The sequence below is a fragment of the Actinomadura livida genome (assembly GCF_014648675.1).
GTDB classification, from domain to species: Bacteria; Actinomycetota; Actinomycetes; order Streptosporangiales; family Streptosporangiaceae; genus Spirillospora; species Spirillospora livida.
Genome location: NZ_BMRO01000001.1, coordinates 377,871 through 434,356 on the forward strand (window position 1 = coordinate 377,871; position 56,486 = coordinate 434,356).

Annotated in this window: 56 protein-coding genes (1 of these 56 only partly in view); 36 read left to right on the top strand and 20 right to left on the bottom strand. The window is 71.6% G+C overall.

From position 1 onward, the window contains the following. On the top strand, positions 1–597 hold a 597-nt coding region (locus IEZ03_RS37440; protein WP_229807918.1), incomplete at its 5' end, for an HRDC domain-containing protein. 86 nt (positions 598–683) lie between these two features. Here IEZ03_RS37440 and IEZ03_RS01565 read toward each other — a convergent pair. The 3 genes from IEZ03_RS01565 to IEZ03_RS01575 all read right to left on the bottom strand — a co-directional run bounded on the left by IEZ03_RS01565 (position 684) and on the right by IEZ03_RS01575 (position 4,344). After that, positions 684–2,339 carry a long-chain-fatty-acid--CoA ligase gene (locus IEZ03_RS01565; protein ID WP_184882797.1) on the bottom strand — a complete coding sequence of 552 codons (1,656 nt, stop codon included), beginning with the start codon at positions 2,337–2,339 and terminating at the stop codon, positions 684–686. A gap of 87 nt (positions 2,340–2,426) precedes the next feature. Beyond that, positions 2,427–3,617, bottom strand: coding sequence for an acyl-CoA dehydrogenase family protein (locus IEZ03_RS01570; protein ID WP_184882795.1), 1,191 nt, complete (start codon positions 3,615–3,617; stop codon positions 2,427–2,429). Between the two features lie 79 nt (positions 3,618–3,696). After that, positions 3,697–4,344 (bottom strand): carboxymuconolactone decarboxylase family protein, encoded by a 648-nt coding sequence (locus tag IEZ03_RS01575; protein ID WP_132053256.1) that lies wholly within the window; start codon positions 4,342–4,344, stop codon positions 3,697–3,699. Positions 4,345–4,463: 119 nt separating this feature from the next. Here IEZ03_RS01575 and IEZ03_RS01580 point away from each other — a divergent pair, with 119 nt between their 5' ends. The 17 genes from IEZ03_RS01580 (at position 4,464) to IEZ03_RS01660 (ending at position 19,439) form a co-directional block, all read left to right on the top strand. Next, a complete protein-coding gene (locus IEZ03_RS01580) occupies positions 4,464–5,846 on the top strand; it encodes an aromatic ring-hydroxylating dioxygenase subunit alpha (protein ID WP_229807919.1) in 1,383 nt (460 codons plus the stop codon). Continuing rightward, positions 5,843–6,430 (top strand): 3-phenylpropionate/cinnamic acid dioxygenase subunit beta, encoded by a 588-nt coding sequence (locus IEZ03_RS01585; RefSeq protein WP_184882793.1) that lies wholly within the window; start codon positions 5,843–5,845, stop codon positions 6,428–6,430. The genes IEZ03_RS01580 and IEZ03_RS01585 overlap by 4 nt, the downstream gene beginning before the upstream one ends. Then, on the top strand, positions 6,427–6,768 hold the full coding sequence (locus IEZ03_RS01590; RefSeq protein WP_184882791.1) for a hypothetical protein: 342 nt from the start codon (positions 6,427–6,429) through the stop codon (positions 6,766–6,768). The genes IEZ03_RS01585 and IEZ03_RS01590 overlap by 4 nt, the downstream gene beginning before the upstream one ends. Beyond that, positions 6,765–7,550 carry an SDR family oxidoreductase gene (locus tag IEZ03_RS01595; protein WP_184882789.1) on the top strand — a complete coding sequence of 262 codons (786 nt, stop codon included), beginning with the start codon at positions 6,765–6,767 and terminating at the stop codon, positions 7,548–7,550. The genes IEZ03_RS01590 and IEZ03_RS01595 overlap by 4 nt, the downstream gene beginning before the upstream one ends. Before the next feature lie 42 nt (positions 7,551–7,592). Continuing rightward, entirely contained in the window at positions 7,593–7,790 is a 198-nt protein-coding gene (locus IEZ03_RS01600; protein ID WP_184882786.1) for a ferredoxin, read from the top strand. Next, positions 7,787–9,034 carry an NAD(P)/FAD-dependent oxidoreductase gene (locus IEZ03_RS01605; protein WP_184882784.1) on the top strand — a complete coding sequence of 416 codons (1,248 nt, stop codon included), beginning with the start codon at positions 7,787–7,789 and terminating at the stop codon, positions 9,032–9,034. Before IEZ03_RS01600 ends, IEZ03_RS01605 begins: the two co-directional genes overlap by 4 nt. Next, a complete protein-coding gene (phtC, locus tag IEZ03_RS01610) occupies positions 9,031–9,777 on the top strand; it encodes a 3,4-dihydroxyphthalate decarboxylase (protein ID WP_184882782.1) in 747 nt (248 codons plus the stop codon). Before IEZ03_RS01605 ends, phtC begins: the two co-directional genes overlap by 4 nt. A gap of 69 nt (positions 9,778–9,846) precedes the next feature. Then, on the top strand, positions 9,847–10,224 hold the full coding sequence (locus IEZ03_RS01615) for a nuclear transport factor 2 family protein (protein WP_184882780.1): 378 nt from the start codon (positions 9,847–9,849) through the stop codon (positions 10,222–10,224). A 233-nt stretch (positions 10,225–10,457) separates the two neighbouring features. After that, a complete protein-coding gene (locus tag IEZ03_RS01620) occupies positions 10,458–11,714 on the top strand; it encodes an ABC transporter substrate-binding protein (RefSeq protein ID WP_184882778.1) in 1,257 nt (418 codons plus the stop codon). 79 nt (positions 11,715–11,793) lie between these two features. Beyond that, positions 11,794–12,675, top strand: a complete 882-nt coding sequence (locus IEZ03_RS01625) for a branched-chain amino acid ABC transporter permease (RefSeq protein ID WP_184882776.1) — start codon at positions 11,794–11,796, stop codon at positions 12,673–12,675. Between the two features lie 3 nt (positions 12,676–12,678). After that, complete coding sequence (locus IEZ03_RS01630) at positions 12,679–13,809, top strand: branched-chain amino acid ABC transporter permease (RefSeq protein WP_184882774.1); 1,131 nt, start codon at positions 12,679–12,681, stop codon at positions 13,807–13,809. Further along, positions 13,806–14,606, top strand: coding sequence for an ABC transporter ATP-binding protein (locus IEZ03_RS01635; protein ID WP_184882772.1), 801 nt, complete (start codon positions 13,806–13,808; stop codon positions 14,604–14,606). The genes IEZ03_RS01630 and IEZ03_RS01635 overlap by 4 nt, the downstream gene beginning before the upstream one ends. After that, positions 14,603–15,373, top strand: coding sequence for an ABC transporter ATP-binding protein (locus tag IEZ03_RS01640; RefSeq protein WP_184882770.1), 771 nt, complete (start codon positions 14,603–14,605; stop codon positions 15,371–15,373). Before IEZ03_RS01635 ends, IEZ03_RS01640 begins: the two co-directional genes overlap by 4 nt. Beyond that, positions 15,370–15,948, top strand: coding sequence for an NADPH-dependent FMN reductase (locus IEZ03_RS01645; RefSeq protein ID WP_184882768.1), 579 nt, complete (start codon positions 15,370–15,372; stop codon positions 15,946–15,948). Before IEZ03_RS01640 ends, IEZ03_RS01645 begins: the two co-directional genes overlap by 4 nt. After that, the gene (locus IEZ03_RS01650) at positions 15,945–17,072 is read left to right on the top strand and encodes an alpha/beta hydrolase family protein (RefSeq protein WP_184882766.1); all 1,128 of its coding nucleotides are present in this window, start codon (positions 15,945–15,947) and stop codon (positions 17,070–17,072) included. The genes IEZ03_RS01645 and IEZ03_RS01650 overlap by 4 nt, the downstream gene beginning before the upstream one ends. Beyond that, positions 17,069–18,649, top strand: a complete 1,581-nt coding sequence (locus IEZ03_RS01655) for an AMP-binding protein (RefSeq protein ID WP_184882764.1) — start codon at positions 17,069–17,071, stop codon at positions 18,647–18,649. The genes IEZ03_RS01650 and IEZ03_RS01655 overlap by 4 nt, the downstream gene beginning before the upstream one ends. Before the next feature lie 10 nt (positions 18,650–18,659). Then, a complete protein-coding gene (locus tag IEZ03_RS01660) occupies positions 18,660–19,439 on the top strand; it encodes an IclR family transcriptional regulator (RefSeq protein WP_184882762.1) in 780 nt (259 codons plus the stop codon). A gap of 141 nt (positions 19,440–19,580) precedes the next feature. On the opposite strand, the gene IEZ03_RS01665 is transcribed toward IEZ03_RS01660, so the two are convergent. The 3 genes from IEZ03_RS01665 to IEZ03_RS01675 form a co-directional block, all read right to left on the bottom strand. Continuing rightward, a complete protein-coding gene (locus tag IEZ03_RS01665) occupies positions 19,581–19,958 on the bottom strand; it encodes a nuclear transport factor 2 family protein (RefSeq protein WP_184882760.1) in 378 nt (125 codons plus the stop codon). Beyond that, positions 19,955–20,521, bottom strand: a complete 567-nt coding sequence (locus tag IEZ03_RS01670) for a VOC family protein (protein ID WP_132051407.1) — start codon at positions 20,519–20,521, stop codon at positions 19,955–19,957. Before IEZ03_RS01670 ends, IEZ03_RS01665 begins: the two co-directional genes overlap by 4 nt. A gap of 140 nt (positions 20,522–20,661) precedes the next feature. After that, the gene (locus IEZ03_RS01675) at positions 20,662–21,387 is read right to left on the bottom strand and encodes a GntR family transcriptional regulator (RefSeq protein WP_184882758.1); all 726 of its coding nucleotides are present in this window, start codon (positions 21,385–21,387) and stop codon (positions 20,662–20,664) included. Between the two features lie 169 nt (positions 21,388–21,556). Between IEZ03_RS01675 and IEZ03_RS01680 the strand changes: the two genes are divergently transcribed. Both IEZ03_RS01680 and IEZ03_RS01685 read left to right on the top strand, forming a co-directional pair. Next, the gene (locus IEZ03_RS01680; protein ID WP_184882756.1) at positions 21,557–22,735 is read left to right on the top strand and encodes an enolase C-terminal domain-like protein; all 1,179 of its coding nucleotides are present in this window, start codon (positions 21,557–21,559) and stop codon (positions 22,733–22,735) included. Beyond that, on the top strand, positions 22,732–23,652 hold the full coding sequence (locus IEZ03_RS01685) for a ketopantoate reductase family protein (protein ID WP_184882754.1): 921 nt from the start codon (positions 22,732–22,734) through the stop codon (positions 23,650–23,652). The genes IEZ03_RS01680 and IEZ03_RS01685 overlap by 4 nt, the downstream gene beginning before the upstream one ends. Positions 23,653–23,682: 30 nt before the next feature. Here IEZ03_RS01685 and IEZ03_RS01690 read toward each other — a convergent pair whose 3' ends face one another. The 6 genes from IEZ03_RS01690 to IEZ03_RS01715 form a co-directional block, all read right to left on the bottom strand. Continuing rightward, a complete protein-coding gene (locus tag IEZ03_RS01690; protein ID WP_132051399.1) occupies positions 23,683–24,045 on the bottom strand; it encodes a hypothetical protein in 363 nt (120 codons plus the stop codon). Positions 24,046–24,145: 100 nt separating this feature from the next. After that, a complete protein-coding gene (locus IEZ03_RS01695) occupies positions 24,146–25,393 on the bottom strand; it encodes an ABC transporter permease (protein ID WP_184882752.1) in 1,248 nt (415 codons plus the stop codon). Then, the gene (locus IEZ03_RS01700) at positions 25,390–26,073 is read right to left on the bottom strand and encodes an ABC transporter ATP-binding protein (protein ID WP_184882750.1); all 684 of its coding nucleotides are present in this window, start codon (positions 26,071–26,073) and stop codon (positions 25,390–25,392) included. Before IEZ03_RS01700 ends, IEZ03_RS01695 begins: the two co-directional genes overlap by 4 nt. Beyond that, positions 26,070–26,966: a peptidoglycan-binding protein gene (locus IEZ03_RS01705; RefSeq protein ID WP_229807920.1), complete on the bottom strand. Its 897-nt coding sequence runs from the start codon at positions 26,964–26,966 to the stop codon at positions 26,070–26,072. Before IEZ03_RS01705 ends, IEZ03_RS01700 begins: the two co-directional genes overlap by 4 nt. A 143-nt stretch (positions 26,967–27,109) precedes the next feature. Next, entirely contained in the window at positions 27,110–27,475 is a 366-nt protein-coding gene (locus IEZ03_RS01710; protein WP_184882748.1) for a hypothetical protein, read from the bottom strand. Between the two features lie 212 nt (positions 27,476–27,687). Then, entirely contained in the window at positions 27,688–29,841 is a 2,154-nt protein-coding gene (locus IEZ03_RS01715) for an MMPL family transporter (RefSeq protein ID WP_221480635.1), read from the bottom strand. A 338-nt stretch (positions 29,842–30,179) separates the two neighbouring features. On the opposite strand from IEZ03_RS01715, the gene IEZ03_RS01720 reads away from it, so the two are divergent. The 4 genes from IEZ03_RS01720 (at position 30,180) to IEZ03_RS01735 (ending at position 33,762) form a co-directional block, all read left to right on the top strand. After that, complete coding sequence (locus tag IEZ03_RS01720) at positions 30,180–31,067, top strand: SMP-30/gluconolactonase/LRE family protein (protein ID WP_221480634.1); 888 nt, start codon at positions 30,180–30,182, stop codon at positions 31,065–31,067. Between the two features lie 85 nt (positions 31,068–31,152). Next, positions 31,153–31,833, top strand: a complete 681-nt coding sequence (locus tag IEZ03_RS01725; protein WP_184882742.1) for a hypothetical protein — start codon at positions 31,153–31,155, stop codon at positions 31,831–31,833. Positions 31,834–31,873: 40 nt separating this feature from the next. Then, entirely contained in the window at positions 31,874–32,533 is a 660-nt protein-coding gene (locus tag IEZ03_RS01730; protein WP_184882740.1) for a response regulator transcription factor, read from the top strand. Beyond that, a complete protein-coding gene (locus IEZ03_RS01735) occupies positions 32,533–33,762 on the top strand; it encodes a sensor histidine kinase (RefSeq protein WP_229807921.1) in 1,230 nt (409 codons plus the stop codon). The genes IEZ03_RS01730 and IEZ03_RS01735 overlap by 1 nt, the downstream gene beginning before the upstream one ends. Here the strand turns inward: IEZ03_RS01735 and IEZ03_RS01740 are convergent. Continuing rightward, the gene (locus IEZ03_RS01740; protein ID WP_229807922.1) at positions 33,759–35,585 is read right to left on the bottom strand and encodes an AMP-binding protein; all 1,827 of its coding nucleotides are present in this window, start codon (positions 35,583–35,585) and stop codon (positions 33,759–33,761) included. The two genes, IEZ03_RS01735 and IEZ03_RS01740, sit on opposite strands and share 4 nt — an antisense overlap. Before the next feature lie 290 nt (positions 35,586–35,875). Here IEZ03_RS01740 and IEZ03_RS01745 point away from each other — a divergent pair, with 290 nt between their 5' ends. From IEZ03_RS01745 to IEZ03_RS01765, 5 genes are all read left to right on the top strand, one after another. Continuing rightward, positions 35,876–37,078, top strand: a complete 1,203-nt coding sequence (locus tag IEZ03_RS01745; RefSeq protein ID WP_184882736.1) for a thiolase family protein — start codon at positions 35,876–35,878, stop codon at positions 37,076–37,078. A gap of 50 nt (positions 37,079–37,128) precedes the next feature. Further along, positions 37,129–39,216 (top strand): 3-hydroxyacyl-CoA dehydrogenase NAD-binding domain-containing protein, encoded by a 2,088-nt coding sequence (locus IEZ03_RS01750; RefSeq protein ID WP_229807923.1) that lies wholly within the window; start codon positions 37,129–37,131, stop codon positions 39,214–39,216. Between the two features lie 187 nt (positions 39,217–39,403). Beyond that, positions 39,404–40,888: an amino acid permease gene (locus IEZ03_RS01755; RefSeq protein ID WP_184882732.1), complete on the top strand. Its 1,485-nt coding sequence runs from the start codon at positions 39,404–39,406 to the stop codon at positions 40,886–40,888. Between the two features lie 66 nt (positions 40,889–40,954). Then, a complete protein-coding gene (locus IEZ03_RS01760) occupies positions 40,955–42,304 on the top strand; it encodes an FAD-dependent oxidoreductase (protein WP_184882730.1) in 1,350 nt (449 codons plus the stop codon). A 70-nt stretch (positions 42,305–42,374) separates the two neighbouring features. Further along, positions 42,375–42,740 carry a hypothetical protein gene (locus IEZ03_RS01765; protein ID WP_184882728.1) on the top strand — a complete coding sequence of 122 codons (366 nt, stop codon included), beginning with the start codon at positions 42,375–42,377 and terminating at the stop codon, positions 42,738–42,740. Between the two features lie 30 nt (positions 42,741–42,770). On the opposite strand, the gene dxs is transcribed toward IEZ03_RS01765, so the two are convergent. Then, the gene (dxs, locus tag IEZ03_RS01770) at positions 42,771–44,705 is read right to left on the bottom strand and encodes a 1-deoxy-D-xylulose-5-phosphate synthase (RefSeq protein WP_184882726.1); all 1,935 of its coding nucleotides are present in this window, start codon (positions 44,703–44,705) and stop codon (positions 42,771–42,773) included. 170 nt (positions 44,706–44,875) lie between these two features. On the opposite strand from dxs, the gene idi reads away from it, so the two are divergent. The 6 genes from idi (at position 44,876) to IEZ03_RS01800 (ending at position 50,108) form a co-directional block, all read left to right on the top strand. Next, a complete protein-coding gene (gene idi, locus IEZ03_RS01775) occupies positions 44,876–45,469 on the top strand; it encodes an isopentenyl-diphosphate Delta-isomerase (protein ID WP_184882724.1) in 594 nt (197 codons plus the stop codon). A 181-nt stretch (positions 45,470–45,650) separates the two neighbouring features. Then, a complete protein-coding gene (locus tag IEZ03_RS01780) occupies positions 45,651–46,958 on the top strand; it encodes an ABC transporter substrate-binding protein (RefSeq protein WP_229807924.1) in 1,308 nt (435 codons plus the stop codon). A gap of 23 nt (positions 46,959–46,981) precedes the next feature. Then, complete coding sequence (locus IEZ03_RS01785; RefSeq protein WP_229807925.1) at positions 46,982–47,875, top strand: carbohydrate ABC transporter permease; 894 nt, start codon at positions 46,982–46,984, stop codon at positions 47,873–47,875. After that, on the top strand, positions 47,872–48,720 hold the full coding sequence (locus tag IEZ03_RS01790) for a carbohydrate ABC transporter permease (RefSeq protein WP_184882722.1): 849 nt from the start codon (positions 47,872–47,874) through the stop codon (positions 48,718–48,720). Before IEZ03_RS01785 ends, IEZ03_RS01790 begins: the two co-directional genes overlap by 4 nt. 255 nt (positions 48,721–48,975) lie before the next feature. Next, on the top strand, positions 48,976–49,407 hold the full coding sequence (locus IEZ03_RS01795) for an ASCH domain-containing protein (protein ID WP_221480632.1): 432 nt from the start codon (positions 48,976–48,978) through the stop codon (positions 49,405–49,407). 92 nt (positions 49,408–49,499) lie between these two features. Next, complete coding sequence (locus IEZ03_RS01800) at positions 49,500–50,108, top strand: Uma2 family endonuclease (RefSeq protein ID WP_229807926.1); 609 nt, start codon at positions 49,500–49,502, stop codon at positions 50,106–50,108. On the opposite strand, the gene mug is transcribed toward IEZ03_RS01800, so the two are convergent. The 3 genes from mug to IEZ03_RS01815 are packed head-to-tail and all read right to left on the bottom strand — an operon-like array spanning position 50,095 to position 52,348. Beyond that, the gene (mug, locus tag IEZ03_RS01805; RefSeq protein ID WP_184882716.1) at positions 50,095–50,655 is read right to left on the bottom strand and encodes a G/U mismatch-specific DNA glycosylase; all 561 of its coding nucleotides are present in this window, start codon (positions 50,653–50,655) and stop codon (positions 50,095–50,097) included. The two genes, IEZ03_RS01800 and mug, sit on opposite strands and share 14 nt — an antisense overlap. After that, positions 50,655–51,374: a sulfite exporter TauE/SafE family protein gene (locus IEZ03_RS01810; RefSeq protein ID WP_184882714.1), complete on the bottom strand. Its 720-nt coding sequence runs from the start codon at positions 51,372–51,374 to the stop codon at positions 50,655–50,657. Before IEZ03_RS01810 ends, mug begins: the two co-directional genes overlap by 1 nt. Positions 51,375–51,418: 44 nt before the next feature. Beyond that, entirely contained in the window at positions 51,419–52,348 is a 930-nt protein-coding gene (locus tag IEZ03_RS01815; RefSeq protein WP_184882712.1) for an aldo/keto reductase, read from the bottom strand. Between the two features lie 239 nt (positions 52,349–52,587). On the opposite strand from IEZ03_RS01815, the gene IEZ03_RS01820 reads away from it, so the two are divergent. After that, positions 52,588–52,917 carry a DUF397 domain-containing protein gene (locus IEZ03_RS01820; RefSeq protein WP_229807927.1) on the top strand — a complete coding sequence of 110 codons (330 nt, stop codon included), beginning with the start codon at positions 52,588–52,590 and terminating at the stop codon, positions 52,915–52,917. Positions 52,918–53,004: 87 nt separating this feature from the next. Here IEZ03_RS01820 and IEZ03_RS01825 read toward each other — a convergent pair whose 3' ends face one another. The 3 genes from IEZ03_RS01825 to acnA form a co-directional block, all read right to left on the bottom strand. Next, entirely contained in the window at positions 53,005–53,433 is a 429-nt protein-coding gene (locus IEZ03_RS01825; protein ID WP_184882708.1) for a type II toxin-antitoxin system VapC family toxin, read from the bottom strand. Continuing rightward, a complete protein-coding gene (locus tag IEZ03_RS01830; protein ID WP_184882707.1) occupies positions 53,430–53,873 on the bottom strand; it encodes a hypothetical protein in 444 nt (147 codons plus the stop codon). Before IEZ03_RS01830 ends, IEZ03_RS01825 begins: the two co-directional genes overlap by 4 nt. A 141-nt stretch (positions 53,874–54,014) precedes the next feature. Beyond that, positions 54,015–56,486: the 3' portion of an aconitate hydratase AcnA gene (gene acnA, locus IEZ03_RS01835; protein ID WP_308427943.1), read on the bottom strand. It continues 294 nt past the right edge of the window; 2,472 of the gene's 2,766 nt are visible here — the last part of the coding sequence; the start codon falls outside the window, past its right edge; it ends in the stop codon at positions 54,015–54,017.

Here is a 56,486-nt window from a genome sequence, read left to right on the forward strand (position 1 = left end):
CCGTGGCGCCGCACGTCCGGCATCCACCGCATCCGCAACCGGCGGGCGCTCGCCACCGTCCGCGAGGTGTGGGAGGCCCGCGACCGGATAGCCCGCGAACGGGACCTGTCCCCCGGCCGGGTGCTGCAGGACGCCGCGATCATAGAGCTGGCGCAGAAGGCACCGAAGACGCCCGGCGAGCTGCAGGCGCTGCCGACGATGCGGGGCCGCGGCGCCCGCCGCCACCAGTCGGCGTGGCTGCGCGCCGTCGCCCGCGCCCGCGACCTGTCCGAGCGCCGGCTGCCGGAGGCCAACGTCCCCGGCGACGGCCCGCCGCCCGCGCACCGCTGGGCCGACCGCGACCCCGAGGCCGCCAAGCGCCTCACCGCCGCCCGCGCCGTCGTCGCCGCGCTCGCCGACGAGCATTCGATGCCGTCGGAGAACCTCGTCCAGCCCGACACCGTCCGCCGGCTGGCCTGGACGCCGCCGGCGGAGCCGTCGGTCTCGGCGGTGGCCGCCGCGCTGCACGACCTCGGCGCCCGGCGCTGGCAGATCGAGCTCACCGCCCAGCCGATCGCCAAGGCCTTCCTCCGCCTGGAGTGCAAAGGAGATCTCTGAGCGCCTGGACGACGTATTCCGAGGACTGGGTATTCCGAGGACTACGCCGTCCAGGGCCGGGACCGTACGGCGGGCGGCGGCCGCGTTCAGCGCCCGCTGTAGAAGTCGGCGTACTCCTCGCGCAGCACCTTCTTGTCGAGCTTGCCGACACTGGTCGTGGGCAGTTCGCCGACGACGAGGACCTCGTCGGGCAGCTGCCACTTGGCGAACGTGGCGGACAGGTGCGTCCTGAGCTGGTCGACGTCGACCTCGTGGCCGGGTTCGGGCACGACCAGGGCCACCGGGCGCTCCTGCCACCGGGGGTGCGGCGCACCCACCACCGCGGCCTGCCGGACCGTCGGGTGGCCCATCAGGGCGTTCTCCAGGTCGATCGAGGAGATCCACTCCCCGCCGGACTTGATCACGTCCTTGAGCCGGTCGGTGATCTTCAGGTAGCCGTCGGAGGTGATCACCCCGATGTCGCCGCTGCGCCAGTAGCCCCGGTGGAACTTGCCCTCGTCGTCGGACTTCCAGTAGCTCTCGGTGATCCACGGGCCCCGGATGCAGATCTCCCCCGCCGACTTCCCGTCGTGGGGCAGGAACTCGCCGCCCGACCCCAGCAGCCGGACGTCCACCCCCGCCACGGGCAGCCCCTGGGAGCGCTTGAGATCCCAGCGCTGCTCCTCGCTCAGCCGCTCCTCCAGGGAGGGCTTGGGCCGGTTGGACGTGACCAGCGGCGTGGTCTCGGTGGCGCCGTACCCGTGGATGATCGAGGCCCCGGTCAGGTCGTGGAAGCCCCTGATCAGGCTGAGCGGCGGCTCGGTGGACCCCGAGATCATCCGCGCCCGGGACAGGTCCGGCGGCTCGGGCAGCGAGCGCAGGTACTCCAGCATCGGCGCGAAGATCGCCGGTGCCCCGTTGGTGACCGTGACCGCGTAGTCCACCATCGCCTGGGCCAGCACCCCGATCTCCTCGACGGAGTAGCGCCCCGGCAGGACCACCCGGGCCCGCGCGTAGACGGCCACCTGCGGCAGGCCCCAGCACTGGGCGTGGAACATCGGCGTCGTCAGCAGCACGTTGTCGTGGTCGCCGACCGCCTGGTCGGCGGCCCACATCATCGTGTGCAGCACGATCCCCCGGTGGGAGTAGAACACCCCCTTGGGGCGGCCCGTGGTGCCGGTGGTGTAGCACGCGCTGTAGGCCGAGGTCTCGTCGATCACCGGCCAGCCGAACTCCTCGTCCTGCCGGGCCAGCAGCGCCTCGTGGTCCAGGGGGTCCGGCAGCGAGGTCTCGATCTCCGCCGGCGGCCGGTCGCTCATCACGATCCAGTGCCGCACCTGCGGGCACCGTGCCGCCAGATCCTCGGCCACGCCCAGCAGCGACTCGTCGACGCACACCACCGTGGCGCCCGCGTGCTCCACGACGTACGCGAGATCGTCGGCGGCCAGCCGCAGGTTCATCTGCAGCATCACGGCGCCGATCCCGGGGATCGCCCAGTACAGCTCGAAGTGCCGCAGGTGGTTCCAGTCCAGCACCCCCACCACGTCACCCGCGCGTACGCCGATGCCGTCCAGCATGTTCGCCGTCCGCGCCACCCGGCGCCACGTCGCCTCGTACGACGTGCTGCGCCACGCGCCGGCCGCGTCCCGGAAGACGATCTCCTGCTCCGGATGGGTCACCACCGCCTGGCGGAACAGGTTCGTGGTGTTCAGCTGGTAGCCGTCCCCGTGCGTCGACGGATGACCGGTCACGAATTCAGACAAGGTGTCACCTTCCTTCTGCCCGACTCGCGTCGGGGACTCGAGCGGGACTCCACTTCCCTCGGGCGCCCCACGGCGGCCCCGGGGTGCTCAGCGCAGTCCGAACTCCCAGTTGCCTCCGTCGCGGTACTGCGAGAGCACCCGCCGGCCCACGCTCTGCACGTGCACCTCGTCCGGTCCGTCGTACAGCCGGGCGAAGCGGGCCGCCCGGTACATGAAGCTCAGCGGCAGATCATCGGTGAGGCCCGCCGCGCCGTGCACCTGCAGCGCCCGGTCGACGACGTTGTGCAGCATCCGCGCGCCCACCACCTTGATCGCGCCGATCTCCACCCGGGCCTCGTCGCCGCGGTCGATCTGCTCCGCGGCGGCCAGCGTCATCATCCTGGCCGCGGAGATCTCGGTGTAGGAGTCGAAGACGAACTGCTGCATCAGCTGCTTGTCCGCCAGCGGGCCGCCGAACGCCTCCCGCTCCCGCAGCCGGCGGCACATCAGGTCGAACGCCCGCTGCGCCTGGCCCAGCCAGCGCATCGCGTGGAAGATGCGGCCCGGCCCGAGGCGCTCCTGGGCGATCCGGAAGCCGTTGCCGCGCTCCCCCAGCAGGTTGGCCTCGGGGACGCGGACGTTGTCGTAGACGACCTCGTAGTGGCCGTGCTCGATGCCCAGCACCGGGGTGTCGCGCTCGATCACATAGCCGGGGGTGTCGGTGGGCACCAGGATCATGCTGAACGCGGAGTGCGCGGGCGCGTCGGTCTCGGTGCGGCACATCACGGTCGTGTACGCCGCCTGCTTCGCCCCGGTGGTGAACCACTTGCGCCCGTTGATCAGCCATTCGCCGTCCCGGAGCACCGCCGTGGTCCGGATGCCGGTGGGGTCCGAGCCCGCGACGCCGGGCTCGGTCATGGCGAAGCTGGGCGAGATCTCGCCGGCCACCAGCGGCCGCAGGTACCGCTCGCGCCACTGCGGGGCGGCGTGCCCGTGCAGCATGAGCGAGTCCTGCAGCGTCCAGGTGCCCAGCGCGAGCTGCCCGAACTCGCTGCGTCCCTGGACCTCGTTGATGAAGACGTAGTCCAGGAAGGGCAGTCCCCCGCCGCCCAGCTCGGCCGGGTGCCCGAGCGCCCAGAGGCCCTCGTCCTTGGCCTCCCGCTGCAGGCGGGCGAGGAGCGCCTCGGCCTCCGCGCCGCCCCGGTGCAGCACGGGCTCCGCCGGCTCGACCCGCTCGACGACGAAGTCGTGGACGCGCGCCCTGAGCCGGTGCAGGTGTTCGGGGACGTGCGAGCCCATCAGCGGTCCTCCTTCGGGTGCGGCGGGTGCGGGGCGGCGGGCTCGCCGCTCCCCGCGGGACGGGACGCCGCGGGGCCGGTCATGCTTCCGGGTGGCTGATCGCGGCGCCCAGGTCGAGGCCCTGGAAGTCGCCGGGCGCCGCGACCTCGGTGATCGGGTCGTCGCGGTCGTCGAACTCCAGCCGCAGCGCCCTGGTCATCGTGGCGTGCATGTCGTAGAGGCAGGTGATGTAGGTCAGTTCGAGGACCTCCTCGTCGGACAGCTCCGCGCGCAGGGCCTCGAAGACGGCCTCGTCCACGCGCCCGCCCGCCATCACCAGCGCGTCGGTGTAGGCCAGCACGGCGCGCTCCAGCGGCGAGAACAGCGTCGAGACCTCCCAGGACCGGACGGCCTCGATCTTCTCCTCGGCGAGGCCGAGCGACCGCAGGGCCTTGCAGTGCTGGGAGTAGACGAACTGGCTGCCCCGGGTCCAGCCGGCCCGGGTCTGGCCCAGCTCGCGCAGGACGGGGTCCAGCTTCCGGTCCGGGTTCCGGTAGAGGGAGAACCCGCTCACGGCGTGCCGGAAGACGTCGGGGACCAGTGCGAACACCGTCCACCAGTCACCGGGGGTGCCCGTGGACGTGCCCGGCTCCTCGACCGGGTCGCGGTCGGGGAACAGGCGCTGGTACATGGCGAGGATGACCTCGTCCTGGACTTCGGCGCGGCGGACCTGGCGCAAACGCGGCATCTCTATCTCCTGGCGGCTAGAAAACACGGGCGAGTTCTCTTGATATCAGAAACGTGCTCCTTGACACGGGAAGACCCTCGGTCCCAGAATACATTTCTGGCCCACAGAAAGAGGTCCCCGTGTTCGACCCGTCCGACGTCGTCGACCACGTGCGCAACGGGATGCTGCCCGCGCACATCTACAACGACTCCGAGATCTTCGCCGCGGAGCGCGACGCGATCTTCTCCCGCTCCTGGGTCTTCCTGGCGCACGAGTCGGAGATCCCCCAGGTCGGTGACTACGTGGTGCGCCGCGTCATGGAGAACTCCTTCATCGTCAGCCGCGCCGGCGACGGCGCGGTGCACGCCATGTTCAACATGTGCCTGCACCGCGGCATGCAGGTGTGCCGCGCCGAGCAGGGCAACGCCTCCCACTTCCGCTGCCCGTACCACGGGTGGTCCTACCGCAACGACGGCCGCATCGTGGGCCTGCCCTTCCACCGGGAGGCGTACGGCGGCGAGACCGGCTTCAGCAAGCGCGGGCAGCGGCTCCTGCCCGCCCCGGCGATGGACACCGTCAACGGCATGATCTTCGTGTCGCTGGACCCCGAGGCGCCCCCGCTGCGCGAGTTCCTCGGCGACTTCGCGTTCTACCTCGACTACTACACCCGGCAGAGCCCGAGCGGGGTCGAGGTGCTCGGACCCCAGCGGTGGCGGGTCAAGGCGAACTGGAAGATCGGCGCGGAGAACTTCGCCGGGGACATGTACCACACCCCGCAGACCCACGCGAGCGTCGTGGAGATCGGGCTCTTCCGCGAGCCGAAGGCCGAGAAGCGCAAGGACGGCGCGACCTACTGGGCCACCAGCGGCGGGGGCACCACCTACAAGCTGCCGCCGGGGACGCTCGAGGAGCGCCTGCGCTACGTCGGCTACCCCGACGAGATGGTCGAGCGGATGAAGGGGGCGTGGTCGGCCGAGCAGCTCGACCTGATCGGCCGCGACGGCTTCATGGTCTCCGCGGCGTCGGTCTTCCCGAACCTCAGCCTCGTCCACAACTGGCCCAAGGTGGCCGACTCCGACGACGTCCTCCCCTTCGTGTCACTGCGGCAGTGGCAGCCGATCAGCGAGAACGAGACCGAGGTGCTGTCCTGGTTCCTGGTCGACAAGGAGGCTCCGGAGGAGTTCAAGGCGCTGTCCTACAAGGCCTACCTGATGTGCTTCGGCAGCAGCGGGATGTTCGAGCAGGACGACGTGGAGAACTGGGTCTCGCTGACCGCCACCGCCGCGGGCACCATGGCGCGGCGGCTCCTCCTCAACGGCCGCATGGGCATGCTGCCCGACGGCTCGACCATCGCCCCGGCCCTGGGCGGCGACGAGTGGGCGGGCCCCGGCGAGTCCCGGATCGGGTACGGCGAGTACAACCAGCGCCACCTCATGAACCGCTGGGCCGACCTCATCGAGGCCGGGCCCGCGCGGACCGCGGCCGTCACCGTCGGCACCCCGGGAGAGGACGCCGCCCGATGACCGCGCACATCCCCGTCTCCTCCGCCGACAGCCCGCTCGGCGCGCACGCGACCAAGGCCGCCCCGGTGGGCGATCCGCTCCCGTTCGCCGATCCGGTGCACCTGGCCGCCCACCAGTGGCTGGTCGACGAGACCTACCTGCTGGACCGGCAGGAGCTCGAGGAGTGGCTCGCCCGGATGACCGGGGACGTCCACTACTACATGCCGATCCGGGTCACGACGTCGCTGGGCACCGGCTACGACACCGCCCGGCGGATGGCGCACTTCGACGAGGACCTCTACTCCCTGCAGCGCCGGGTCGCCCGGCTGCGCACCGAGCACGCCTGGACCGAGGACCCGCCCTCGCGGCTGCGCCACCACCTGTCCAACGTGCGCACCTTCGCGACCGACGTGCCCGGGGAGATCCTCGTGGAGTCGGCGGTCCTGCTCTTCCGCAGCCGCGGCGACGTCAACGAGCCGTCGCTGATCTCGGCGGGGCGCAGCGACGTGCTCCGGGACGTCGGCGGCGCCTGGCGGCTCGCCCGCCGCCACATCGCGGTCGACGAGTCGGTGCTCCGCACCCAGAACCTGGCGGTCTTCCTGTGAGCGCGCACTGGGAGGGCGAGCGCGAGGACCGGGACCGCGCCAGGGCGGCCGCGGAGGAGCTGGCGGCCCTGCGGGCCGGGCGGGTCGGCGAGCCCCTGACCCTCGGCAACGAGTTCTCCGAGGTGCGGGTGAGCCTCGTGCAGACCCGCAACGGCGTGCGCCTGCTGATCGAGGCGACCAAGTCCGGCCAGTGGGTCACCCTGGACCCGCTGGAACTCGAAGCCCTGACTTGGCAGGCACCGGCGACGTTCTCCGCGATGGTCGGCCACCCGTTCTCCTCCCTGTTCCCCGACCAGGGCGACGACAGCGAGCATGACGCGAGGGAGTCGGCCTCATGAGCGCCCCCGTGCTGGACGGCCGGCGGGCACTGGTCGTCGGCGCCGGTTCGGGCATCGGCCGTGCGGTGGTGGAACGGTTCGTCGCCGAGGGCGCGGCCGTGGTGGCCGTGGAGCGCGACGAGGCCAAGTGCGAGGATCTGCGCAAGTCGGTGCCCGGCATCGACGTCGTCCAAGGCGACGCCTGCGAGTCCTCGGTCAACCGGGAAGCCGTGGACCGGTGCAGAGAACTGCACGCCGGGCTGGACACGCTGGTCCACTGCGTCGGCATCTTCGACTTCTACCGCTCCCTCGACGCCGTCGACGAGGACGCCTTCGACGACGCCTTCGACGAGATGTTCTCGGTCAACGTGCGCGCGGCCATGCACGGCGTCCGCGCCGCGCTGCCGGAGCTGCGGCGCAGCGGCGGGAACATCGTGCTGACGGAGTCGACGTCCGCCTACCAGCCGGGCCGGGGCGGCGCGCTCTACGTCTCGACCAAGTTCGCGATCCGCGGGCTGCGCATCGCGCTGGCCCACGACCTCGCCCCCGAGGTCCGCGTCAACAGCGTCGCCCCCGGAGGCACCGTCGGCACCCGGCTGGCCGGCGCGCGGGCGCTGGGGCTCGACCAGCAGCGCCTCGACGGCCCCGACCGCGCCGCGGACATCGCGTCCCGGGTGCCGCTGGGGATCGCCCTGTCCGGTGAGGACCACGCCTGGAGCTACCTGTTCCTGGCGTCCCCGATGTCCCGCGGGATGACGGGCACCGTCCTCCACAGCGACGGCGGCGTCGGCATCAAGGGCTGACGCCGCGCCCACCGACAACGACACGAGAACCAGGAGTCCCGAGTGCCCATCCTGAAGGCGGACGCCGCGGCCTGCCAGGGGTATGCCAGCTGCGTCATCGCGGCCGACGACTACTTCGACATCGATGACGACGGCCTCGTCGTGCTGCTGTCCACCGAGGTCCCCGAGGCCGACCGCGAGCGGGTCGACCGCGCGGCCCGCGCCTGCCCCGCCGCGGCTCTCCGGCTCGAGGGAGCATGACCGGCGACGTGGTGATCGTCGGCGCCTCGGTGGCGGGGGTCGCCCTGGCCCGGACCCTGCGTTCGAGCGGCTTCACCGGACGCGTCCGCCTGGTCGACCGGGAGACCGAGGAGCCCTACGACAAGCCGCCGCTGTCCAAGGGGCGGCTGGAGGAGCCCGTCCGGCTGCTCACCCGTCCGGAGGCGGAGCGGCTCGGGCTGGAGCTGCTGCTCGGCGTCGAGGCGACCGGCCTGGACACCGCGGCCCGCCGCCTCGCCCTGTCCGACGGAAGCCGGATCGGGTACGGCGCGCTGGTGATCGCCACCGGGGTCCGTGCGAGGCGGTCGCCTTGGATCGGTCCAGGCGTCCATGTGCTGCGGACGCTGGCCGATGCGCGGGCATTGCACGCCGACCTGGCCCAAGGCGGTGACCTCGTGGTGGTGGGTGCCGGCTTCATCGGGGCGGAGGTCGCGAGCACCGCGATCGACCAGGGATGCCGGGTCACGTTGGTGGATCCGCTGACCAGCCCTCCCGCCCGGGTCGTCGGCCAGAGCGTCGGCGACCGGATCCTCACATGGCATGAGCGGGCAGGTGTGAACCTTCGGCTGGGCAGGGTCGTCGAGGCCCTGGACCAGCTCGCCGACGGGATCAGCGTCCGGCTCGACGACGGGGAGGTGCTCCGCGCCGATCACGTGGTCGTGGGCATCGGCGCCGAGGTCGACGTGGACTGGCTGGCCGGGTCGGGCCTGCACCTGGAGGACGGCATCGCCTGCGACCCGCATGGCCGCGCCCTGGGGGCCGACGATGTCGGGGAAGGCCGTGTCGGGGAAGGCCGCGTCGGCGAAGGCCGTGTCGGGGAAGGGCAGGTCTTCGCCGCCGGCGACGTCGCCCGCTGGGCGGCGGCGGACGGAGCGCCGGGCCGGCGGATCGAGCACTGGAACTCCGCCCAGGAGCAGGCCAGGTGCATCGCGGCGACCCTGCTCGACCCCGAGCGTCCGCAGTCCCCCAGCGCGGTCCCCATGGTGTGGAGCGACCAGCACGGCCGCACCGTCCAGGTGCTCGGCGCCGTGGACCCCGGCGTCGAGCCCCGGCTGGTGGAGGACGGGGACCGGCTCCTCGCCCTGTGGGACGACGGCGGACGCGTGACCGGCGCGGTCTCACTGGGATGGCCGCGCGGCGCCCTGGCCGCCCGCCGGGCCATCGCGAACGGCGCCGCGGTGACCGCGGTAGTCGACACAGTGGCTCCCCGGGAGGCTGCCCGATGACGGTGAACGTCCACGACGACCTCCATGAGCTGCGGAGCCTGCTCGCGGAGGGGTGCCGGGTCCTGGCGGCCCGCGAACTCTCCCCGGGGTTCCTCGGCCACATCAGCCTCCGCCTCGACGACCAGCGGATCCTGGTGCGGTGCCGCGGCCCCCGCGAGTCGGGCCTGGCCCACACCACTCCGCAGGACGTGCGGGTGGTGACCCTCGACGGCGAACCCGGCCTGCCCGGCGAGCTGGACGGTTGGACCGTTCCGCACGAGCTTCCCCTGCACACCCGGATCCTGCGCCGGCGCCCCGACGTGCGGTGCGTCGTGCACGCGCACCCCCGGCGCACGGTCGCCGCCGACCTGGCCGGCCTGACCCTGGAGCCGCTCGTGGGGGCCTATGACATTCCGGGCTCCGCCCTGCTGGCGAGCGGCGTCCCCGTCTATCCGCGCTCGGTGCTGGTGCGCAGCGACGCGCTGGGGGACGAGGTGGCCGACCATCTCGGTGACCACGCGGCGGCCCTGCTCCGCGGGCACGGTGTGGCGGTCACCGGCGACTCGGTCCCCGAGGCGGTGCTCCGCGCCGCCTCCATCGACGAGATCGCGCACCTCTGCCTGCTCGTCGCCTCCGCCGGAGGGCGTCCCCGCCCCATCGACGAGGCCGACCGGGCCGAGCTCCCCGACCTCGGAGGGAGCCTCAACCTGGACGTCGCCTGGCGCCACGAACTCTCCCGGCTGCCCGAGGCTCCCCCCGCCTGATCCGACCCCGCCTGATCCGACCGGCTCCCCCCGCCCTGCCCCGACCGCACAGCTCGACAAGGAGCCCCAATGCCCGACCACGTCACCGACATCACCCAGCTCTACGCGCGCTACAGCCTCTCCATCGACTCCCGGGACCTGGAGTCCCTGCGCGACTGCTTCACCGCCGACGGCAGCATGGAGATCACCGGCGGGCCCTCCTTCGCGGGCGCCGAGGGGCTCGCCAAGGTCATCGCCGGCCGTACCGCGGAGTCGCCGCGGCACGAGAACAGCAACGTCCTCGTAGACCTGGCCGACGACGCGAGCGCGGCCGGCCGAGCTTATTTCGTGCTCCGGGGCCCGGACGGACAGCCGGCCGCCATGGGCGAGTACAGCGACCGGCTGGTCCGCACCGACGCGGGATGGCGTTTCGCCGCGCGGCAGATCACCTTCACCTGGCGAGCCTGACGCGCGGCCCGCGCCCCGGCGCCCCGCGCCCTCCCGACACCTCCCCGCCCCCGCCGCACGGCCCGCTCCGCGTGGCGGGAGCTCTGTCCTGGGCCGACGCCGCACACCCCGTCGCCCACAAGGACTTCTCCAACTTGCAGAGTCCGTCTCTTCTCTTTCTGTTTAGTCTGGTCTAATCTTTGTGAGCCGTGTCACCGAGACGCGGCATCCCGAGCAAGAAAGACGCGAACCCCATGCTCAAGAAGCCCCTGACCGCGGTCGCGGTCGCCTCACTGATGACCCTGGCGGCGTGCGGCAACAGCGCGGGCTCCGGCGATTCCGGCACCGGTGCCGACGGCGTCGCCATGGGCCCCGGGGTCACCGACGACGAGATCAGCGTGACCGTGATCAGTGACTTCTCCGGTCCCATCGCCCAGGGCGGCATCGCCGGCTCGCTGGGCGTCGAAGCCAAGATCGACCAGGTCAACCGCGAGCAGGGCGGCATCTGCGGCCGCAAGGTCGTGGTCGACAAGCGCGACACCAAGTACGACCCGCAGATCACCACCCAGCAGTACCGCGCCGCGGCGCCGAAGAACCTGATGGTCGCCCAGTTCGTCGGCACCGCCGGCCTGAACGCCGTCCGGGCCAACATCGAGCGGGACAAGATGCCGACGCTCTCGGCGTCCATCAACACCCAGACCCTCGACCTCCCCAACGTCTACGTCGCCATGCCGCCCTTCGAGGTCGAGCTGATCAACGGCCTGACCTGGGCCGCCAAGGAGGCCGGCGCCTCGGCGAGCAAGAAGGTCAAGGTCGGGTTCGTGACGTCGGCCGACGAGACCGGCAAGGTCTACCTCGACGCCCTGAACCACGCGGCGAAGGCCACGGAGGGCCTGGAGGTCGTCGCCCAGCCGACCTACACCAACGCCGACACCGACTTCACGGCGCAGGTCAACAGCCTCAAGGACGCCGGAGCCGAGATCGTCATGCTGGGCGTCACCCCCGCCCAGATCGCCGGCATCATCGGCCAGTCGGCCCAGTTCGGCTACAAGCCGACCTTCGTGTCGAGCTCGGGCGCCTGGGCCTCCAGCCTCGGGAAGCCGCTGAAGGGCCTGCTGGACAAGTACTACGTCTCCGGCGGCTACGGCACGCTCAACGACGACAACGCCGGCATCCAGGCGCTGACCAAGGCCCGCAAGGCCTACGCCCCCGACGCGAAGCCGGACAACTTCGAGGTCGGCGGCTGGATCAACGGCACCGTCGTCGTGGAGGCGCTGCGCAAGGCGTGCGAGGCCAAGGACCTCACCCGCGAGGGCGTCATGAAGGCGATGACCGGCCTGAAGGTCTCCTTCGACGACATCCTTCCCCCCATCGACCTCGGTGACGGCAACTCGATCGTGAGCTTCCAGTCCCGCATCAACAAGATCGGGGCGGACGGCGTCCAGGAGCCGGTCGCCGAGTTCTTCGAGTCCGAGGCCGCGAAGTCCTGGGACGCCGCCAGGCGCAAGTGACGACCCGGGGCGTGTGCGGGCCCGGCGGGGCCCGGACACGCCCCGGCTCCAATCCACCACCGCGAACCAGGACTTCCAGATGACCCTCTTCCTCCAGCTCGGCTTCCAGGGCATCGCCCTGGGCCTGGTCTACGGGCTGATCGCGCTCGGGTTCGTGATCATGTTCAAGGGCTCCCACACCTTCAACTTCGCGCACGGCCAGTTCGTCGCCATCGGCGCCTACGTCGTGCTGGTCCTGCTGCCCCGGATGCCCTACGTGCTGGCCTTCATCGGCGCCGTGGCGATCACCGTCGGCCTCGCGCTGGTGGTCGAGCGCCTGCTGATCCGCGGCCTCATCGGCCGCTCGGTGACCGTCGTGGTGCTCGCCACCCTCGGCATCTCGACCATGCTGCACAACGCCGTCCTCATGGTGTGGGGCGTCGGCAGCCACGACTCGGTGGGACCGGTCGGCGCCGGCACCACCAAGGTCGGCTCGGTCGTGCTGCCCAACAGCGCCCTGGCCACCGTGGCCGTGTCGGTCGTCGTCCTGGCCGCGGTCGCCTGGTTCTTCCAGCGGACGCGCCACGGGCTGGCGCTGCGCGCGACCGCGAGCAGCCAGGAGGCGGCCCTGGCCCAGGGCATCGACGTGGGGCGGATGTTCGCGCTCTCCTGGGCGCTGGCGGCCTTCCTCGCGGTGACCGCGTCGATCTTCCTCGCCTCGTTCCCCCGGGTGGTCTCCCCCAGCATCGGCGACCTCGCGCTCATCGCGATCCCGGCGATCGTCATCGGGGGCATGGACTCGCTGATGGGAGCGGTGGTCGGCGGCCTGGTCGTGGGACTCACCCAGGTGCTGGGCTCCAACTACCTCAGCGACATCGGCGGCGGCCGCCTGCACGAGGTGCTGCCCTACGTCCTCATGCTCCTGGTCCTCCTGGTCCGGCCCTACGGCCTGTTCGGCAGTCGCAGCATCGAAAGGGTCTGAGCCGTGTCCGTCCTCACCAGCCCACCGGCGCCCCGCGACGCCGCGACTCCCGCGCCGCGCGCGCAGGGCCTCCTCACCCGCGGCCGGATCGGCGTCCTCCTCTGGATCGCCGCCATGGTCGTGCTGCCGCTGGTGCTCCGCTCCGAGCTGTGGCTCGGCATCGGCATCCTCACCCTGATCGTCGGCGTCGGCGCCCTCGGCATGCAGGTGATCACCGGGCTCGCCGGGCAGATCTCGCTGGGCCACGCCTTCTTCATGGGCATCGGCGCCTACAGCTCCGCCTGGCTCGGCGCCGACAAGGGCCTGCCGTGGTGGCTCTGGCTGCCGGCGGCCGGCCTGGTCGCCGCCACCGCGGGCGCGCTGGTCGCACCCGTCGCCGTCCGCATCCGCGGCCTCTACCTGGCGGTCGCCACCCTCGCCCTGGTCTTCATCGGCCTCTACGCGTGGGAGACGTGGACGAGCCTCAGCGGCGGCGTGAACGGGCGTCCCGCGGCACCGGTCCTCTTCGGCGACCAGGACCTGAGCCTGGGCATCATGGCCGGCGACCAGGTGATCCTCGACGCCTTCCAGGCCTGGTGGTACTTCGCGCTGGCGATCCTGCTGGTGGTCATGCTCCTCACCCACAACCTCAAGCGCTCGCGGCTCGGCCGCGCGTTCATGGCCGTGCGGGACAAGGACGTGGCCGCCGCGGTGGTGGGCGTCCCGGTGACCCAGACCAAGACCGTCGCCTTCGTCATCTCCTCCTTCTTCGCCGGCATCTCCGGTGCGCTGCTGGTGTCCTACATGGGCTACTTCACCCCCAGCCAGTGGCACCTGATGCTCTCGGTCGACTTCATCGCCATGATCGTGATCGGCGGGATGGGCACGGTCTCCGGCGCCCTGCTGGGGGCCCTCTTCGTGCGGGCGATGCCCGAGGTCGTGAACCACGCCTCGGGCTTCCTGCCCTTCGTCCGCAAGGGCACGAGCACCGACGGCGGCATCACCGGACCGCTGCTGTCCGGGTTCCTCTACGGATTGGTGATCGTGCTGATCCTCCTGTTCGAACCCAACGGGATCCGGGCGCTCCTGCTCCGGGCCTGGCGGCGCCTGCCGGCACCGCTGGGCAGCTCACGCGAAAGGCGGAAGACATCATGAGCCGCGACGCCTCCCCCGCGTCCGACGGCCCGCCGGCCCTGCGGACCACGGGCGTCAGCGCCGGCTACGGCGCCGCCGGGACCGCCGTGACCGACCTGTCCCTGCGGGTGCCCCAGGGCCAGGTCGTCAGCCTGCTCGGCCCCAACGGGGCGGGCAAGACCACCGTCATGCGGGCGGTCTCGGGCCTGCTCGGGCTGCACCGCGGCCGCCTCACCGGCGGGCGGGTGGAACTCTTCGGCAAGGACGTGACCGGGGCCCGCGCGTCACAGCGCGTGCGCGCCGGGCTCGCGCAGTGCCTGGAGGGAAGGATGGTCTTCCCGGGGCTCAGCGTCGCCGAGAACCTCGCCAGCGGAGGGCACGTCCGCCGCTACCGCGGCGGCGCGCTCACCGAGGCCCGCGACGAGGTGCTGACGCTGCTGCCGCGGCTCGGCGACCTGCTGGACCGCAAGGCGGGCTACCTGTCCGGCGGCGAGCAGCAGATGCTGGCGATCGCGCGGGCCCTGATGTCGCGGCCGAAGCTGCTGCTCATGGACGAGCCGAGCCTGGGGCTCGCGCCCCGGATCGTCGAGCAGGTCCGGGACATCATCGTCTCCATCAACGAGGCCGGCACCTCGATCCTGCTCGTCGAGCAGAACGCGCGCATGGCCCTGTCGATCTCCGGCTACGCCTACCTCCTGGAGGGCGGGCGGGTCTACGCGGAGGGCACCCCGGAGGCGCTGGAGCAGGACAACGACATCGCGGCGGCGTACCTCGGCGCCGGCACCGCGCCCGTCACCCCCCGAGGAGCCGACTCGTGAGCGCCGCACTGTTCGAGGTCGAGGACCTCACCCTCTCCTTCGCCGGGGTCCGCGCGCTGGACGGGGTCGACTTCACCATCGACGAGGGCGAGCTCTTCGCCGTCATCGGACCCAACGGCGCCGGCAAGTCCACGCTGTTCAACTGCATCTCCGGCATCTACCGGCCGGAGTCGGGGAGCATCAAGTTCGGCGGCCGGCAGCTGCTGGGCAGCGCCCCCCACCGGATCGCGAGCGCCGGGATCGCCCGCACGTTCCAGAACGTCGACGTCTTCCCGGCCATGACCGTCGAGGAGTGCCTGCTCCTGGCCCGGCACCAGCACCTGCGCTCCGGGCCGGTGGCCAGCATGGTCAGGTGGGGCCGCAGTGCCCGCGAGGAGCGCGCGGCGCTGCGGAAGGTCACCGAGGTGGCCGACCGCCTCGGCCTCGGCGGCCTCCTGCAGAGCACGGTCGGCACGCTGCCCCACGGCATCCAGAAGCGGGTCGAGCTCGCGCGCTCGCTGTGCATGGAGCCCCGGCTGCTGCTGCTCGACGAGCCGGTGGCCGGGATGAACCACGAGGAGACCGCCGAGATGGCGGCGACCCTCAGCGAGGTCAACTCCGACCTGGGTGTCACGATGCTCCTGGTCGAGCACGACATGTCGATGGTGATGGGCATCTCGCACCGTGTCTGCGTGCTCGACTTCGGGCGCCGCATCGCCCTCGACACCCCGGCCAACGTCGTCCGCGACGAGGCCGTCATCGACGCCTATCTGGGAGGAGCACTGTGAGCACGGCGGACATCACCGTCTACGGAATCGTCGGGAGCCTGCGCAAGGGGTCGTGGAACCGGCTGCTGCTGGAGTCCGCGGCCCGGCTGGCCCCCGGCGGGGTCACCGTCACGATCAGCGACCTGATCGGGCAGTTCCCGCTCTTCAACGAGGACCTCCTCGCCCAGGAGCCGGCCGCGGTCACCCAGATGCGGAGGGAGATCGCCGCCGCGGACGCGTTGCTGATCGCCACGCCGGAGTACAACGGCGGGGTCCCCGGCGTGCTGAAGAACGCCTTCGACTGGATCTCCCTGCCGCTGGGCGCGTCCGTCCTCCAGGGCAAGCCGGTCGCCCTGATCGGCACCTCGCCGGGACGGCTGGGCACCGCCCGGTGCCAGTTCGAGCTGCGGAACATGTTCGTCTTCTCCCAGTCCCCGGTGATGCCGGGCCCCGAGGTGGTCATGCCCTTCGCCCACGAGTGCTTCGACGAGACCGGGCACCTCAAGGACCCGGTGGCGACCGAGCGGCTCGGGGTCCTGTTCGAGAAGCTCCGCGCCCACGTCGCCGCGACCCGGACGGAGGTGGCGGCCCGATGATCACCCGCACCTTCGTCTCCCGGCCGTCCGCCGGTGCCCCGCGCGCGGGCGCCGGGGGCCATCCCTGCCAGGGCCTCTACCACGTCCGGGAGGGCGACCGCCCGAAGGTGGCGATGATCGCCACCCACTACCAGATCGACTTCGCCGAGCACTACCTCGCCGACCTCATGGCCGAGCGCGGCATCGGCTTCCTCGGCTGGAACACCCGGTTCCGCGGCTACGAGTGGAACTTCCGGCTCGACCAGGCGCTGGTGGACATCGGCGTCGGCGTGCGCTGGCTGCGCGAGGAGGCCGGGGTCGACTCGGTCATCCTGCTGGGCAACTCGGGGGGCGGCTCCCTGATGGCCGCCTACCAGGCCCAGGCCGTCGACCCGACGCTGCAGCCCCCGATCGACCACGCCCCCGTCCCCGGGGTGGACGAGCTGCCCCCCGCCGACGGCTACCTGTCGCTGGCCGCGCACCTGGGCCGTCCCGACGTCCTCACCGCCTGGATGGACGCCGCGGTGGTCGACGAGTTCGACCCCGTGGCCACCGACCCCTCCCTCGACCTGTTCAACCCGGAGAACGGCCCGCCGTACAGCGCCGAGTTCATCGAGCGCTACCGGCAGGCGCAGGTCGACCGCAACCACCGGATCACCGCGTGGGCCAAGGCGGAACTGGCCCGGCTCACCGAGGCCGGCTACTACGACCGCCACTTCACCGTGGCCCGGACCTGGGCCGATCCGAGGATGGTGGACCCGTCCCTGGAGCCCACCGACCGGAAGCCCAACAGCTGCTACCGTGGGCCCGTCGAGGCCGCCAACCGGGGCGACCGTGGGATCGCCGGGGAGACGACGGTGCGCAACTGGCTCAACATGTGGAGCCTGAGCGAGTCGCCCTGCCGCGGTGAAGGCAACCTCACCAAGATCACGATCCCGGCGCTGGTCATCAACCCGACCGCGGACACCGGCGTCTTCCCCAGCGACGCCGACCGGATCGCCGCCGCCCTCGCCGCCGAGGACAAGACCCGCCACGACCACGCCGGGGACCACTACTTCCTGGAGCCCGCGGGCGCCCGGGACGCGGTCGCCGACACGATCTCCGACTGGGTCGGCACGCGGTTCGGGAGCGGGAGCACGCGATGACGGCGTCCGCGGCGATCCACGGCGCCCGGGGCCAGCACTGGATCGCGCACCTCGCCCGGCACGCCCACGCCCGGCCCGAGGTGACCGCGCTGCGGTGCGGCGAGGTCTCGCACACGTGGCGCGGGCTCGCCGGCCGGGTGCTGCGGTCCGGCCGCGCGCTCGCGCGGCTGGGCGTCGGCCCCGGCGACCGGGTCGCCTTCGTGATGGGCAACGGGGTCGAGTACGTCGAGTCGCTCCTGGCGGTCTCCGCCGCCGGCGCGGTCGGGGTGCCGGTGAACCCCCGGCTGGCCACCGGCGAGGTGACCTACATCCTCCGCGACTGCGGCGCGTCCCTGGTGCTCACCGACGGCGCGTACGGCGGGCTGGCCGCCGACGCCGCCAAGGAGGACGGCATCCGGGTCGTGGACGTCACCGCCCCGGAGGACCCGCTCGCCGCGGACCCGCTCGACGGCCCCGCCGCAGGCTCGCCCGCCGGGGAACTGGCCGCGATCGACGTGGACGAGCACCGCCCGGCGCTGATCATGTACACGTCCGGCACGACCGGGCACCCCAAGGGCGCGGTCCTCACCCACCGGAACCTGCTCGCCCAGAGCCAGACGAACCTGATCGCCTTCCGCTTCGAGATGTACGACGAGGTCTACCTCTGCGCCTCGCCGCTCTTCCACATCGGCGCCATCGGAGGTCTGGCCCCCGCACTGCTCGCCGGCGCCACGGTGGTCGTGATGCCCACCGGCGCCTTCGACGCCGGTGAGCACCTCGACGTGATGGCCGAGCACCGGGTCACGTCCGTCTTCCTGGTGCCCACCCAGTGGCAGGCGCTCGTGGCCGAGCAGCTGCGGCGGCCCCGTGACCTGTCCCGGCTGCGCGTCGCCGCGTGGGGGGCCGCCCCCGCCACCGACACACTCCTGAAGGAGATGGGCGAGGTGTTCGGTGACGCCGACATGCTCGCCCTCTTCGGCCAGACCGAGATGTCGCCGGTCACCTGCGTGCTGGAGGGCAAGGACGCCCGCCGGAAGCTGGGCTCGGTGGGGCGGCCGGCGCCGGGCGTGTGGGCGCGGGTGGTCGACACCGAGATGAACGACGTTCCCGCGGGCGGGATCGGCGAGATCGTCTACCGCGGGCCGGGCCTGATGACGGGCTACTGGAACCTGCCCGAGGCGACCGCCGAAGCGTTCGCCGGCGGCTGGTTCCACTCCGGTGACCTGGTGCGGGTCGACGACGAGGGGTTCGTCTACGTCGTCGACCGGCTCAAGGACATGGTCATCACCGGCGGCGAGAACGTCTACTGCGCCGAGGTGGAGAACGTGCTCGCCTCGCACCCGGACATCGCCGAGGTGGCGGTGGTGGGCCGGGCGCACCCGAAGTGGGGCGAGACGCCGGTCGCGGTCGTCTCGCCGCGCCCCGGGCGGCCCGTCCCGTCGCTCGAGGAGCTGCGCGACCACGCCCGGCGCGAGCTGGCGCCGTACAAGCTGCCGACCGGCGTCGAGACGGTCGAGCGGCTCCCCCGCAACGCCTCGGGGAAAGTGCTCAAGTTCGAGCTGCGAGATGGAAGGGTCGATGACAGCGTCCACGGATAAGATCCGCTGGGTGGACAGTTCCTCCGCTGCTCAGCCTCGCAAGCCGCAGTACCCGATCGAGTCGGTCGACAACGCGCTGCGGATCCTGCTGCTGCTGGGCGAGCGGAAGAGCCTGCGCCTCACCGAGGTGAGCGAGTACCTCTCGGTGGCGTCGTCGACCGCGCACCGGGTGCTCGCGATGCTGCAGTACCGGGGGTTCGTCCGCCAGTCGAGCACGTCGCGGGCCTATGAACCGGGTCCCGCGCTCACCGAGATCGCCTTCTCGGTGCTGCGGCAGATCGACGTCCGCGAGCAGGTCCGCCCGATGCTGGAGGAGCTCGCCAAGCACTACGGCGAGACCGTCCACCTCGCCCGGCTGGACGGCTCGCTGGTGTCCTTCGTCGACGCCGTGGAGAGCAGCCGGGCCGTGCGGGTCGGCTCGCGGATGGGCAAGACCCTCCCGGCCCACGTGTCGGCGTCCGGAAAGGTCCTGCTGGCGCAGCTGCCGGACGAGGCCGTCGTCGCCCTCTACCCGCGGGAGAACCTGGAGGCGCTGACCCCGCACTCCCTGTCCACGCGGACCGCGCTCCTGGAAGACCTGGACCGCATCCGGAAACGGGGCTATGCCACCGGGTTGCAGGAGAGCGAGGACGGGGTCATCGCGGTGGCCGCACCGCTCGGCACGCACGCCGGTTCCCGGTACGCGGTGAGCATCTCGGCGCCGAGCCACCGCAAGCAGGACTTCACCGAGGTGGCCGTCGCCGAGGACCTGCTGCGCTTCGCCGAGCAGTGCCGCGGCTTCTTCTCCTGAACGGAGGCGCCTGACGAGCGGGCGAGCCCTGCCCACGGCCGTTCAGCGCCGGGGCCGGCCCGGCGATGGAGCTGGCTGACCCGGTGCCGGCGGTGCGTCCAGACTCCGATGCGGCGCCGGGTCAGCCTCGATGCCCATGGCTCAGGTCGCGAAGAGGGCGTTGAGCTGGCTGCGATCGAAGTACTCCTCGATCCGCCGGATCCGGCCGTCCTCGACGTACACGCGCAGGATCGCCGGGATCGATGCCGACCGGCCGTTGCGCTCGACCTCGATCACGTGCTGGCGGAGGAAGCCGTCCTCCAGCGCGGTGTGCCGGGGCTGGGCGTAGCCGAACTTGTCGTAGCGGTCGGCGATGCTGCCCAGCGTCGTGAGGTTCTCGTCCTTGCTCTGGTCGACGTCGTCGTAGTTGTGCCAGACGGTGACGTCGTCGTGGTACAGGGCGGAGACGGCCTCGATGTCACCGGCTTCGACGAACCGGAAGAACCGCTCGGCGTACTCCACCACCGACTCTCCGCTCATGCGGAGGCCCCCTGGGCGGCCGGGACGCCCGCGGCGGTCATCGGCGCCAGGTTGACGTCGTCCTCGGTCAGCTCGCGCGTCCAGGCGGCGAACTCCAGCAGGACGCCGTCCGGGTCGAAGAAGTACATCGAACGGACGAAGACGCCGTCGTGGTAGGTCTCCGCCACACCGCGCTCGCTGTCGTCGTGTTCGAGGACGGGCCCGGTGCGGACGCCCTTGGCGTCCAGCTTGGCCTTGTACTCGTCGAACTTGTCGAGCGGGATCTTGAAGGCGACGTGGTTCATCGAGCCGTGGGCCGTGGCGATGTCGCCGACGCCCGGCAGCTCGGCGGCGGAGGCGACGCCGGGGGCCCGCCGGGGCGCGTTGGGGAACCAGAAGAAGGCCAGGTACTGGTCACCGCCCATGTCGAAGAAGAAGTGCTGCCCGCCGTTGGGCAGCTTGATCGTCTTGCTCAGCTTCATGCCGAGGACGTTGGTGTAGAAGTCGACGGTGCGCTCCATGTCCTCGCAGACCAGCGCGAGGTGACAGAGCCCCTGGAGTTCGAACTCGGAGTTGGTCCCCATCGTGTTCCTCCTGTTCAGGTGACCCGTCGCCACGGTATCGGAAACTGTTTCTGGCCACCAGACTTTTTTTCGAACGGTCTGTACCATTGGGCGTGGAGGAGGGTACCCGCTCCCGGCCCCCGCCGGACCCGCCGGCCCGCTCAGCCGCGGCCGCGCTCCAGGTCGACGGCGTACTCGAACCGGTCGGCGGGGTGCACCGAGACCGTGATCTCGAAGGGCTGGCCGGCGCGGTCCAGGTAGCGCCGCGTCATCTGCAGCACGGGCGAACCGGCGGTGGTGCGCAGCATGTCGACCATGGCGTCCGGCACCGTCGCCGCGCGCATCCGCTGCTCGATGGTGTGCACGGTGCGGCCGGTCGCCTCTTCGACCATGTCCGAGATCAGCCGCTTGGGGTCCAGTACCTGGTCCCCCACGGCGGCCGCGACGTCGGGCTCGAGGTAGACGTCGGTGCAGCACAGCGGCCAGCCGTCGTCGGCCGGGTCGATCCGCAGCATCCGGATCTTGGTCCAGCGCTGCCCGGGGCGGCAGCCGAGGACCCGGGCGTCGACCTCGTCGACCACCACCTCGGCGATCGACAGGACCTGGCGGTTCGTCTCCACGGAGTACTGCATCAGGTCGTCCACCGAATGCACGGAACGGGCGAAGACCGAATGCGGCTTCAGGCGCTCGACGCGGGTGCCGCGCCGGGGCCGGCGGGAGACCAGTCCCAGTTCCTCCACGATGTCGAGCGCGGCTCGGATCGTGCCCCGGCTCACGTCGAACTCGGCCGCCAGGTCGACCTCAGGCGCGAACTGCCCACCGATCGGCCAGCGTCCCGACTGGATCTGCCGGACCAGCTCCTCGGCGACTTCCTCGTAACGCCTCATTGCCCTCCCGTCCACGGCCCACCGTCCGCTGGACCAAGGACATTGTGACCCCTGACACCCGCGCGGAGCGCCCGCCCGCACGGGGCCGCCGGCGCCTCCCGACACCGATTAGACTAGACAAACCGATTAGACTAGACAATTCAGGCGGTCCAGATCATAGGCTAGGGCCATGCGCATCATCGACGTCCGCGAGGTCGCGGTCCCTCTCCACGGAGACATCGGCAACTCCGTGGTGAACTTCGCCGAGCACACCGTCTCCCTGGTGGCCGTGCGGACCGACGTACGCCGGAACGGGCGTCCGCTCACCGGCATCGCCTTCAACTCGATCGGGCGCCACGCCCAGGGCGGCATCCTCCGCGACCGGATGGTCCCGCGGCTGCTCGCCGCCGACCCCGGCACGCTGCTCGACCCGGCGACCGGGCTGCTCTCGCCCGCCCGCGTGCTCGGGTGCGCCATGCGGAACGAGAAGCCCGGCGGCCACGGGGACCGCGCCGCGGCGGCCGGCGCCGTCGAGCTCGCGGTGTGGGACCTGCTGGCCAAGCACCACGACGAGCCGGCCCATGCCACCATCGCCCGGGCCTTCGGCCGCACGCCCGCGGTGACCGGCGTGCCCGTGTACGCCGCCGGGGGCTACTACCACCCGGACGACTCCCTGGACCGCCTCCGCGGCGAGCTCACCGGCTATGTGGACCAGGGCTACCCCGTGGTCAAGATCAAGATCGGCGGCGTGCCGCTGCCCGAGGACATGGCCCGCGTCGAGGCGGCCGTCGAGGTGATGGGCGGCGGGGACGGGGTCGCCGTCGACGCCAACGGACGCTTCGACCGCGACCGCGCCCTTGCCTACGCCACGGTCCTGTCCGATCTCGGCCTGCACTGGTACGAGGAGGCCGGCGACCCGCTCGACTACGCCCTGCACCGGGAACTGACCGAGGCCTACCCGGGGGCCATCGCCACCGGCGAGAACCTCTTCTCCGTCCAGGACGTGCGCAACCTGCTCACCTACGGCGGCGTACGCCCCGACCGGGACATCTTCCAGATGGACGCCGGGCTCAGCTACGGGCTGACCGAGTACGCCCGCATGATCGAGGCCATGGAGTCGCACGGCGTCGACCGGGCCCAGGCGTTCCCGCACGGCGGGCACCTGATCAACCTGCACGTCGCGGCCGGCCTGGGGCTGGGCGGCTGCGAGGCCTATCCCGGGGTCTTCGAGCCCTTCGGCGGCTACAGCCCGGACTGCCGGCTCTCCGGCGGCCTCGTCCACCCCGGCCAGGCGCCCGGGTTCGGCCTGGAGGCCAAGCCGGGACTCGACGGAGAGATCGCCGACCTCCTCAAGGAGCTGGACGCATGAAGATCTGCGTCGTCGGCTGCGGAGCCATGGGCTCCGTGTACGCCGCACGCCTGAGCCGCGCCGGCCACGAGGTCTCGGTGGTCGACAAGTGGCGGGACCACGTGGAGGCGATCGCCCGTGACGGGCTGCACGTCAGCGGACCCGACGGGGAGTTCCGCGCCGCGGTCGCGGCCCACGGCACCGCGCCCGCCGATCCCGTCGACCTCGTCGTCCTCGCCGTCAAGGCAGCCGACGTGCCCGCGGCCGCGGCCGGACTCGCCCCGCTGCTGGCGCCGGAGACCACCGTGCTGACCATCCAGAACGGGCTCGGGTCGGCCGACACCGTGGCCGGCGCGGTCGGCGCCGAACGCCTGGCCATCGGCATCGCCAGCGGCTTCGGCGCCGGCCTGAGCGGGCCGGGCCGGGTGCGGCACAACGCGATGCGCGCCCTGAGGTTCGGCGCCCACAGCTCCCTGCCGCCCGAACGGGTCGAGGATGTGGCGGCGGCCTGGCGGACGGCCGGCTTCGACGCGGCGGCCGTCGCCGACGTCATCGCGATGCAGTGGGAGAAGCTCATCTGCAACGTGGCCTACAGCGCCCCGTGCGCCCTGACCGGACTGACCGTGGGCGAGGTCCGCGACCATCCCGAGCTGTCCGTGACGAGCCAGGCCGCGGCGACCGAGGCGTGGGTGACCGCCCTGGCGCGCGGGGTGGCCGTCGACGTGCCGGACCCCGTGGAGCTGGTGCGCGACTTCGCCGCCCGGATGCCCGGTGCCGAGCCGTCGGCGCTGCTGGACCACAAGGCGCGCCGGACCAGCGAGATCGACGTGATCAACGGAGCGGTCCCCCGGGAGGCGGCCAAGGTGGGCCGCACGGCACCGGTCAACCAGGCGCTGACCGCCCTCGCCCGCCATCGCGAGGCCGCCTGGCGCCGGTGACCCCGCCGCCCGGCCCGCGGGGCCGCCTGTCTAGAGGTCCGGCAGGGGGTCCTTGGGCAGGCTGTCGCGGTCGAAGATCTCGGCGTCGGCCGCGTTGACGACCGCGACGTACTCGTCGTCCACCTCGAAGACCGCGCCGGCGAACTCGAACGAGGCGCCGGCGCCGGTCTCCACCGGCCCGATGCGGGTGCCGCGGGGGTAGCTGCCCCACACGGTCTTCGGCGTGCTGCGGCTCATCGCGCCGGTGGAGATCACCGCGATCTGGTCGTCGGTGACGACGAAGATGAACCCCGCCCCGCCGCCGTAGGACGTCGCGGGGAAGATGTAGCGGATCTCTCCGTCGATCCCGAGGAACTCCCGGCAGCGCTCGCGCAGCGGGCGTGTCACCGGCATGGCTGTTCAGGCACCTCCCGGACGGGACATCGGTCGCCCTCACAATCATGCCCCCGTGCGTCGGAACGACGCCAGTGCCGATGCCGGGGCGGCTCCGGGGTCAGGCCGCGGCGAGCGCCGTCGTCGGGGGCAGCCGCGCCGCGCGCATCGCCGGGTACAGGCCCGCGGCGGTGCCGATCGCGAGGGTCGCGGCGAGCGCGCCGCCGAGCGCCCAGACGGGCACGACCGGCGGCCACCCCTTCCACAGCGCGAACCCGGCCGTCACCGCCGCGCCCGCCGCGGTCCCGGCGGCGCCGCCGAACGCCGACAGCAGCAGCGACTCGGCGAGGAACTGCACCCGCACCTGCCCGCGCGTCGCGCCGAGCGACCGGCGCAGCCCGATCTCCCGGCGCCGCTCCAGCACCGAGATCACCATCGTGTTCGCGACCCCGACGCCGCCGACCAGCAGCGCGACGGCGCCGAGCCCGAGCAGCAGCCCGGTGAACGCGCCCTCGGCCGCCGCCCTGGCCTCCAGCGCGTCCGAGGGGCGGCCGACCTCGATCTCCTCGGGACGCTCGGGGCTGACCGTCCGGGCGAGGACGCTCCTGACGTCGCCGACCGCCGCGTCCGCCGACCGCTCGTAGATCGTCGTCGGATGCCCGTCGAAGCCCAGGTACCGCTGCGCGGCGTCCCAGCCGACGAGGACCGACCGGTCGATCTCGGGCGCCAGTTCGGCGGGCCGCAGCACCCCGAGTACGGTGAACCACCGCCCACCGTCCTCCAGCCCCCGCCCACCACCAACCAAAGGACGAGCTCCGCTCGACGCATCGATCCATACCCGGCCGCCGGCCTGCTCCACCCCGAGCCTCCGCGCCGCCAGGTCGCCGAGCACGACGCCCGGGTAGCGGGCCGTGGCCGAGTTGAGCCAGGCGCCGCTCGCCGTCCCGACCTCCAACGTGTCCAGCAGCTCGATCGTCGCGGCCTGCACCGCGATCCCGTGCGTGACCTCCTCCGGGATCATGCCGGTGCGGCGGACGGTCGCGTCCATCGACCCGGTCGCGCCGACCGCCGTGACGGACCCGATCCTCCGGACCATCTCCGGCGCCGTCTCGGGCAGCTCCGCCTTCTCGCCGAACAGCGTGTCGCCGGGCTTCACCGTCAGCAGGTTCGTGCCGAGCCGGTCGAGGCGCCGCAGCAGGTCCTCCTTGCCGGACGACGAGATCCCGATGACCGCGACCATCGTCGCGATCCCGATCGCGAGGCCGAGCGCGGAGAGCACCACCCGGGCCGGACGCGCCCGCAGCCCGCCGAGACCCACGCGGAGCACGTCAGCCGCACCAAGCCGCCCCGGCGACAGTTCGTCCTTCATCGGCTGCTCGCCCCCGCCCGCTCGTCGGCGACGATCAGCCCGTCCCTGACCCGCACCCTGCGCGGCGCCCGGGCCGCGACCTCCGCATCGTGCGTGATGATCGCGACGGTCGTGCCGGCGCGGTTCAGCTCGTTCAGCAGGGCCAGCACGCCGGCGCCCGCGGCGGAATCGAGATTGCCGGTCGGCTCGTCGGCCAGCAGGAGGTCCGGTTCGCCGACCACCGCCCGTGCCACCGCGACCCGCTGCTGCTCACCGCCCGACAGCTCGTGCGGCCGGTGCCCGATCCGCTCCCCCAGCCCGACCCGCTCCAGCGCCGCCCGCGCCCGCTCCCGGCGCTCCCGCAGCCCCGTACCGCTGTAGAGGAGGCCGTCCGCGACGTTGTCGAGGGCGCTCACCCCCGCGGCCAGGTGGAACTGCTGGAACACGAACCCGATGTGCCGTGCCCGCAGCGCCGACAGCTCCCGATCATGAAGCCCCGACACGTCATGCCCTGCGACCTTCACGCTCCCTGCGGTCGGGCGGTCCAATGTCCCGATCATGTGCAGCAGCGTCGACTTCCCGGACCCGGACGGCCCCGCGATCGCGGCCATCTCCCCCCGCGCGATCGCCAGGTCGACGCCCCGCAGCGCCACCACGCCCGGGTACTCCTTGGTCACCCCGGCCAGCTCGACGATGTTCATGCCGCAGGCACCCCGACCTTCATGCCCTCGCGGAGCCCGCCGCCGACCTCGACCCGCCCGCCGCCGAACGCCCCGACGTCCACCGGGACGAGCCGCCGCCCCGTCCCGTCCACGACCTCGACACCGAAACCGCCCTCCCGCAGCGCCAGCAACGCCTCCACGGGCACCGACAGGACGTCCTTCCTCCGCTCGCTCTCCAGCTTGACGCTCACGGGCGCCTCGTCCAGCCGCCCCGTCTCCGCGTCCCCCAGCGAGATCTCGACGTCGACCGTGGTCTTCTCGTCCTGCCCGGACCCGCTGCTCTGCGCGACTCTGCCGACCTCGGCGATCTTCCCCGTGACCGTCCGGCCCCCGGGCAGTTCCACCGCGACGGCCGCGCCCTCCTCGGCCAGTTCCTGCTTGTCGGCGTCCAGATCCACCTGAACGACCCGCCGGGTCCCGGCCACCGTCAGGGCCGGCTGCCCCTGGACGGCCCGCTTCCCCTCGGGCGCCTTGACCTCACGCACGAGCACGGCCCCGCTCAGGAACACCACGTGCTGCGGCCCGACCGTCCCGGTCTCCGCCAGGCCCCGCTCGTCCTGCCACTCCTTCACCGCGGCCTCGGTCGCCGCGGTGAACTCCTCGTCCACGGTCATGCCGCCATGCCCGAGGGCACGCAGGTTGCGTTCGAGCTGGCGCACGTCCTTGCCCGAATCCCCGACCCGGAGCGTGCGGTACATGGGACTGCCGCCGTACATGAGCGTGACCGGCTTCCCGGCCACCCGGAGCAGCGGCTCCCCCCGCTCGATGGTCGCCCCCTGCTTCGGCGCCCACGTCACCACACCCGACACGCCTGCCCACACCTCACGAACGCCCCCATATGTGAGCCGCCCGTCGACCGTCTCGGTATCCACGAGATCACCCCGGCGCACCTCAACCGTGTCCACTCGCGTCTCCTGCCCGACCTCCGCCCCCTGACCGTCCGCCGTCAGGGCCAGCACTCCCCCGCCCGCGACCACCACGAGCCCGGCGCAACCGCCCACGACCAAGAGCCGCCTCACTTCCCGGCCCCCGGAAGGTCGAGCCTGCACTTCTCCCGGGCCTTCTCCAGCGCGCCCCGGTCGATCTCCTCGGCCGGAAGCCTCAACTCCCCATCGGGCCCCGGATCGGGAATGTCCACCCCGTTCTCCCGCATGCACTGCGCGAACTCGACGTACCGGTCACGCACCTCGGGATCCTTCAGATCGGGCATCACCCCGCCGGCCTGAAGCCAGGACCGGCACTTCTCCAGCGCCGCCTCCAACTTCTTCCGATCGGTCCCCTCCCCCAGCCGCTTCGCCCCCGCGTCCCCGGCCCCCGGATCGGGGACGTCCACCCCGTTCTCCCGCATGCACTGCGCGAACTTCAGCCGAGCGTCCTCCACCGAAACCGACCGCCCAGCCGACGCCCCGGCTCCACCACCATCACCGCCCCCGCACCCAACAAGCCCGAACACGACCAGAACCGCGACAACCGCCACCCGAACACCCATCAAGACCTCCCCGCCGAAGACACCCGCCCCGACGAGCCCCCACAAAACCCACCCCCGCGTTAAACCCGCATTAGGCGTGGGGGTGGGTTGTGGGGGTGTGGGGGTCAGGTGGTGGCGTGTTCGGGGAGGTGGGGGTGGGTTGGGTGGTGGGGGCTTGGGGGGCGGCGGGTGGGGAGCCACCAGTTGGCCTTGCCGAAGAGTTCCATTACTGCGGGGACGAGGATCAGGCGGACGATGGTGGCGTCGATCAGGACGGCGACGGCCATGCCCAGGCCTCCCTGTTTGACCGCTAGGTCGGGGCCTAGGAGGGAGGTGGTGAAGACGGCGACCATGATGGCGGCGGCGGCCGTGATCACACGGGCGGTGCGTGCCAGGCCTTGGGCCACGGCCGTGCGGGTGTCACCGGTTCGGTCGTACTCCTCGCGGACGCGTGAGATCAGGAAGACCTGGTAGTCCATCGAGAGGCCGAACAGGACCGGGAACATCATCATCGGGACCCACGTCGTCACCGGCATGGCGGCGGGAAAGCCGAGGGTCGGGCCCAGCCAGCCCCACTGGACGACCGCCACCACCACGCCGTAGGCGGCGCCGATGGACAGCAGGTTCATGACGGCGGCCTGCAGGGCGATCGTGACCGATCGGACCAGTGCGATCAGCAGCACCATGGACATCGCGATCACGACCGCGATCATCAGGGGCAGGCGCCGGCCGGATTCCTCGGCGGCGTCGATGGTGCCGGCGTTCGGTCCGCCTAGGAGGACCTGGTCGCCGCCGGGTGTGCGGGGCAGTACGTCGTCGCGGAGCTCGTGCACCAGGTCCGCGGTCGCCTCGTCCTGGTAGCCGGTCTTGGGGAAGGCCATGAAGGTGACGGCTCGGCCGTCCTTGCTGACTCTGAGGGGGGTTGCGTGGGCGATGCCCTCGGTGCCGGCGACCGCTTCGACGACGGGGTGCAGGTCGGCGTCCGTTTCGGCGGCGAAGATCAGGGGTGCTCCGTAGCCCGGGCCGAAGCCCTCGGAGAGGATCTCGTGCGAGATGTAGCTGCTCCTGTCGCGCGGCTGGACGCTGGCGTCGGGCTGGCCGAGCCGCATCGACAGCGTCGGGACGGCCAGCACCAGCAGGCTTGAGCCGGCGAGGAGCGCGGCGAGCAGCGGCCTGCGCTGCACCACGCCGGCCCAACGCTCGGCGAGGGTACGGCGGTCCGGGGACGGTGCCCGGCGGGACGCGCGGCGCGGGAGGCGCAGGGAGTTGATCTTGTATCCGGTGAAGCCCAGGAAGGCGGGCAGCAGCGTCACCGCGGCGATCATCGTGAGCAGCACCGTGATCGACGTGGCGACGGCCACCCCGGTCATCAGCCGCTGCCCCATGACGACCAGGCCCATCAGCGCGATCACGACGGTCGTGCCGGCGAACAGCACCGCGCGGCCCGCGGTGGTGACGGCCGCGACGGTGGCGGTCTCGGGGTCATCGCCGTCCGCGAGGACGTCCTTGTAGCGGGTCACGATGAACAGGGCGTAGTCGATGCCGACACCGAGCCCGATCATCGCGCCGAAGAGCAGGGTGAAGTTCGGCGCGGGGATCACGTGGCCCGCCAGCTTCGTCAGCGCGAGGCCGCCCGCGATCGCCAGGAGCGCGGTCACGATCGGCAGGCCCATCGCCACCAGCGACCCGAAGGCGATGAAGAGGATCACCGAGGCCGCCAGGATGCCCACGCCTTCGGCCGGACCCTGCGGAGGCGTCTCGGCCTTCTCCGCCATGTATCCGCCGAGCCCGAGCGTGACGCCGTTTCCGGAGGCGTCCTTGACCGTGTCCACCAAGGGTTCGACCTCGGACTTCTTCACGTCCGTGTCGCTCAGCGGAATGGTCATTCGGGCTATGCGACGATCCTCGGTCACGAGGTTTCGGTCCTGGTACGGCGAGACCACGGGGCCGGTGACGGGTGACGCGGCGAGTTCGGCGACGACCTTGTCGATCTTCTGCCGGACGGCGGGGTCGTCGATTCCCCGGTCGGCCTTTATCGCAAGGGTCAGCGTGTCCCCTTGCTGTTCGGGGAAATGCTTCTCGATCAGTTGCTGCGCCTTGGCGGAGCCGGAGTCCCCGCCGGAGAAATCGTTGTCGGGTGCGGCGCCGTAGCCGAACCCGGCGAACGCCACGGCGGCCACGCCGGCGATCCAGGCCAGGAGGACCAGGCGGCGGCGCCGGTGGCAGAACCTGGCCAGTCCCGCCAGAACCCCGTCCGTGGCGGGCTTCTTGGTTCTCATCATTTTCTCACTTCGAGCTTGGCGAAATCTGTTTCGTTTCGGAGGTCTGCGGGCCGATCATGCCTGCCGATCGCATTGCTCGTCGTCCGCCGTGCGCAGGCAATTCGCCCTACGGCCAATGACGCATCGCGCTGCCGCGGAAATGGCAGGTGGCGCGAAAGTACTGCGTTCGCGGTAGATGCCGGCTCGTCCGTGCGCAGGAGCCGCGGCGTGGATTGCTGCAACGGATCGACCGCGTGCGACCTGGCATTTCTCGCGTGCGGGCAAGCTTGGGTCTGGTGTGCGGGAGCGGGCCAAGGGACGTTGGTGGCATGTGGTCTCGACTTCTCCTTGCTGGATTGACGGTCGGTCTCCTGGTGCCGCTCGGAGGCCCTGCGCACGGCGGCACCGTGCACGGCGAACACGGGCGGTCGCCGGATCGGATCGCGCTTCCGGACGGGTTCCAGCCCGAGGGGATCGCGACCGGTCCCGGGGCGGTGGCGTTCTTCGGATCGCGGGCGACCGGCGCCATTTACCGCGCTGACCTGCGCACCGGAGAAGGCCGGGTCATCAGCCCGGGGCCGGGGACGCCCTCGCTCGGCATGAAGACACTGGGCCGCAAGCTGTTCGTCGCCGGTGGGACGGGTGGGGACGCGCGGGTCGTGGACACGCGGACGGGGCGCGTCCTGGAGTCCTACACGCTGACGGAGCGGCAGGCGTTCGTGAACGACGTCGTCATCACCCGAAGCGGGGCGTGGTTCACCGACTCCAGCAATCCGGTGCTGTACCGGGTTCCACTGCACGGGCACGGCCGGGTGAAGACCCTGCCGCTGAGCGGGGACATCGAGTTCGCTGAAGGGATCAACGCGAACGGCATCGTGGCGCTGCGGGGCGGGCGGTCGCTGCTCGTCGTCCAGTCCAACACGGGGAAGCTGTTCAAGGTCGATGCCCGGAGCGGGGCCGCCGAGGAGGTCGACCTGCACGGTGAGGTGCTGGCGAACGGGGACGGGCTGCTGCTGGAGGGGCGGACGCTGTACGCGGTGCAGAACCGGTTCAACACCGTCGCCGTGGTCGAGCTGAACGGGAAGGCGACGGAGGGACGTGTCGTGCGGCGGCTGACCGATCCGCGGTTCGACGTCCCGACCACGGTCGCGCGGTCCGGCCCGAAGCTGTACCTGCCGAACGCCCGCTTCACCACACCTCCCACCCCTGAAACGCCCTACGACGTCATCGCGATCCGGCCCTGACTTCTTGGCCCGCTGATAAATGCGGCGAGGGAACTGTGTGGTTCGGCGGAATCACGCGCGGGGCCCCTTCCGCGATAATCCATGCGTGCCCGCACCTCCGCTGAACGAGGACCTGCAGCTGGCCATGGCGCTCGAAGCGCCGCCGGCGGACGAGGCGAGCCGTGGCACCGGGCCGGCCGAGGACGCCGGGGAACCGCGCGGCGAGCGCCCGGAGCCGCCGGTGCGGCTGCACCGGTGGCTGGTGGCCGCCGGGGTCACCGCCGGGATCGTGCTCACCGCCGGGATGCTCGCCCTCTTCGAGTCGACGGACCGGGACGGGGCGGCCCCGGCCCCGCCGCCCGTGCCGTCGATCGCACCCGAGGCGCCGAGTCCCCCGCCGGCGCCGTCGCGGGAGAAGACGAAGGCGGCCTCCCCCACCAAGGAGGCCGAGCCTCCGAAGACGCCCAAGGCCCCCGGGCCCGGACGGCTGTCGGTCGACGATTCGGCCTGCCGCGGGGTGCAGCAGGTGCTCGGGCTCCCGACGCGGTGCACCATCCGGCTGAAGGCGACGGGCGGGCCGGTGAAGTGGTCGGTGGCGTCGGTCCGGTCGGAGGACGCGCGGATCAGCGCGGAGGGCGGCGGGAAGTTGGCGAAGGGGCGCGCGACGTCGGTCGAGGTGACGGTGCGGCCGCGGGTGCTGTGCTTCGTGGACGGGAGCGGCACCGGGACGGTGTCGTTCGCGCCGGGCGGTACCGCGACCGTCACCTACACCTGCTGGGAGCGCTGACTTACCGGCGCTTAACCCCCGGCCGGTCATGCTCGGGTCCATGCGCGTATTGATCGTCGAGGACGAGCATGTGCTGGCGGACGCGATCGCCGAGGGGCTCCGCGAGGAGGCGATGGCCGTCGACGTCGTGTACGACGGCGACGAGGCGCTGGAGCTGACCTCGTACAACGAGTACGACGTCGTGGTGCTCGACCGGGACCTGCCGGCCGTCCACGGCGACGAGGTGTGCCGGGAGCTGGTGGGGCGGCGCAGTCCGGGACGGATCCTGATGCTGACCGCGTCCGGCGACGTCGAGGACCGGGTGGCCGGGCTGTCGCTGGGCGCCGACGACTACCTGCCGAAGCCGTTCGTGTTCAGCGAGCTGGTGGCGCGGGTGCGGGCGCTGGCGCGCAGGTCCGGGCCGCCGGTTCCGCCCGTGCTGGAGCGGCGCGGCATCCGGCTGGACCCGCACCGGCGCAGGGTCGCGCGGGACGGCCGGGAGCTGCGGCTGACCAACAAGGAGTTCACGGTGCTGGAGGAGCTGCTGCGGGCGGAGGGCGGCGTGGTCAGCGCCGAGCGGCTGCTGGAGCGCGGGTGGGACGAGAACATCGACCCGTTCAGCAACATCGTCCGGGTGACGATGGCGACGCTGCGCCGCAAGCTGGGCGAGCCCCCGGTGATCGAGACGGTGACGGGCTCGGGATACCGGCTGGAGGCGTGATGAGGGCACTCGGGAGAGCGCCGGCCCTGAGCCTGCGGACGCGGCTGACGCTCGTGTACGGGTCGCTGTTCCTGATGACGTCGGCGCTGCTGGTCGCGGTGACGTACGTGCTCACCGTCCGGACGATGGACCAGGGCCTCACACGGTCCGGCGACGTGGACCCCGAGGCGTTCTCGCGGCTGCAGAGGCTGGCGGCGGAAGGGGGCCTGGCGTCGCAGGACGGGATCGCGCAGCTGATGGCGCTCCGGGAGGACGCCGACCGGCGGCTCGCCCAGCAGAAGCGCGACGTGCTGGAGCAGCTGCTGCAGAGCTCCGTGCTGCTGATGCTGGTCGTGGGCGTCCTCGCCGTGGTGATCGGGTACGTGGTCGCGGGGCGGATGCTGCGGCCGCTGCACCGGGTGACCGCGACGGCGCGGCGGCTGTCGGAGAGCACCCTGCACCAGCGGATCGCGCTGGACGGCCCGCAGGACGAGATCAAGGACCTCGCCGACACGTTCGACCGGATGCTGGACCGGCTGGACCGGGCGTTCGACGGCCAGCGCCGGTTCGTCGCCAATGCCTCGCACGAGCTGCGGACCCCGCTGACGATCAACCGGACGGTCCTGGAGGTCGCGCTGGCCAGCCGGAAGAACCCGCCGGAGACCAAGGCCCTCGCGGACGTGCTGCTCGGCAACACCGCGCGGCACGAGCGGCTGATCGACGGGCTGCTGACGCTCGCCCGGTCGGAGCGGGAGCCGGGTACGCGGGTCGCGACCCCCCTGCCGGACGTGGTGCGCAGCGCTCTCGACCAGCTCGACGACCGGGCCGTGGACGCGGAGGTGGACGTCGAGGCCAGGCTCGCGCCGGCCGCCGTGTCGGGCGATCCCGTCCTGCTGGAGCGCTGCGCGGTGAACCTGCTGGAGAACGCGCTGAAGTACAACGTGCGGGACGGGCGGGTGTGGGTCCGGACCGGCGTCCGGGACGGGGAGGCGTTCCTGCAGGTCGTCAACACCGGGCGGCCCGTGCCGTCCTACGAGGTCGGGTCGCTGTTCGAGCCGTTCCGGCGGCTGCGCGCGGACCGGACGGGGTCGCGCGACGGCGCGGGCCTCGGCCTGTCGATCGTCCGGGCGGTGGTGAACGCGCACGGCGGCGCGATCGATGCCGTCCCGCGGCCCGATGGCGGACTGTCCATCACCGTGCGGCTCCCGGTGTCCGTGGAACCGGCCATCGACGCCGCACGGCCCGCCTAACCCGCCTGGCCCGCGCCCAGGGGCGGCCATTCGACGCGGCCCTCCGGGGGCCGGCCGGGGGGCGCGGTGAGCCAGCGGTACACGACCTTGCCGGTGGCGTTGCGCGGCAGCTCGGGAAGGAAGCGCACGTCGCGCGGCACCGCGTACCGGGCGACCTGCTCGTGCACGTAGTCGCGGACGGCGTCCGCCTCCAGCCGGGCCCCGGGCCGCAGCACGATGTACGCGGCGAGCCGCTGCCCCCACTCGTCGTCCGGGACGCCGACGACCGCGACCTCGCCGACCTCCGGGAGCCGCAGCAGGGCGTCCTCCACGTCGCGCGGGACGACGTTCTCCCCGCCGGACACGACGAGGCCGTCGGCGCGGCCGTCCACGAACAGCAGGCCGCGGTGGTCGATGTGGCCGAGGTCGCCGGTGGCGAGCATCCCGTCGCGGACCTCCATCGGCTCGCCGCCGGTGTAGCCCTCGAACGGCAGCTCGTTCGCGGCGAAGATCTGCCCGATCGTGGAGCGGCCGGCCCGGCGCCCCTCGGCGTCGAGGATGGCGAGCGAGGTGTTGCGCGGCGGCCGCCCGGCGGTGCGCGGGTCGGTCCGCAGGTCGCGCGGGGTGGCGATGGACACCCAGGACGCCTCCGTGGAGCCGTAGACGTTGTAGAGGCGGTCGCCGAACTCGTCCATGAAGCGGGTGGCGAGGTCGCCGGGCAGCGCGGCCCCGCTGATCGCCACGATCCGCAGCGAGGACGCGTCGTGGAGGGCGCGGGTCCCGGGCGGCAGTTCGAGGATCCGCTGGAGCATCACCGGGACGGCGAACACGGTGGTCTCGCGGTGGGAGGTGATGGCCCGGAGCGTCTGCGCGGGGTCGAACCGCCGGTGCAGCACGACCGGCGCCCGCAGCGCCCACGCCATCTGCAGCGCTGCGTAGCCCCAGGTGTGGAACAGCGGCGCCTCGATGATCATCGTTTGCCGGGCGCGGAGCGGGATCCGGGACGTCATCGAGGCCAGCGGCCACAAGCCGGGGCGGGGCGGGCGGCGGGCGCCCTTCGGGCGTCCGGTGGTGCCGGAGCTGAGCATGATGGTGCGGCTCTGTATCTGCGGCGGCTTGGCGCCCGGACCGGACGCGGCGGCGTCCGCGGGCACCGAGCCGATGACCTCCTCGACGCTGGGCCCCTTCTCGGCCGGGGCCGGCGGCGCGGGCGGCGGGGGCTCGGGGGCGGTGCGCGGCGTGGGCGGCAGGGGCGGCAGCGTGTCGAGGGGAACGGGCGCGGCGAGCGGGACCTCCCGCGCCGGGCCCGGCCGCCGGTCGGCCCACAGGACGTTGCGGCGCAGCGCGACCGGCAGGCTGCGCAGCAGCGGGGCGAACTCGGCGTCGGCGACGATCAGGGTGGGGCGGAGCTCGCTGAGGACGGCGCTGAGCTGGCCCTTCCCGAAGCCGGTGTTGAGCAGGACGACCTCGGCGCCTCGCCTGCTGCAGGCGACGAGTGTCTCCACCATGCCCCGGTGGTTGCGGCACAGCACCCCGACGCGCGGCCGCGGGCCGTGCAGCGGCAGCCCGGCGGCAAGCCGCGCGGCGCGCTCGTCGAGCTCGCCGAAGGTGAGGGCGCCCTCGTCGTCGATCAGCGCGGGGCGCGACGGGGAGCGGGCGGCGGCCGCGGCGACGAGCCCGGCGAGGGTGGTGCCCCAGCGCCGCAGCGTGCCGATCTGCCGGAGGACGCGCCGCGGGCCGCCGGAGAACAGCAGCCCGGTGCGCAGCAGGAGCGCGGCGAGATCGCGGATATGCCCGATCCGGCGGCGTATCCCCGGCCGGTATGCGGGCCTCGCGTGCGTCACCGTGCCCTCCTCCGTCGAGCCACGGTACCCAGCCGCCACCGGCCGGACAAGGGCGCCCGGGGCCACACCCCGGTCAGTGGTTACTGACGAGTAGCATTTGTGGTTACCAGCGAGTAGCATCGCTGTCGCGGGTACTCGTGCCGCCGGGCGCCGCGCGTGTCGTAGCGAGCCGGCGCGCCGCCGAGAACCGGGCGCGCCTCCCGGCACCGGGCGGCACGAGCCCCGACACCTTCCCGGAGCCCGCCTCCACCCGGCCAAACCGCCACCGAACCCCAAGGGAGGACGACACCGTGCCTCGCAACGCACGCGACGTCGTGTTCGTCGACGGCGTACGCACACCGTTCGGCAAGGCCGGCCCCAAGGGCCTGTACGCGGAGACCCGCGCCGACGACCTGGTCGTCCGCGCGATCCGCGAGCTGCTGCGCCGCAACCCGTCCCTCCCGCCCGAGCGGGTCGACGAGGTCGCCATCGCCGCCACCACCCAGACCGGCGACCAGGGCCTGACCATCGGGCGGTCCGCCGCCGTGCTGGCCGGGCTGCCGAAGAGCGTCCCGGGCTACGCCATCGACCGGATGTGCGCGGGCGCGATGACCGCCGTCACCACGTCCGGCGCGGGCATCTCGTTCGGCTCCTACGACGTCGTCATCGCGGGCGGCGTCGAGCACATGGGACGGCACCCGATGGGCGAGGGCGTCGACCCGAACCCGCGGTTCCTCGCCGACCGGCTCGTCGACCCGTCCGCCCTGGTCATGGGCTCGACCGCCGAGAACCTGCACGACCGGTTCCCGGGCATCACCAAGGAGCGCGCGGACGCCTACGCCGTCCGCAGCCAGCAGAAGGTCGCCGCCGCCTACGCCGCCGGGAAGATCCAGCCGGACCTCGCGCCGACCGCGATCCGCTCGGCCGAGAAGGGCTGGGGGCTCGCGACGGAGGACGAGCCGCCGCGCCCGGGGACGACGCTGGAGAGCCTGGCCGCGCTGAAGACCCCGTTCCGGGTGCACGGCAACGTGACCGCGGGCAACGCCGCGGGCCTCAACGACGGCGCCACCGCCTGCCTGCTGGCCGCCGAGGACGTGGCCCGCAAGATCGGCCTCACCCCGCGGATGCGGCTCGTCGACTTCGCGTTCGCCGGGGTCGAGCCGGAGGTCATGGGCGTCGGGCCCGTCCCCGCCACCGAGAGGCTCCTTGCCCGCAACGCGCTGACGATGGACGACATCGGCCTCATCGAGATCAACGAGGCGTTCGCCGTGCAGGTGCTGGCGTTCCTGGAGCACTTCAAGATCGATGATGACGACGCGCGGGTGAACCCGTGGGGCGGCGCGATCGCCCTCGGCCACCCGCTCGCCTCGTCCGGCGTCCGGCTGATGAACCAGCTCTCGCGCCTGTTCGAGGAGCGCACGGACGTCCGGTACGGACTGACCACGATGTGCGTGGGCATGGGCATGGGCGGGACGGTCCTCTGGGAGAACGCGAACTGGGAGGGGACCGAATGAGCGACGCAGTCGTTCGGGGGGCCGGGGGGACCGCCCCCAGGGAGGGAACAGTGACTGGTCTTGCGGAACTCTTCGGCGACGAGGTCGTCACGCGCGCCTATGTCCGGGACGTGACCCTCCCGTACGGCGCGGGCACCCTCGCCCTCATCACGCTCGACAACGGCCACGACCACACGAAGCCGAACACATTCGGCCCGGGCGGGCTCGCGGACCTGAACGCCGCCCTCGACTCGATCGCCACGCGCGACGACATCGCGGCCGTCGGCGTCACCGGCAAGCCGTTCATCTTCGCCGTCGGCGCCGACCTCAACGGCGTCCCGCTCATCCGGACGCGGGAGGACGCGCACGCGATCGCCAGGCTGGGCCACGACGTGTTCCGGCGGCTCGGCGAGCTGGACGTCCCGTCGTTCGCCTACTACAACGGCGCGGCGATGGGGGGCGGTGTCGAGATCGGCCTGCACTGCACCTACCGGACGATCTCGTCCGGCGTCCCGGCGCTCGCGCTGCCCGAGACCTTCCTCGGGCTCGTGCCCGGCTGGGGCGGGACGTACCTGCTGCCGAACCTGATCGGCGCGGAGAAGGCGATCAAGGTCGTCATCGACAACCCGCTCGCGCAGAACCGCACGCTGAAGGGCCCGCAGGCGTACGAGCTGGGCATCGCCGACGCGATCTTCGACTCGGCCGACTTCCTGGAGGAGTCGCTGGCCTGGACGGCCCGCGTCCTGAACGGCGACATCACCATCCGGCGGCCCGAGGTCGACCGGGGCAAGGCGTGGGACGACGCGGTCGCGGCGGCCCGCTGGAACGTGGACGGCAAGCTCCACGGCGCCGCCCCGTCCTACACCCGCGCGCTCGACCTGATCGCCGCGGCGAAGGACCGCGACCGGGACGAGGGCTTCGCCGCCGAGGACGAGGCGCTGGCCGACCTCATCATGAGCGACGAGCTGCGCGCCGGCCTGTACGCGTTCGACCTCACCCAGAAGCGCGCCAAGAAGCCCGCCGGGGCGCCCGACAAGGCCCTGGCCCGCCCGGTCACCAAGGTCGGCGTCGTCGGCGCCGGGCTGATGGCCTCGCAGCTCGCGCTGCTGTTCGCGCGGCGCCTGGAGGTGCCGGTCGTGCTGACCGACCTCGACCAGGAGCGCCTCGACAAGGGCGTCGGCCACGCGCACGGCGAGATCGACAAGCTGCTCGGCAAGGGCCGCGTCTCCCCCGACAAGGCCAACCGGCTCAAGTCGCTCATCACCGGCTCGCTCGGCAAGGAGGCGTTCGCCGACGCCGACTTCGTCATCGAGGCCGTCTTCGAGGAGATGTCGGTCAAGAAGAAGGTGTTCGCCGAGGTCGAGGAGCACGTCTCCGCCGAGTGCGTCCTCGCGACCAACACCTCGTCGCTGTCGGTGAGCGAGATGGCGTCCGGGCTGCGGCACCCCGAGCGCGTGGTCGGCTTCCACTTCTTCAACCCCGTCGCGGTGCTGCCGCTGCTGGAGATCGTCCGGGGCGAGCGGACCGACGACGCGACGCTGGCGACCGCGTTCGCGACCGGCGCGCGGCTGAAGAAGTCGTGCGTGCTCGTCAAGGACGCGCCGGCGTTCGTCGTCAACCGCGTGCTGCTGCGGCTGCTCGCCGAGATCGTCCGCACGGTGGACGAGGGCACCCCGATCGAGGTCGCCGAGCGCTCCGTCGCGCCGCTGGGCCTGCCGATGCCGCCGTTCGTGCTGATGGGCCTGGTCGGGCCGGCGATCGCGCTGCACGTCAACGAGACCCTGCACGAGGCGTTCCCGGACCGGTTCCCGCTCTCGGACAACCTGGCGAAGCTGGTCGCGTCCGGCAAGACCGGCGTGTACCTGCCCGACTTCTCCCTCGACCCCGAGGCCGCGGAGATCTTCGGCGGCGGTACGAGCCCGTCCACCGAGGAGCAGGTCCGCGACCGGGCGCTCGACGCGCTCGCCGACGAGATCCGCATCATGTTGGACGAGGGCGTCGTCGCCGCCCCGCAGGACATCGACCTCTGCATGATCCTCGGCGCCGGATGGCCGTTCCACCTCGGCGGCGTCACGCCCTACCTCGACCGGTCGGGCGTCGCCGAGCGGGTCACCGGCCGCCGGTTCCTGGAGCCTGGGGTGGCCTCGCCGCCGGCCTGACCCGGCCGGCCACCCGGCCCGTCCGACCCCCGCCGCTCCCTCGGAAGGGCGTCCCGAACACCGTTCGGGACGCCCTTTTCCCGGCATTTCCCCAGTTCACGGGCACACCAAGGTTTCGTCGGCCATAAGTCGCGCACATATGGGCATACGCGTGACTGCCGCGACGATCACCAGGGGAGGCCGGAGGATGCACCTGCTGCGCACGAAGTCGGTCGAGCAGTCGATCCGCGACACCGAGGAGCCCACGCACCGGCTCCGGCGCGCGCTGGGGCCGCTGGACCTGACGGTATTCGGCGTCGGCGTGATCGTCGGGACCGGCATCTTCGTGCTGACCGGGCAGGTCGCCCGCGACAACGCGGGCCCCGCGGTCGCGCTGTCGTTCATCCTCGCCGCCCTGGTGTGCGGGCTGGCGGCGCTGTGCTACGCCGAGTTCGCCTCCACCGTCCCGGTCGCCGGGTCGGCCTACACGTTCTCGTACGCCACCCTCGGCGAGTTCCCCGCGTGGATCATCGGCTGGGACCTCATCCTGGAGATGGCGCTCGGCGCGGCGGTCGTCGCGGTCGGCTGGTCCGGGTACTTCGCCTCGCTGCTGGACGGCATCGGCGTCACGGTGCCGGAGGTGATCGCCGCGCCGCCCGGCGAGGGCGGGACGGTCAACGTCCCCGCCATCGCGCTGGTGCTGGCGGTGACCGCGCTGCTCGTGCTCGGCATCAAGATCTCCTCGATGGTCAACGCCGTGGTCGTTGCGATCAAGGTGGGGGTGGTGCTGCTGGTGATCTTCGCGGGGCTGTTCTTCGTCAAGGGCGCCAACTACGACCCGTTCATCCCGCCCTCGAAGTCGACACCGGAGGTCGGCGGGCTGGACGCGCCGCTGATGCAGGTGCTGTTCGGCCTCACGCCGGTCGCCTACGGCTGGCTCGGCATCTTCTCCGCCCTCGCGATCGTGTTCTTCGCCTACATCGGGTTCGACATCGTCGCCACCGCCGCCGAGGAGGCCAAGCGCCCGCAGCGGGACCTGCCGATCGGTCTCATCGGCTCGCTCGTCATCACGGCCGTCCTGTACGCGGCCGTCTCGACCGTCGTCGTCGGCATGCAGCACTACACGGAGCTGAGCACCGAGGCGCCCCTCGCGGACGCGTTCAAGGCCGCCGGGCACCCGGTGTTCGCCACCATCATCGACATCGGCGCCGTCGTCGGCCTCATCACCGTCGTGATGATCCTGCTGCTCGGGATGAGCCGGATCTTCTTCGCGCTGGCCCGGGACGGCCTGGTGCCGGGCTGGCTCTCGGTCGTCCACCCCCGGTTCGGCACGCCCTACCGGTCGACCGTCATCATGGGCGTGATCGTCGCGGTGCTCGCCGGGTTCATCCCGCTTGCCGAGCTCGCCACCCTCGTCAACATCGGCACGCTGTTCGCGTTCGTCGTCGTCTCGGCCGCCGTGATGATCCTGCGCCGCACCCGCCCGGACCTGCCGCGCGCGTTCCGCACGCCGCTCGTGCCGCTCGTCCCCGCCCTGTCCATCCTCGCCTGCCTGTTCGTGATGCTGAACCTCCCGGTGGAGACCTGGCTGCGGTTCCTCGTCTGGATGGTGATCGGGATCGTCATCTACGCCGCGTACGGGTACCGGAACAGCCGGCTCAGGGACGGCGCGGACCTTCCCATGAAGTCCTGACCAGCGGAGCGGCCCATACGGGGGTCCCTGTGTCATTCCGCGCGGCATGTGTGCAGAATGGCCCGCATGGGTTCTCCAGTTCGCGTCGCGGTGATCGGCTCGGGGCCGGCGGGCATCTACGCCGCCGAGGCCCTCGTCAAGCAGACGGACGGCGACGTCCGCGTCGACGTGTTCGACCGGCTGCCGACGCCCTACGGGCTGGTCCGCTACGGCGTCGCCCCCGACCACAAGTCCATCAAGTCGATCGCCCGGTACCTGCAGAAGGTGCTGGAGGACCCCGCCGTGCGGTTCTTCGGCTGCGTCGAGCTCGGCCGCGACATCAGCCGCGACGACCTGCTGGAGTGCTACGACGCCGTCATCTACTCCACCGGCGCGATGGTCGACCGGCACATGCGCGTCCCCGGTGAGGACCTGCCGGGCAGCATCGCCGCGACCGACTTCGTCAACTGGTACTGCGGACACCCCGACGCCGCCGACCACGTCTTCGACCTGGCGGTCGAGGAGGTCGCGGTCATCGGTGTCGGGAACGTCGCCGTGGACGTCGTCCGGATCCTCGCCAAGACGGCCGAGGAGCTGCGGGAGACCGACGTCCCCGAGCAGGTCATCGAGGCGCTGTCGCAGAGCCGGGTGAAGCGCGTCCACATGATCGGGCGGCGCGGCCCGGCGCAGGCGAAGTTCACCACCAAGGAGGCCCGCGAGCTGGGCGAGCTGCCCAACGCGAGCATCCACGTCAGCGCCGAGGACATGGAGCTCGACCCCGCCAGCGCCGAACTGGCCGAGAAGGACCGCAAGGTCGGCGGCAACGTCAAGGTCCTCAGGTCCTGGACGGAGGACCCGGGCGCCGCGCGCCCCCGGCACATCGACGTGCGGTTCTGGCGCGCCCCCGCCGAGATCATCGGCACCGACCGCGTCGAGGGGCTCCGGCTGGAGAAGACCCGGCTGGACGAGACGGGCCGCGTCACCGGCACCGGCGAGTTCGAGACGCTCCCCGTCGGCATGGTGCTGCGCTCGGTCGGCTACCAGAGCGTCCCGCTGGACGGCGTCCCGTTCGACGAGCGCTCCTACACCGTGCCGAACGAGGGCGGCCGCGTCATCGGCCCGGACGGCTCGCCCGTCCCCCGCGAGTACGTCGCCGGCTGGATCAAGCGCGGCCCGTCCGGCGTCGTCGGCACCAACAAGTCCGACGCGGCCGAGACCGTCCGCAACCTCCTGGAGGACCTCGGCGGGGCCGAGACCGGGCCGAAGCGCAACATCGAGGAGCTGCTGGAGGCGCGGGGGCTGCCCGTCGTCACCTACGACGACTGGCTCAAGCTCGACGCCGCCGAGGTCGCCCTCGCGCAGTCCCTGGACCGCGGCGAGCGCGTCAAGCTTGCCCGCTGGGAGGCGATGACGTCCGCGTGCCGCGGCGGGGATTGACCCGCCCCCCGCGAAGATCCCCCTCGCGGGGTAGTGACGGACGTGTGTCCAGGACGCTACGGTGCGGCCTGTGGCCGGCGGTCCAGAACTGTACGGGTTCCCTCCACCCGAGACCGTCCCCGACCTCAGGTGGCTGGGTCCCGACTACGTGTCCGTACTCGTGTACGACCTGACGCAGGGACTCCTGCGCCAGGACCCGCGCACGTCCGTCATGGGCGTGCGCTGTGAGGGCGCGCCCAGCCTCGCCCCAACGGTGGACCCGGCGGGCGTCATCCGCGCCCACGACGCGTGCTTCCCGCTCCAGGTCTACGTCCAGGACGGCAACGGGCGTCCCTGGCGCCTGCGCGGGCGATGGACGTACTCAGGCCGCGACCTGGGCACGACCGCAGCGTCCATCACCCACTTCTGGCACCTGGTCTCCGCCGAGGGCGTCTGACCGGCCCGGCCGGGGCCGGGCCGGGCGACGCTAGCGGTCGGTGGCGTTGTCCGCCGACGGAAGGCGCTCCGCGCCCGACGCCAAGGACAGTGCAGTGGCGAACGCCGTGATGTCCCGGGCGAGGGCCTGGGGCGTGAGGCCGATGTCGGTGAGGATCTCGGCGCGTGCGGCGTGGTCGAGGAACTCCTGCGGGATGCCGAACGTCCGGACCGGCACGTCGACCTCGGCGTCGCGCAGGAGGCGGGCGACGGCGTCGCCGACGGCTCCGGTGCGGCCGTTGTCCTCGGCGACGGCGACGAGGGCGTGCTCCCGGGCGAGGTCGAGCAGCGCCGGGTCGAGCGGCTTCACCCACCGGGGGTCGACGACCGTGACGCCGATGCCCTGCGCGGCGACCAGTTCGGCGGCCTCGACCGCGGGCGACGCCATCGACCCCGCCGCGACCAGCAGGACGCGGGTGCCGTTGGAGCCGTCGTGGCGGGCCAGGACGTCCATCTCCCCCGCCTTGCCGACCGCCTCGATGTCGTCGGCGGCCGGGCCCTTCGGGTAGCGGATCGCGGTCGGGCCGTCGGAGACGGCGACGCACTCGCGCAGCAGCTCGCGCAGCCGGGCGCCGTCGCGCGGCACGGCGATGCGCATCCCGGGGACGAGCTGGAGGATCGACATGTCCCACATGCCGTTGTGGCTGGCGCCGTCGTCGCCGGTCACGCCGGAGCGGTCCAGCGCGAAGGTGACGGGCTGCCGGTGCAGCGCCGTGTCCATCAGGACCTGGTCGAACGCGCGGTTGAGGAACGTCGCGTACACCGCCACGACGGGGTGCAGGCCGCCCATCGCGAGCCCGGTCGCGGACGTGACCGCGTGCTGCTCGGCGATGCCCACGTCGAAGATGCGGTCGGGGAACGCCTCGGCGAACGGGGCCAGCCCGGTCGGGTACAGCATCGCGGCGGTGATGGCGACCACGTCGCGGCGCTCGCGCCCGATCGCGACCATCTCCTCGCCGAAGACCTTCGTCCAGGCGGGGCCGCCCTTCTTGCGGACGAAGGCGCCGGTGGCGGGGTCGAACGCGCCGCCGCCGTGCATGCAGTCCTCGGTGTCGTTCTCGGCCGGCGCGTAGCCGCGTCCCTTGGTCGTGATGCAGTGCACGATGACCGGCTGGCCGAACCCGCGGGCCCGGCGCAGCGCGCGCTCGACGGCGTCCTCGTCGTGCCCGTTGATGGGGCCGACGTACTTCATGCCGAGGTCCTCGAACATGGCCTGCGGCTGCAGGACGTCCTTGAGGCCCTTCTTGATGCCGTGCAGGGCCTCGTAGGTGATGTTCCCGACCACCGGGGTCCGGGGGACGGTCTTCTTGATGAGGTCGAGGGCGTGCTCGTACCCCTGGGTGACGCGGAGGTCGGCCAGGTGGGAGGCCAGGCCGCCGATCGTCGGGGAGTAGGAGCGGCCGTTGTCGTTGACCACGATGATCACGGGCCGGTCGGCGCCGCCCGCGATGTTGTTGAGCGCCTCCCAGCACATCCCGCCGGTCAGCGCGCCGTCGCCGACGACGGCCACCACGGCGCGGTCGGTCTCGCCGCGGAGCTGGAACGCCTTGGCGAACCCGTCGGCGTACGACAGGGCGGTGCTGGCGTGCGAGTTCTCGATGACGTCGTGCTCGGACTCGGCGCGGCTCGGGTAGCCCGACAGGCCGCCGCGCCTGCGCAGCAGCTCGAAGTCGTGCCGGCCGGTGAGCATCTTGTGGACGTACGCCTGGTGCCCCGTGTCGAACAGGATCTTGTCGTGCGGCGAGTCGAAGACCCGGTGCAGCGCGATCGTCAGCTCGACCGCGCCGAGGTTCGGGCCGAGGTGCCCGCCGGTCTTGGAGACCGCCTGGACGAGGAACTCGCGGATCTCCTCCGCGAGGCGAGGTAGCTGAGCGGCGTCCAGTCGCTTGAGGTCGTCGGGACCTGAGATCGACTCCAGCAAGCTCACTCGTTTCAACTCCTCCGTCGGGGATCGGATCTCCCCTGGCTCGGGCGCCGTTCCGAGTTTAATCCCGGTTCGCCCCCGGCGCGCCGCAGGCCGCCTGCCCCGCGGGTGTGAAAAGACTGACCCCGTGCGGGGGAACCGCCCCCGGTGCAGGGATGGGGTAGGAACAGAGTATGGGCGTCGAAGAGATTGTGCTGCTCAACGCGGACGACGAGGCGGTCGGGACCGCGCCGAAGGGCGCGAGCCATCACCGGGACACGCCGTATCACCTGGCTTTTTCGTGTTACGTCGTGGATACGGAGGGGCGCGTCCTGATCACTCAGCGCGCACTGGACAAGCGCACGTTCCCGGGAGTGTGGACGGGCAGCTGCTGCGGCCACCCCGGCCCCGGCGAGAACCTGCGGACGGCCGTCCTCCGGCGGCTGCGGGACGAGCTCGGCATGGACGAGGCGTCGCTCGCCTCCGTGTCGTTCACGTCCGTGCTGCCCGGGTTCCAGTACCGGGCCGTCGCCGAGGACGGGACGGTCGAGAACGAGCGCTGCCCCGTCCTGCGCGCCACCGTCCCGGCGAACGGGCCCGTCCGGCCGAACCCGGAGGAGGTGGAGCGCGCGGAGTGGTGGACGTGGGAGCGCTGCCTGGAACTGGTCGACCGCCCCCAGGCGTCGCCGTGGTACCGGCTCCAGCTCGCCGAGCTCGCACCCCTCGGCGCGCCGCTCGACTGGCCCGACGCGGGCGAGCGGGACCTGCCTCCCGCGGTCAGGTGGTAGACCAGCGGAGACCTTGCCGGAGACCCGGCCGGAGACGCCGCCGGAGCGCGTCGCCGAGGTGCGATTCGTCCCTTCCATGACACGCATCACCGCTTGATCACTTTTCCGTCCCCGGTGTTGACCGGTGCGCCTTTCCGAGCGGACGCTTGCTTCTCCCGGGGGGCAACCGAAGGGACGGACGATGCGAGTACGCGCTCCCAGGCACCGCCTCAAGGTGTTCGCGGCCGTAGCGATGACCGGCGCCCTCGCCCTGGCGGGCTGCGGCGCGAACGAGGACGACGGCTCCGACGACGACAAGTCCGAGGTCGAGGTCTTCTCATGGTGGACCGGTCCAGGCGAGGCCGACGGGCTCAAGGCGATGCAGGCCGACTTCGCGAAGAAGAACCCCGGCACCAAGTTCACCAACGCGGCCATCGCCGGCGGGTCGGGCACGCAGGCGAAGGCCGTCCTCGCGAGCCGCCTGCAGAACAACAAGCCGCCGGACTCGTTCCAGGGCCACGCGGGCGCCGAACTCCTCGACTACATCAAGGCCGGGCAGATCGAGCCGCTGGACGAGTTCTTCGCACGGAACAACCTCTACTCGGTCTACCCGAAGCAGCTCCTCGACCAGATCACCTACAAGGAGCACATCTACTCGGTCCCGGTGAACATCCACCGGTCGAACGTCCTGTGGTACAACCCGGGCATCCTGGAGGACGCCGGGATCGACGGCCCGCCCCAGTCGATCGCCGACTTCATCACCGCGCTGAAGGCCGTCGACGACAAGACCGACAAGGTCCCGCTGTCGCTCGGCGCGCAGTGGACCGCCGACCACCTGCTGGAGAACGTGCTGCTCGGCAGCCTCGGCACCGACGCCTACAACGCGCTGTGGGAGCCGGGCGCCGTCTGGGACACCCCGGCCGTCACCAAGGCACTGCACGAGTTCGGCCAGATCATGAGGTACACGACGCTGGAGGCCGCGTCCACCGACTGGCAGGGCGCCGCGAAGGCCGTCGTGGACGGCAAGGCCGCGTTCAACATCATGGGCGACTGGGCCTACGGCTACTTCGTCGGCGAGGCCCCCAACGGCCTCGGCAAGAAGCTCGACACCGACTTCAAGTACGCGCCGTCCCCGGGCACCGAGGGCACCTACATGTGGCTGTCGGACAGCTTCACCCTGCCCAAGAACGCACCGCACCGCGGCGGGGCGATCGCGTGGCTGAAGGAGGTGTCCAGCAAGGAGGGCCAGGACCTCTTCAACCCGAAGAAGGGCTCCATCCCCGCCCGCACCGATGGCGACAAGAGCCTCTACACGGGCTACCTGAAGTACGCGCTGGAGCGCTGGACCAGTCCCGACATCAAGCTCGCGGGCTCGTTCTGGCACGGCGTCACCGCCAACAACAAGTGGCACACCGACATCGACACCGCGGTGGGCCTCTTCCTGCAGAACAAGGACGTCGGCAAGCTCCAGCAGGGGCTGGTGAACGCGGCTAAGAACAGCGGACAGTGAAGACGGCGGACGGGACGCGTCCGGTGAGGTTCCGCCGCGGCCGGAAATGGCTGCCGGGGCTGCTGCTGGTCTCGCCGTCCATCGTCGCGATCGGGCTGTTCGTCTACGGGCTCATCTTCTGGAACACGCGGGTCGCGCTGAGCGGCAAGCACGACGAGGTGTCCGAGTACGGGTTCGACGGGGGCCGGAACTTCGTCGACCTGTGGGACCAGCCGAGCTGGCCGGGCGCCGTGCGGAACGCGCTCGTCTTCACGGCCGTGTTCGTCGCCGGCGCCCTGCTGCTCGGCGCGTTCCTCGCGTTCCTGATGGACAAGGGCGTCCGCGGCGAGGCGTCCTTCCGCATCGTCTACCTGTTCCCGATGGCGGTGTCCTTCATCGCGACGGGCGTCGTGTGGCGCTGGCTGATGAACCCGGCGCCGCCGGAGCGGGCGGTCGGCCTCAACCAGCTGTTCGACAAGCTCCACCTGGGGGCGCTCGCGAACGACTGGTGGCAGAACCCGGACTGGGGCATGGCGGCGATGGCGCTCCCGGCCGTCTGGCAGATGTCCGGATACGTCATGGCGCTGTACCTGGCCGGGTTCCGCAGCGTCCCCGAGGACCTGCGCGAGGCCGCGCGGGTGGACGGCGCGTCCGAGTTGCAGGTGTACCGGTACGTCGTGTTCCCGCAGCTCCGCCCGGTCACCCTCTCCGCGCTGATCATCCTCGGGCACATCTCGCTCAAGGTGTTCGACCTGATCATGGCGATCGCGGGCAAGCAGATCATCACCTACGTCCCGGCCGTCGCCACCTACGTCGAGATCTTCGACCGGCACGACCCCGCCAACGGCGCCACCATCGCCACGTACATGCTGGTCGCGGTGGCCGTGCTGGTGATCCCGTACCTGGTCTGGTCGGTCCGCTCGGAGCGCGTGCGATGACGGTCATGCGGGCCCCGGGCGGGATGTCGCGGACGGGGCGGACGGTGCGGCTGGCGATCCTGCTGGCGTTCGTCGTGCTGTTCCTCATCCCGGTGTACGTGCTGGTGGTGACGAGCTTCAAGCCGCTGGACGAGGCCGACCCGAGCAGCGCGTGGAGCCTGCCCGAGCGGTGGAGCACCTCCGGCTGGAGCGCGGCCTGGACGGAGCTGAAGGGCGGCCTGGCCAACAGCGTCAAGATCGCCGTCAGCGGGTCGATCATCTCGGCGGTGCTGGGCTCCCTGAACGGCTACGTCCTGTCCAAGTGGCGGTTCCCCGGCGCGGACGTCGTGTTCACGCTGTTCCTGTTCGGCATGTTCATCCCGTACCAGGCGGTGATGATCCCGCTGGCCGGGCTGCTGACGGACATCGAGCTGTCCGGGACGATCCGCGGCATCGTCCTCGCGCACGTCGTGTACGGCATCCCGATCTGCACGCTGATCTTCCGGAACTACTACGTCACGATCCCGGACGAGCTGATCGAGGCGGCCCGCGTCGACGGCGCCGGGATGCTGCGCGCGTACTGGTCGGTCGTGCTGCCCGTCTCGGGGCCGGCGTTCGCGGTGACGCTCATCTGGCAGTTCACCTCGATGTGGAACGACTTCCTGTTCGCGGTGTTCCTCGGCGCCCCGGACAGCTGGCCCGTGACGGTCATGCTGAACAACACCGCCGGGTCGGGCGCGGTCGCCGTCCAGTACAACGTGCAGATGGCGTCGGCGCTCCTGGCGTCCCTGCCGACGCTGCTGGTCTACCTGCTCCTCGGACGCTTCTTCATGCGGGGCCTGATGGCGGGGGCGCTGAAGGGCTGAACCGCACCGCACGTCAACCCGCACGCGTCCTCACGCGTCACAACGATGATCGGAGGAGATCCGCATGGGAAGCGACCGGCCTGAGCCTGGTCCCGTGACGGACGACGACCCGCTCACCCCGCCCGTTGGCGTATCCGCCGATATGCGCCTAGCCTCTCGGGCATCGTCGCGCGGCGCACCGGCGGCCCGGCAGGGCCGCGGCGAGCCCGCGGCGACGGGTCAGGGGCGAGCCATGGAGGTGACCGCGTGCAGGCGATGAGTGTTCAACAGCCCTGGGCGTTCGCGATCGCTCGCGGCGGCAAGACCGTCTCGAACCAGGGGCTGCCCGCCGCCTACCGCGGTCCGCTGCTGATCCACGCCTCCATGCGCGTCGACCTGAAGGCGTGCGACTCCCCGCTCGTCCAGGCCGCCGGCTGGGACCCGCGCGACCCGCTCGCCACCATCGGCGCCGTCATCGCCGTCGCCGACCTGGAGGACGTCTGCTCCGCCACCGTCCCCGGCGGCTCCTGCGACTGCGGCCCCTGGGCCGACCCGGGCTCCCACCACTGGCACCTCGGCGCCGTCCGCGCGCTGCCGCGCCCCATCGTGGCCATCGGCCACCCCGGCCTCTGGCAGCCGAAACCGTCCCTGGTCAACGAGGTGAACACGATGTTCGCCACCACCGCCGCCCTCAACAACACCACCTGAGAGTAAAGGATCCACTACCCTCGGACATGGAAATCGGGCGGGGTAACGTAGTCCCTGCGCTGGTCAGTCACACGACGGATGGGAGCAGGACCGTGAGCGTCGCACACGACCATGGCGGTTTTGGCCCGTACACGATGGACGACCTGCACGCCCGAGAGGACGAGGGCCGCGGCCTGGAACTCGAGGATGGGTGGCTGGTCGAGTTGTCGCCGAGTGCGCCCCACAATTGGGCGGCCATGCGGTTGCAGGAGATTTTCAATGCGGCCGCGGTGGATGCGGGTGCCACGGTGTTCGTCGCCGGGGGTGGTGAGTGGGAGATCAGCACGCCGGCGGGGATCCGGAAACCCGATGTGTTCATGGTGCCGAGAAGCGTGGCGCGGCGATCGATCGTGGATCGCGACCCGGCCGTCATCCCCGGCGGCGAACTGCTGGTGGTCGTCGAGGTCGTCTCTCCCGGCAGTGGCAGCGAGCGTACCGATCGGGTGCGCAAGTTGAAGGAGTACGCGGCACTCGGCATACCTCAGTACTGGCTCGTCGAATTCTCCCCGCATCCGAGAGTGCGGGTCTTCACCCTGGACGATGGCGCCGGCGCCTACCTATCCCATGCGGCGGCAGAAGCGGGTGAAGTGCTCAAGGTCGAGGTTCAGGCAGACTCGGCGTTCACCGTGACGTTCGACCCGGAAATCCTCACGGAGTTCTGAGTTCAGCGGCGGCTTCGCGGAGGCGGGCGAACTCTAGGGTAATGCGGTCCAGGGGCCAGGACGCGTTGAGGCCGCTCGGGTTGGGGAGGACCCATACGCGCGCGGGGCCGAAGGTTTCGTCCTGGGGGCCGATTTGGGCGCGGGGGCGGCCGTAGGCGGTGCGGTAGGCGGTGACGCCGGCGACCGCCAGGTAGGCCGGGCGGTGTTTCTCGACGAGGGCGGCGAGGCGTTGGCCGCCATCGCGGAGTTCTTCGGGGGTCAGCTCGTCGGCGCGTGCCGTGGTGCGGTGGGCCAGGTTGGTGATGCCGAGTCCGTAGGAGGGCAGGAGATCCTGCTCGGACGGGTGCAGCTGGCGGTCGGTGAAGCCGGAGCGGTGCAGGGCCGGCCAGAAGCGGTTGCCGGGGCGGGCGAAGTGGTGGCCCGTCGCGCCCGAGTAGAGGCCCGGGTTGATGCCGCTGAACAGGACGCGGAGCCTCCCCTCGGGAGGTAGGACGTCCGGGATGACGCGGTCGCGGGCGGCCTCCAGGTCGGCTTTCGAAGGGCGCATCAGATCAGGTTACGCACGATCAGCACGACCGCGGACGTCCCGACGACGATCAGCAGGGCCAGCCGGAGCCGCCCGGCGTCGAGGTAGCGGCGGAGCGGGCCGGAGAGCAGGAAGCCGGCGAGGACGAACGGGAGCAGCTCCAGGCCGGCGACGACCTGCCGGGCGGGCAGTTGCCCGGCGGCGGCGAGGGTGGCGAGGGACAGCAGCGCGCCGACGACGAAGAAGACCGCCAGGGTCGCGCGGACGGCGGGGCCGCTCTCCCGCTGGTAGAGCAGCGCGATCGGCGGGCCGCCGATTCCGGACGCGGTGCCGGTCGTGCCGGAGATGAGCCCGGCGGTGGAGAGCGTCCGCCGGTTGCGGGGCACCTCGCGCGACCAGCTCGTCGCGGCGAGGGCGGCGAGCACGATGAGGCCGATCATGATGCCGAGCGCGCGGTCCGGGACGACCGCCACCAGCCAGGCGCCGAGCGGCGTCCCGGCGAGGCGGCCGGCGAACGCCCAGCCGATCCCCCGCAGCTCGGCGTGCCGGAACTCCTGCGCGAGCGTCGCGACGGGCAGCACCAGCGCCATCACCAGGATCGAGCCGGGCATCAGGGACGGGAACAGCATCGTCACGACGGGGGTCGCGACAAGGCCGACGCCGAGGCCGACGCTGCCCTGCACGACCGCCCCGACAAGTGCCGCCAGCCCCCCGATGAGCAGAAACTCGAGATCCGGCACGCCAGGACGCTATATCTCGATATCTCCGGTCTGCGATTCGGCCATCACGCGGACGCCTCGGTGAGGCGTGCAAGCTGGTCGTCGGTCAGCGTGGTGCGGGCGGCGTCGATGAGGGGCGGGAGCTGGTCCATCGTGCGGGCGCTGGCGATGGGGGCGGCGACGGTCGGCTGCGCGGCGAGCCAGGCCAGGGCCACGGTCGCGACGGCGGTGTCCTGTTCCTCGGCGACGATGTCGAGCGCGGCCAGGACCCGGTTTCCGCGCTCGGTCTCCAGGTATCGAGCGGCCTTCTCCGCGCGCACGCTGTCCACGTTCGCGCCGGGACGGTACTTGCCCGTCAGGAAGCCCGACGCGAGGCCGTAGTAGGGGACGGCGGCGAGCCCGTAGCGTTCGGCGAGGTCGCGGCGGGGCCCCTCGTAGGTGTCCCGGGAGACGAGGTTGTAGTGGGGCTGGATGGCCGTGTACTGGGCCGTGCCCTCCCGCTCAGCGAACTCCAAGGACGCCTGGAGCCGGTCGATCTCGATGTTGGAGACCGCGATCTGCCGGACCTTGCCCTCGGTGACGAGCTCGTCCAGCGTCTTCATGATCTCCTCGACGGGGACGGACGGGTCGTCGAAGTGCGTGAAGTACAGGTCGATGCGGTCGGTGCGGAGCCGGCGGAGCGAGTCGTCCGCGGCGGCCCGGATGTTCGCCGGGGACAACCCGCGGCGCTCGGGGTGCCGGCCGACCTTCGTCGCGATGACGACGTCGTCGCGGTTGCCGCGCGTCTCCGTCCACTCCCCGATGATCGTCTCGGACTCGCCGCCCGAGTTGCCGGGCGCGGACGCCATGTAGGAGTCGGAGGTGTCGATGAAGTTGCCGCCCGCCGCGGCGTAGGCGTCGAGGATCTCGAACGAGCGCTCCTTCCCGGCGGTCCAGCCGAAGACGTTCCCGCCCATGCAGAGCGGGAAGACGTCCAGATCACCGATCTTGTTCATGCCAGCCTTCTCGTCTCGTCGGGGATACCAGGGGACCACTACCCAGGGCTCGCCCGCTGTCCCGCCTACGCCGTGATCGACCACGCGATCCCCTTCAGCCGACCGAAGGCCGCTCCGAGAGCCGACGAACGGCCTGGCGCGTGGCCTCGGGGTCGCTCGTTCACCTTGAAGGGCTCATGCCGAGGGAGCGCCGCCCAGACGGCCTTTCCTCCCTCGTTGAGCGGGCGGACGCCCCAGTCGTGCGCCAGTTCCGCGAGGAGCACCAGCCCCCGGCCGGAGACGGCGGCGTGGTCCTCCGGCCGGACGACCGGGCGCTCGTCTCCGGCGTCCACACCTCCACCACGGGACGGCCGTCGCGCTCGTCGCGGAACACCCGCACGACGATCGGCCCCTCCCCGTGCCGCCACGCGTTGGTGACCAGCTCGCAGACGACGAGCCGCCCCAAATGCGTCGAACTCGCGTCGGCTCCCGGAATTATCGCCGTCCGCGACTCCAAGAACCCCGACGGCCCCAAGATCCTCATGGGACGCGACAAATTCGCCGCCCTGGTGGGCCTCCTCAAGCACTGACTCCCCGAGACGCGAGAGTGCCCCGCACCCTTACGGGAGCGGGGCACTTCTGCGTAGCGGCGGGTTACTTGCTGATCTGCACCCTACTCACCGGTCGAGCTGCGGCCTGGTCACGCCGACCATCTCCACCAGCCCCTCAAGCCCTTTGAAGTCGTCGGGGTTGGTTGTGTAGAGCGGAAGATCATTCGCATGCGCCACCGCTGCGATCATCAGATCTTGAACCCGTCCACGAGGCTTCCGTCCGATTGCGAGGACCCCCGCGACCACTTGGGCAAAACTGTGGGCGGCGTCGTCATCGAACGGCAAGGGATCCCAGATAGCCTCGGCCTTGGCCAGCATCGCGATCCGCTCCGCTCGTTCCACCGGGTCGTCGGTGAAGTGGGGCGCCTGCGCCAGTTCCGCGATCGTGATCGCGCTGACCAGCATCCTTTCAGGAAGCTCCTCCGCATCGAGGTGCCGGTGAAGGATCACGATGTTCGTATCGACGAGCCCTTCTGGGTGTTGCCGGCCGCTCACCCTTGCGCCCGCTTGTAGGGATCGTCGGGCTCGATGTCGAAGCCGTCGTCAATATCTGCTCGGAATCGTTCCGGGTCCAGTGGCCGCAAGCCCTTGAACTCCGCCATGAACTCCGACGTCGGAACCGCACGTCTGCGGCGTCCTGCTGCGGGTCGCGTTGCGGACAAAGCGCTCAGAAGAAGCCCGCGCGAAGAAGGATCCGGGGCCAGATCATCCAACATGGCGCGGATCTGAAGCGTTTGCCGCCTTGCGTCGTCCGCAGCGGCCAAGCGCCCGAACCGCAATGCGGCGGTGACCAGTTCTGTGAGGGCTCCGGCCCCATGGACGCTCGCCAGAACCGTCTCTGCATCCGACCGCGTACCGAGCCTGTCGGCGACGGCGTCGAGCTCCTCGCGTTTGACGGTGACGGTGACTGTGACGTCGTCGTCGGTGGCAGTCATGCACCCTCCAGAGTGGTGTCCGTCAGTGTCCAGTCTAGGTGACGGGCAGTGCGACCTACCTGCTCGTTGGAGCGACGTGGGCGGGAGACGCGAGAGTGCCTCGCCCCTTCAGGGGCGAGGCACTCTCGGCGACCGGCTCGGTTACTTGCTGATGAGGTTGCGGAGGACGTACTGGAGGATGCCGCCGTGGCGGTAGTACTCCGCCTCGCCCGGGGTGTCGATGCGGACGACGGCGGTGAACTCCTTGCCGTCCGCCTTCACCGCGACCTCCTCGGGGACGCCGCCCTCGTTCATGGCGGTGACGCCGGTGATGTCGAAGGTCTCGGTGCCGGTGAGGCCGAGCGACTCGGCGGAGTCGCCGTCCTTGAACTGCAGCGGCAGCACGCCGAGGCCGATGAGGTTCGAGCGGTGGATGCGCTCGTAGGACTCGGCGATGACGGCGCGGACGCCGAGCAGCGCGGTGCCCTTGGCGGCCCAGTCGCGGGACGAGCCGGAGCCGTACTCCTTGCCGGCGATGACGACGAGCGGGGTGCCCTGCGCCGCGTAGTTCTGCGCCGCGTCGTAGATGAACGACTGCGGCGCCCCCTCCTGGGTGAAGTCGCGGGTGTAGCCGCCCTCGACGTCGTCCAGGAGCTGGTTGCGGAGCCGGATGTTGGCGAACGTCCCGCGGATCATGACCTCGTGGTTGCCGCGGCGCGAGCCGTAGGAGTTGAAGTCCTTGACCGCGACGCCGTTGTCCTGGAGGTACTGCGCGGCGGGCGTGCCGACCTTGATGGCGCCGGCCGGGGAGATGTGGTCGGTGGTGACCGAGTCGCCCAGCTTCGCCAGGACGCGGGCGTCGTGGATGTCGGTGACCGGCTCCGGCTCGGCGGTCATGCCGTCGAAGTAGGGGGCCTTGCGCACGTAGGTGGAGTCCGGGGCCCACTCGAACAGGTCGCCGGTCGGGATGTCCAGGTTGCGCCAGCGGTCGTCGCCCTTGAACACGTCGGCGTAGCTGCTGGTGAACATCTCCTGGCCGATGGACGACTCGACGATCTCGGCGATCTCCTCGTGCGAGGGCCAGAGGTCGCGCAGGTAGACCGGGCCGTCGGTGCCCTCGGCGATCGGGTCGTTGAGGATGTCGATGTCCATCGTCCCGGCGAGCGCGTAGGCGATGACCAGCGGCGGCGACGCCAGGTAGTTCATCTTCACGTCGGGGCTGATGCGGCCCTCGAAGTTGCGGTTGCCGGACAGCACCGCGGTGACCGCCAGGTCGTTGTCGTTGACGGCCTTGGAGATCTCCGGCTGCAGCGGGCCGGAGTTGCCGATGCAGGTGGTGCAGCCGTAGCCGACCAGGTTGAAGCCGATCTTGTCGAGGTACGGGGTGAGCCCGGCGCGCTCGTAGTAGTCGGTGACGACCTGGGATCCCGGCGCGAGGGACGTCTTCACCCACGGCTTGCGGTTCAGGCCCTTCTCGACGGCCTTCTTCGCCACCAGCGCCGCGCCGATCATCACGTACGGGTTGGACGTGTTGGTGCAGGACGTGATGGCGGCCATGGCGACGTGGCCGTGGTCGAGTTCGAAGCTCGTCCCGTCCTCGAGGGTGACGGGGACGCGCTTGTGCGGGCGGCCGGAGCCGTTCCGGTCGACCTGGCGCGGCTTGTCGCCCTTGGTGCCGTGGCTGATCGCCGGCGAGTCGGAGGCGGGGAAGCTCTCGTTGACCGCCTCGTCCGTCGCGCCCATGACGCTGGAGACGTAGCTGTGCACGTCGCGGCGCCAGGTCCGCTTGGCGTGCTCCACGGAGATGCGGTCCTGCGGGCGCTTCGGACCGGCCAGGGACGGGACGACCGTGGACAGGTCCAGCTCCAGGTGCTCGGAGAACTCGGGCTCCACGGACGGGTCGAGCCACAGGCCCTGCGCCTTGGCGTACGCCTCGACGAGGGCGACCTGCTCCTCGCTGCGCCCGGTCAGGCGCAGGTACTTCAGCGTCTCGTCGTCGATCGGGAAGGTCGCAGCCGTGGAGCCGAACTCGGGGCTCATGTTGCCGATCGTGGCGCGGTTCGCCACCGGCAGCGCCTGGACGCCCTCGCCGTAGAACTCGACGAACTTGCCGACGACCCCGTGCTGGCGCAGCATCTCGGTGATGGTGAGGACCAGGTCGGTCGCGGTGGTGCCCGCGGGCATCTCGCCGGTCAGCTTGAAGCCGACCACGCGCGGGATGAGCATCGAGATCGGCTGGCCGAGCATCGCGGCCTCCGCCTCGATGCCGCCGACGCCCCACCCGAGGACGCCGATGCCGTTCTGCATCGTCGTGTGCGAGTCGGTGCCGACGCAGGTGTCGGGGTAGGCGACGCCGTCGCGGTCGAACACCACGCGCGCGAGGTGCTCGATGTTGACCTGGTGGACGATGCCGGTGCCGGGCGGGACGACCTTGAACTCGTCGAACGCGGTCTGCCCCCAGCGGAGGAACTGGTAGCGCTCCCCGTTGCGCTCGTACTCCCGCTGGACGTTGCGCTCGAAGGCGTCCGGGGAGCCGAAGTAGTCGACGATGACGGAGTGGTCGATGACCATCTCGGCCGGCGCGAGCGGGTTGATGCTGCCCGGGTCCCCGCCGAGGTCGCGGACGGCCTCGCG

Excerpts from the sequence above, each read along its gene's own strand:
- IEZ03_RS01570 (WP_184882795.1), bottom strand. The coding sequence starts at position 3,617 with ATGGGCTCGCACGTCCCCGAACACCTGCACCGGCTCAGGGCGCGCGTC.
- IEZ03_RS01575 (WP_132053256.1), bottom strand. The coding sequence starts at position 4,344 with ATGCCGCGTTTGCGCCAGGTCCGCCGCGCCGAAGTCCAGGACGAGGTC.
- IEZ03_RS01585 (WP_184882793.1), top strand. The coding sequence starts at position 5,843 with ATGACCGCGCACATCCCCGTCTCCTCCGCCGACAGCCCGCTCGGCGCG.
- IEZ03_RS01595 (WP_184882789.1), top strand. The coding sequence starts at position 6,765 with ATGAGCGCCCCCGTGCTGGACGGCCGGCGGGCACTGGTCGTCGGCGCC.
- IEZ03_RS01605 (WP_184882784.1), top strand. The coding sequence starts at position 7,787 with ATGACCGGCGACGTGGTGATCGTCGGCGCCTCGGTGGCGGGGGTCGCC.
- phtC (WP_184882782.1), top strand. The coding sequence starts at position 9,031 with ATGACGGTGAACGTCCACGACGACCTCCATGAGCTGCGGAGCCTGCTC.
- IEZ03_RS01615 (WP_184882780.1), top strand. The coding sequence starts at position 9,847 with ATGCCCGACCACGTCACCGACATCACCCAGCTCTACGCGCGCTACAGC.
- IEZ03_RS01620 (WP_184882778.1), top strand. The coding sequence starts at position 10,458 with ATGCTCAAGAAGCCCCTGACCGCGGTCGCGGTCGCCTCACTGATGACC.
- IEZ03_RS01625 (WP_184882776.1), top strand. The coding sequence starts at position 11,794 with ATGACCCTCTTCCTCCAGCTCGGCTTCCAGGGCATCGCCCTGGGCCTG.
- IEZ03_RS01635 (WP_184882772.1), top strand. The coding sequence starts at position 13,806 with ATGAGCCGCGACGCCTCCCCCGCGTCCGACGGCCCGCCGGCCCTGCGG.
- IEZ03_RS01650 (WP_184882766.1), top strand. The coding sequence starts at position 15,945 with ATGATCACCCGCACCTTCGTCTCCCGGCCGTCCGCCGGTGCCCCGCGC.
- IEZ03_RS01655 (WP_184882764.1), top strand. The coding sequence starts at position 17,069 with ATGACGGCGTCCGCGGCGATCCACGGCGCCCGGGGCCAGCACTGGATC.
- IEZ03_RS01665 (WP_184882760.1), bottom strand. The coding sequence starts at position 19,958 with ATGAGCGGAGAGTCGGTGGTGGAGTACGCCGAGCGGTTCTTCCGGTTC.
- IEZ03_RS01670 (WP_132051407.1), bottom strand. The coding sequence starts at position 20,521 with ATGGGGACCAACTCCGAGTTCGAACTCCAGGGGCTCTGTCACCTCGCG.
- IEZ03_RS01675 (WP_184882758.1), bottom strand. The coding sequence starts at position 21,387 with ATGAGGCGTTACGAGGAAGTCGCCGAGGAGCTGGTCCGGCAGATCCAG.
- IEZ03_RS01680 (WP_184882756.1), top strand. The coding sequence starts at position 21,557 with ATGCGCATCATCGACGTCCGCGAGGTCGCGGTCCCTCTCCACGGAGAC.
- IEZ03_RS01685 (WP_184882754.1), top strand. The coding sequence starts at position 22,732 with ATGAAGATCTGCGTCGTCGGCTGCGGAGCCATGGGCTCCGTGTACGCC.
- IEZ03_RS01690 (WP_132051399.1), bottom strand. The coding sequence starts at position 24,045 with ATGCCGGTGACACGCCCGCTGCGCGAGCGCTGCCGGGAGTTCCTCGGG.
- IEZ03_RS01695 (WP_184882752.1), bottom strand. The coding sequence starts at position 25,393 with ATGAAGGACGAACTGTCGCCGGGGCGGCTTGGTGCGGCTGACGTGCTC.
- IEZ03_RS01700 (WP_184882750.1), bottom strand. The coding sequence starts at position 26,073 with ATGAACATCGTCGAGCTGGCCGGGGTGACCAAGGAGTACCCGGGCGTG.
- IEZ03_RS01715 (WP_221480635.1), bottom strand. The coding sequence starts at position 29,841 with ATGAGAACCAAGAAGCCCGCCACGGACGGGGTTCTGGCGGGACTGGCC.
- IEZ03_RS01730 (WP_184882740.1), top strand. The coding sequence starts at position 31,874 with ATGCGCGTATTGATCGTCGAGGACGAGCATGTGCTGGCGGACGCGATC.
- IEZ03_RS01735 (WP_229807921.1), top strand. The coding sequence starts at position 32,533 with ATGAGGGCACTCGGGAGAGCGCCGGCCCTGAGCCTGCGGACGCGGCTG.
- IEZ03_RS01755 (WP_184882732.1), top strand. The coding sequence starts at position 39,404 with ATGCACCTGCTGCGCACGAAGTCGGTCGAGCAGTCGATCCGCGACACC.
- IEZ03_RS01760 (WP_184882730.1), top strand. The coding sequence starts at position 40,955 with ATGGGTTCTCCAGTTCGCGTCGCGGTGATCGGCTCGGGGCCGGCGGGC.
- idi (WP_184882724.1), top strand. The coding sequence starts at position 44,876 with ATGGGCGTCGAAGAGATTGTGCTGCTCAACGCGGACGACGAGGCGGTC.
- IEZ03_RS01780 (WP_229807924.1), top strand. The coding sequence starts at position 45,651 with ATGCGAGTACGCGCTCCCAGGCACCGCCTCAAGGTGTTCGCGGCCGTA.
- IEZ03_RS01790 (WP_184882722.1), top strand. The coding sequence starts at position 47,872 with ATGACGGTCATGCGGGCCCCGGGCGGGATGTCGCGGACGGGGCGGACG.
- IEZ03_RS01795 (WP_221480632.1), top strand. The coding sequence starts at position 48,976 with ATGAGTGTTCAACAGCCCTGGGCGTTCGCGATCGCTCGCGGCGGCAAG.
- mug (WP_184882716.1), bottom strand. The coding sequence starts at position 50,655 with ATGCGCCCTTCGAAAGCCGACCTGGAGGCCGCCCGCGACCGCGTCATC.
- IEZ03_RS01815 (WP_184882712.1), bottom strand. The coding sequence starts at position 52,348 with ATGAACAAGATCGGTGATCTGGACGTCTTCCCGCTCTGCATGGGCGGG.
- IEZ03_RS01830 (WP_184882707.1), bottom strand. The coding sequence starts at position 53,873 with ATGACTGCCACCGACGACGACGTCACAGTCACCGTCACCGTCAAACGC.